A 57,045-nucleotide genomic window follows, 5' to 3' on the forward strand; every position below is an offset into this window, starting at 1 on the left:
GGCTGCAGGATGCCAGCGCCGAATACGGCCTGGCGATCAAGGCCTGACCCTTGTAGGAGGCTTTAGCCGCGACTGCAGCAGTCGCGGCTGAAGCCCCTCCCACGACTGTCCACCGTGACGCCGCATCGGCAGCCGGGCGCTCCGATCCACCCTGCGCTCTGCCGCGTAGATGACCGAGGTTTTCCATGAGCCGCACCCCCGATACCTGGATTCTCACCGCGCACTGCCCGAGCGTGCTCGGCACGGTGGATGCGGTGACGCGTTTTCTCTTCGAGCAGCGCTGCTACGTCACCGAGCACCATTCGTTCGATGACCGGCTGTCCTCGCGCTTCTTCATCCGCGTCGAGTTTCGTCAGCCAGACGGCTTCGATGAGGCGGCCTTCCGCGCCGGGCTTGACGAACGCCTGGCACCCTTCGACATGCAGCTGGAACTGACGCCGCCGGGCTACCGCGCCAAGGTGGTGCTGATGGTGTCCAAGGCCGACCACTGCCTAAATGATTTGCTCTACCGCCAGCGCATCGGCCAACTGGCCATGGACGTGGTGGCGGTGGTGTCCAACCACCCGGACCTGGAGCCGCTGGCGCGCTGGCACGGCATTCCCTATCACCACTTCGCCCTCGACCCGGCGGACAAGCCGTCCCAGGAGCGCAAGGTGTTGCAGGTGATCGAACAGACCGGCGCCGAGCTGGTGGTGCTTGCCCGCTACATGCAGGTGCTGTCGCCCGAGCTGTGCAAGCGCCTGGATGGCTGGGCGATCAACATCCACCACTCGCTGCTGCCTGGCTTCAAGGGCGCCAAGCCCTACCACCAGGCCTACCAGAAAGGGGTCAAGCTGGTCGGGGCCACGGCCCACTACATCAACAACGACCTCGACGAAGGCCCGATCATCGCCCAAGGCGTCGAGACGGTGGATCACGCCCACTACCCCGAAGACCTGATCGCCAAGGGCCGCGACATCGAATGCCTGACCCTGGCCCGGGCCGTGGGTTACCACATCGAACGCCGTGTGTTCCTCAATGCCAACCGCACCGTGGTGCTCAATGCCTGAGGGGAGCGACGCAGGGTGGGCTGGTCGGCGATCTCTTTCAACCCGCAGGATTTTTCGGTGGGCTGAAGCCCACCCTACAATCTGTAACCACGTAGGGTGGGCTTCAGCCCACCAATGACCCCAAGCGCAGGCCTGACCTGCCGGGGCAACGAATCACGGCGCGGACAGCCATCCGCGCCCGATAAACCGGAGAGGCAGTACCGCACTGCCATCAGCGGTCTCTCCTCGCAACAGACGCAAGCTCCAGTGCAAGGCCGCGTGACCGCCGGTCGCGCCTTTGTTTTCACAACAAGAAAGGAGAACACGTATGTCTGGAAATCGTGGTGTGGTGTACCTCGGGACCGGCAAGGTCGAGGTGCAGAAAATCGACTACCCGAAAATGCAGGACCCGCGCGGTCGCAAGATCGAACACGGTGTCATCCTCAAGGTGGTGTCCACCAACATCTGCGGCTCCGACCAGCACATGGTGCGCGGCCGCACCACCGCCCAGGTCGGCCTGGTGCTCGGTCACGAAATCACCGGTGAAGTGGTGGAGAAGGGCAGTGACGTCGAGAGCCTGAAGATCGGCGACCTGGTGTCCGTGCCCTTCAACGTCGCCTGTGGCCGCTGCCGCTCCTGCAAGGAACAGCACACCGGCGTCTGCCTGACCGTCAACCCGGCCCGTGCCGGTGGTGCCTACGGCTATGTCGACATGGGCGACTGGACCGGTGGCCAGGCCGAGTACGTGCTGGTGCCGTATGCCGACTTCAACCTGCTCAAGCTGCCGGACCGCGACAAGGCCATGGAGAAAATCCGCGACCTGACCTGCCTGTCCGACATCCTGCCCACCGGCTACCACGGTGCGGTGACTGCGGGCGTCGGCCCGGGGAGTACAGTGTATGTGGCCGGTGCCGGCCCGGTGGGGCTGGCGGCGGCCGCTTCGGCCCGTCTGCTTGGCGCCGCCGTGGTGATCGTCGGTGACGTGAATCCGGTGCGCCTGGCCCATGCCAAGGCCGTCGGCTTCGAGATCGCCGACCTGTCCAAGGACACCCCACTGCACGAGCAGATCGCCGACCTGCTGGGTGAGCCGGAAGTGGACTGCGCGGTGGATGCGGTGGGCTTCGAGGCTCGCGGTCACGGCCATGCCGGCGCCCAGCACGAGGCTCCGGCCACTGTGCTCAACTCGCTGATGCAGGTCACCCGTGTGGCCGGCAAGATCGGTATTCCCGGTCTCTACGTCACCGAAGACCCGGGTGCGGTGGACGCGGCGGCGAAGATCGGTGCGCTGAGCATTCGCTTCGGCCTTGGCTGGGCCAAGTCGCACAGCTTCCACACCGGCCAGACCCCGGTGATGAAGTACAACCGGGCGCTGATGCAGGCGATCATGTGGGACCGCATCAACATCGCCGAAGTGGTGGGGGTGCAGGTCATCAGCCTGGACGACGCGCCGCGCGGTTACGGCGAGTTCGACGCCGGCGTGCCGAAGAAATTCGTCATCGACCCGCACAAGCTGTTCAGCGCGGCCTGATCGGCCGTCGCCCCTGTCGCGGCTAAAGCCCCTCCCACAGGATGTGGTGCCCCAGAAGGCGCATCACGCCTCGTAGGAGGGGCTTTAGCCGCGAGCTCTTTCAGCTCGTAGGTTGGGTTAGCGGCGCGATCCAGAAAAGCTGCATGCGACAACAAAGGTTGGGCGCTGCGTAACCCAACAGTGCGGTGTTCCTGCCTACCTGGTTGGTGGGTTACGGCCCGCCCGGCCAGCGCAATCACCCAACCTGCGTAGTCCCGCGTACCTAACCCACCCTACGCCTCGACCTCTGCACGAATTTGCGCAATGCGGGCGTCCTTCTCCACCCACAGCTCCGTCACCCAGGTCTGCACCCGTGCGCGGAAGTCCGGGTCATTCTCGTAGTCGCCCTGGCACAGCGCCGGGTCGAGGGGGCGGGTGTGGATGTCGATGATGACCTTGTCCACCTGGCCACTGATCAGCGCCCAGAAGCCGGGAATGCGTCCGCCGGGGTAGACCAGGGTGACGTCGAGCACCGCATCCAGCTGTTCACCCAGCGCCGCCAGCACGAATGCCACGCCACCGGCCTTGGGCTTGAGCAGGTATTGGTAGGGCGACCCCTGTGCGGCTTGCTTGGCCGGCGTGAAGCGGGTGCCTTCCAGGTAATTGACCACGGTGACCGGCAGGTCCTTGAACTTCTCGCAGGCGCGCTTGGTGATTTCCAGGTCCTGGCCCTTGAGGTGCGGGTTCTTGCTCAGGAAGGCCTTCGAGTAGCGCTTCATGAAGGGGTAATCCAGGGCCCAGAACGCCAGGCCGAGGAAGGGCACCCAGATCAGCTCCTGCTTGAGGAAGAACTTGAAGTAGGGCGTCTTGCGGTTGAAGGCCTGGACCAGGGCGGGAATGTCGACCCAGGACTGGTGGTTGCTGATCACCAGGTAGGACGTGTCCTGGCGCAACGTGGCGTTGCCGCGAATGTCCCATTTCACCGGGAGAAACAGCGCAAAGATCAGTTTGTTGATCTCGGCCCAGGTTTCCGCGACCCACATGACACCGCGTGAGCTGGCCGCCTTGAGGGCCTTGCCGGGCAGGACCAGGCGGGCGATGGCGATCAGCAGCATCGGGCCGATCAGGATCAGGGTGTTGAGCAACAACAGCAGGGTGACGGTCAGGCCGGTCAGTAGACGGCGCATGGCAGCTCCTTGTAGTGCGCGGGCCGGGTCATCATAAGCAGGTGTTTCACAGGCTCCAAGTCGTGTGCGACTTGTGTCATATTGCCATCACTGAGTCGGTGCGGTGAACGCCTCCCCGGCCGTGCGATCCTATGCTGGAAGCATGGCACTTCCACTTCCGAGTCATCCTGATGCTCAAGCGCATTGCCGTGGCCGATCTGCGTGTCGGCATGTACATCCAGTCGTTCTGCGGTGCCTGGACGGACCACCCGTTCTGGACCTCGAAATTTTTACTGGATTCCGACAAGGACCTGCAGCGCATTCGCGCCAGCGGTGTGACGGAGCTGTGGATCGACGCCAGCAAGGGCCTGGATATCGAACAGGGCCAGGGCAGCGTCAGCCAGGAGGAGGCCGCCGCCGAGGCTGAGGCCCGCCTGTTGGCCATCGCCCAGCCCGGCGCGCCCCAGGCCTGTTCGCTGGAAGAGGAGCTGAACCGCGCCGCCAAGCTCTGCGCCCGTTCCAAACAGGCGGTGATGGCCATGTTCGGTGATGTGCGCATGGGCCAGGCCCTGCACTTCGAGGCCGCGGAAAGCCTGGTCGAGGACATCACCCAGTCGGTAATGCGCCACCCCAACGCGCTGATCAGCCTGGCGCGCCTCAAGCACGCCGACGAATACACCTACATGCATTCGGTGGCGGTCTGCGCCCTGATGATCGCCCTGGCGCGGCAGATGGGTCTGGCCGATGCCCAGGTCAAGGATGCCGGGCTGGCTGGCTTGCTGCACGACGTGGGCAAGATGGCGATCCCCGGCGCGGTGCTGAACAAGCCCGGCAAGCTCACCGATGCCGAATTCAGCCGGGTGCGCCAGCACCCCGAGGCCGGCGGCAAGATCCTCCTGGCGAGCAAGCAGGTCAATGCGCTGGTGCTGGACGTGTGCCTGCACCACCACGAGAAGGTCGACGGCACTGGCTACCCCCATCGCCTGGCCGGCGAGCAGATCAGCCTGTTCGCCCGCATGGGTGCGGTCTGTGATGTGTACGATGCGGTGACCTCCAACCGCCCCTACAAGAAGGGCTGGGACCCGGCGGAGTCGATCCGGCGCATGGCCGAATGGAAAGGCCATTTCGACGCGGTGATCTTCCAGGCCTTCGTCAAGACCGTGGGCATCTACCCCACCGGTTCGCTGGTGCGCCTGGAAAGCGGCCGCCTGGGCATGGTGCTGGACCAGAACGGCGCGTCCCTGCTGACGCCCAGGGTCAAGGTGTTCTTCTCGAGTCGCTCGAAAACGCCCATCCCCCAGGAGGTCATCGACCTGGCCCGCAGCGCTGGCCGGGACAAGATCGTGGGCCGCGAATCGGCGGCCGACTGGGGCTTTCGCAACCTGGACGAACTGTGGGTCAACGGCTGACCGGTAACATTTTCACGCACCTCGTATCGAACCTTCGCGGCGTCGGTCAGTCGGACATCCTGATGTTTTTCAAGAGGATTTCTGGCGTGAAAGTGATTGTGATGGCGTTGTTGACCCTGTTTGCCGTGCCCGTGCTGGCGAATCAGCCGACGCTCTACGGCCGCTACGAATACATTGGCCTGCCGCAGATCGGGCAGACCCTCAAGGCCAAGATGGACACCGGCGCGATGACCGCCTCGCTGTCGGCCAAGGACATCGAACACTTCCAGCGTGATGGCGAAGACTGGGTGCGTTTCCGCCTGGCCACCGACGATGCGGACGACACCCTGTTCGAGAAGCCGCTGGCGCGTATCAGCGAGATCAAGAGCCGTGCCGAGGAAAGCGGATCCAGCAAGATGGCCGTGGCCAAGCGCCCGGTGGTCGACATGGACATCTGCCTGGGCAATGAACTGCGCACCGTGGAGGTCAACCTGACCGACCGCACGCACTTCAATTACCCGCTGCTGATCGGCGCCAGTGCCCTGCGCGATTTCGATGCAGCCATCGACCCCGCCGATCGCTACACCGCCGATCGTCCCACCTGCTGATCCCCGCGATGTTCTAAGCTGCAGGTAGCCCCATGGCTGCCTGCAGCGTCCTGCTGTCGGGCTTGCTTCTTGCTTGATGATGTCGTTTGGTGCGCCTGGCCAGGCGTGCCTTGAGCTCGTTGAGGTGTCGCTATGACTGGAGTACTCAAGCCGGGTGTACGCGTGTTGGAGCGTTTCAGCTTCGCGCGTAAATTTCAGCTGCTGTTCGCGTTGTTCATTCTGCCCCTGGGGTATGCGCTGTGGGTGATCTGCAGCGATCACCTGGCGCGCCTGAATCTGGTCGATCGCGAGCTGGAGGGGATGCACGGGATCGAGGCCCTGGGCCAGGTCCAGCATGCGCTGCTCGAACAACGCACCTTATTGGCGCGCTGGAAGGGCACCGATGCCCAGGCCGAGGCACTGCTGGCGTCCCGTGAACCGGCGCTCGACCAGGCACTGCAGGCGGCCGTCGAACGGCTGCAGCGTGCCGACTTCGGCCCCCAGGTGGCCGAGCAACTGACCGCCCTGCAGGCCATGCGCCCCGAGGTGAGTGTGGCGGCCGTGGGCAAGCTGGCGCTACCGGACGCCCTGGAGCGTTACCAAAAGAACCTGTTGCAACTGATGGTGCTACGCGAACAGGTCGCGACCGACAGCGGGCTGATCCTCGACCCGTACCTCGACACCTACCTGATGATGGAGCAACTGACCTTTACCCTGCCGCGCCTGCTGGAAAACCTCGGCAGCTTCGCCAGCCATGGTTACGGTGCGGTGGTCTCGCAGCATTTCACCCTGCAGAGCCGGGTGCTGATCCGTGACCTGCGCCGGGCCCTGGACGAATCCCGCGGCCAACTGAGCAAGGCGCGCGCCACCCTCGGCCGGGAAACCCCAGCGGCCATGGACAACCTGCAAGGCCCGTTCGACGAGGCGGAACAGGGCTTCGACCAGTTCCTCGCCGACATCGACCGTGACCTCTTCGAATCCAACCCCATCGCCATGACCCCGGCGCAGTTCAGCCAGCGCATCGAGGTGCTCCATGGTCAGCTGGCGGGTCTGCAGCAGGCGCTGTACGGCCAGTTCGCCCTCAACCTGGGTGACTACCGCTCGGATGCCCAGGTGAACATGATCGAAGTGATCGTGGTGTTCAGCCTGCTGACGCTGCTCGCGCTGTATGTGCTGCTGTGCCTCAACGCCTCGATCCGCCGCAGCACGGCGGGGATCATCGAGGCGGCCCAGGGCCTGCGTGATGGCGACCTGCGGGTGCGCATGCAGGTGCACGGCGAGGACGACCTGGCGAGCATCGCCGCGGCGCTCAACACCGCGGTGGGGCAGATGCGCGACTCGCTGCAGGGCGTCAACCAGGAAAGCCAGAACCTCGGCGGCACCGTGCAGGTGCTCAGCACCCAGGCGCAGAACGCCCTGGTGGCCGTGGAGCAGCAGCAGGGACAGATGAGCCAGATCGCCACCGCCGCCACGCAGATGGCGGCCACCGCCCAGAGCGTGGCGCAGAGTTGCGAGCAGGCAGCGATGGAAGCCGGCCAGACCCGCGAAATCGCCAACCAGAGCAACCAGCGCAGCGCCCGTACCAGTGCCAGCATGCGCCAGCTCAGCAGCCGCCTCGGCGACAGCGCCTCGACCCTGCAACAGCTGCAGGTGCAGACCGAGCAGATCACCCGGGTGGTCGACGTGATCAAGGGCATCGCCGAGCAGACCAACCTGCTGGCGCTCAATGCCGCCATCGAAGCGGCCCGGGCCGGTGAGCAGGGCCGGGGCTTTGCCGTGGTGGCCGACGAAGTGCGCTCGCTGTCCCAGCGTACCCAGAACTCCACGGCGGAAATCGCCCAGACCGTCGCCGACCTGCACAAGGTGGTCGGCCAGTCGGTCAGCCAGATGGAAGAGGCGGTGCGCCAGGCCGAAGGGGATGTGGGCAGCGTGCTGGCCATGGGTGAAGACCTGGACGGCATCGTCGAGTCGGTGCAGCGGGTCAGCGATCGCCTGGCGCAGATCGCCACCGCGGCCGAACAGCAGGCGGCCACCGCCGATGAGGTGAGCGGCAACATCCAGCAGGTCGACCAGGCGGCCAGTGCCTTGCTCGATGGCGCCCAGGCGGTGAGCAGTGCTGCCGAGCAGCTGCGCCGCGGCAGCCAGGGCCTGGCGCAGAACACCGGACGCTTCCAGTTGGGCTGATTGCGCCCCTACGGGGTTGGCGATCAACGATCTGCCGCCTGATGCCCGGGCCCGCTCTTTGTAGGAGCGGGCTTGCCCGCGAGCGCTTCCGTTCCCCTGCCAGGTCAATGCAGGGCCACTACCGCCGAGCTCGCGGCCAAGGCCGCTCCTACGGGTGGCGATCAACGATCTACCGCCGGGTGCCCCGGGCCCGCTCTTTGTAGGAGCGGGCTTGCCCGCGAGCTCTTCCGTACCTCAGCCAGGTCAATGCAGGACCACTACCGCCGAGCTCGCGGCCAAGGCCGCTCCTACGGGGTTGGCGATCAACGACCTAGCGCCTGATGTTCCGGGCCCGCTCTTTGTAGGAGCGGGCTTGCCCGCGAGCTCTTCCGTACCTCAGCCAGGTCAATGCAGGACCACTACCGCCGAGCTCGCGGCCAAGGCCGCTCCTACAGGGTTGGCAACCCACGCTCCACCGCCTATAGCCTCGCACCGGCAGGCCGCACCTTGACGGCGCTTTCACCCTGCCGCAGGCTCGCTGCCATTCCTTCCAGGCAGGACGCCCATGCCGCACATTCTGATTGTCGAAGACGAAGCCGCCATTGCCGACACCCTGGTGTTCGCCCTGCAATCCGAGGGGTTCACCACCTGCTGGCTGAGCCTGGCCGGCGAAGCCCTGGAGCGGCTGGCCCAGGAGCCGTTCGACCTGGTGATCCTCGACGTCGGTCTGCCGGACATGAGCGGCTTCGAGGCCTGCAAGCGGCTGCGGCGGGTGTCCGAGGTGCCGGTGATTTTCCTCACCGCCCGCAGCGAGGAGATCGACCGCGTGGTGGGCCTGGAGATCGGCGCCGACGATTACGTGGTCAAACCCTTCAGCCCCCGTGAGCTGGCGGCCCGGGTCAAGGCGATCCTCAAGCGCATCGCGCCGCGCCAACCCGAGGCGCCGGCCGCGGTGGCGGACGGCCCGTTCCGCGTGGACCGGCTGCGCTACCAGATCCACTACCACGAGCAGCCCCTCAGCCTGACACGCCATGAATTCCACCTGCTGACCGCCTTGCTGGCCCAGCCGGAGCGGGTGTTCGCCCGCGAGCAACTGCTCGATGCCCTGGGCGTGGCCGCCGATGCGGGGTATGCGCGCAACATCGACAGCCACATCAAGAGCCTGCGTGCCAAGCTGCGGGCGGTGCATGCGGCGGCCGAGCCGATCCAGACGCACCGCGGCCTGGGCTACAGCTACACCCCGGAGCGCTGACATGCCGCTCGGCGTCCGCATCTTCCTGGTGTACTTCCTGTTTGTCGGACTGTCCGGCTGGTTCGTCCTGAGCACGGTGATGGACGAGATCCGCCCCGGGGTACGGCAGTCCACCGAGGAAACCCTGGTCGACACCGCCAACCTGCTCGCGGAAATCCTGCGCGAGGACCTCAAGAGCGGACGCCTGACCCAGAGTCGCTTGTCCGAGCAGCTCAATTCCTACGGCCAGCGTCGCCCGCAGGCGAACATCTGGGGCCTGGACAAGAGCCGGGTCGATCACCGCATCTATGTCACCGACGCCAAGGGCATCGTGCTGCTCGATTCCGCGGGCGAAGCGGTGGGCCAGGACTACTCGCGCTGGAACGACGTCTACCTGACCCTCAAGGGCCAGTACGGCGCGCGCTCCAGCCGCGAGGACCCGCAAGACCCGGATTCCTCGGTGATGTACGTGGCGGCGCCGATCATGGACGGCGAGCGGATCATCGGCGTGGTCTCGGTGGCCAAGCCCAACCGGGCGTTGCAACCCTATATCGAACGCTCCCAGACGCGCCTGGGCTGGCTGGGCGCCGGGCTGATCGTGCTGGGCCTGTTGATCGGTGGCCTGCTCAGTTGGTGGCTGAGTGGCGCGCTGCGCCGCCTGACCCGTTACGCCCAGGCGGTCAGCGAGGGGCAGCGCGCCGAGTTGCCGTCGGTACGGGGCGGGGAGCTGGGCCAGTTGGCCGTGGCGGTGGAGCGGATGCGCACCGAGCTGGAGGGCAAGGCCTACGTCGAGCGCTACGTGCACACCCTGACCCACGAGCTGAAAAGCCCGCTGGCGGCCATTCGTGGCGCCGCCGAGCTGCTGGGCAGCGACATGCCCAGCGAGCAGCGCCAGCGCTTCGTCAGCAACATCGAACAGGAAAGCGCGCGCATGCAGCAGTTGATCGAGCGCCTGCTGCACCTGGCCCAGGTCGAGCAGCGCCAGGGGTTGGAAGAGCAGGAGGTGCTGGTGCTGCGCGAACTGCTGGAGGATCAGTTGCAGGCCCAGGTCGCGCGCATCGAAGGCCTTGGCCTGCAGGTGGACAACCGCATCGACGGTGCGCTGCGCGTATGTGGCGAGGCCTTCCTGCTGCGCCAGGCGGTGACCAACCTGCTGGATAACGCCCTGGATTTCAGCGTGCCGGGCGGGCTGCTCCGGCTCGCTGCCGACGCGGTCCAGGGACGTATCGTGTTACGCGTGTTCAACCAGGGCGAGGCCATTCCCGACTATGCCCTGGGGCGCCTGACCGAACGCTTCTACTCTTTGCCGCGGCCGGCCAGTGGCCGCAAGAGCACCGGCCTGGGGCTGAATTTCGTGCAGGAAGTGGCCACCCTGCACGGCGGCAGTATCCGGGTGACCAACCTCGCCGAGGGCGTCGAAGCGGCGCTCGATCTGCCAGCCGCCTGAGAACCCGCTCACTGCCTCGGCCCGGCATCTGGCGGTACGGGTTGCGTCGAGGTCGCCACGGTGTTCTGATTCGGGCGCCAGTGCGGCTATTCTCATGGAGTGCCTCTGGCCGTTTCTTTTGCGAATAACAACGAGACCGGGAGTCCCCTGATGAAAACAGTCGCCGAGATTCTCCGCGCGAAGCCGTCCGCTGCCGTCTACAGCGTCAGCCCTACCGCTACGGTACTGGATGCGATCAAGATGATGGCCGAAAAGAGCATCGGTGCGCTGGTGGTGCTGGATAACGGGCGCCTGGCCGGGATCGTCAGTGAGCGTGACTACGCACGCAAGGTGGACTTGTTGAAACGCTCAGCCTTCAGCGCCCAGGTGAGCGAAATCATGACGGCAGACGTGATCACCGTCAGCCCCCGGGACAGCGCCCAGCACTGCATGCAACTGATGACCGACCGCCACCTGCGCCACCTGCCGGTGATTGCCGAGGGCGAGCTGATCGGCCTGCTGTCGATCGGTGACCTGGTCAAGGACACCATCGCCGAACAGGCCAACCTGATCCAACAACTGGAACAGTACATCCGCGGCGAGTAGGCCGCAGCACGCGGCGGCTATCGGCGCATCAGCGCCCGCAGCCGTCGGAACAGCCAGCCCAGCGTCCACGTGACGAGGACCAGCAGCAGGGTCAGCAGCGCCAGGTACAGGGACAGCATGCTGACGGTCTGCGGCCAGAACAGCGCCTCCGTGCCGGGCAGGTAGCAGTCGCCAAAGGCGCGTGGACAGCCAATCAGGCGTTTGTACACGCCGATTCCGATCTGCGTCGTCAGAGCGAGCGCGATCACGATCAGTGAGCCAGTGATCGGCCACATCCTGGGTCGGCCGTTGCGGCGCCTGCCTTGTTCCCCGGGTATCGCGGTGCTCAACCCAGGCTACTCATTGGCGGGTGATCAAACATTCCGATCGCCCCCATGCTCTGCGTGGGCGCGCAGCCCCGGACGCTCTGCGTCCGCAACGTTCGTGAGGGCGGCCTCATGGGGCGCGCGTGTGGGGGCTCCATGATGCGCATTCACCACCAGCCGTTGTCATCGAGCAGCATCTTCTTGTAGTAGTCGATATTGGCGCGCGCGGCGAAGACGGCCGCTATGCCGTAGCGCAGGCCGTCGGCGACGGTGCCGTAGCCGAGGTAGTCCAGGCCCATGCCCGCGATGAGCACGGCTGCGGCGCAGACGACGAACAGCGCCAGGCCCTTTTTCCACATGCCCTTGATGGCGTAGTAGATCGGCCCGAAGAAGAACGCCAGGAAGTTGAACCCGAAGGCCTTGCGCCGTTCTGCCGGTGTCAGCTCCTTGAGCCTTGGCATCTTGTAGCCACCGGCCCGGTGCATCGCGCTGAAGCGCTGTTTCCATGTATCGGAAACCGGCAGCGCCGCGATCTGCTCTTCGGTGACCAGCGATTCCGGGTCAACGTTCGATTGCGGGGGCGTGTAGGGGCTGTTCGGGGTCATGGCCGTTCCTCCTTGGTGGCAATGGGCGGCACGCTACCCAGTTCGGTAGAGGCTGTCCATCGGCCCGGGCGGCTTTCCCACAGAGTCTCCACACACTTCCCATATTCGCTCCATAAAACCCCCACGTCGGCTGCCCAGACTGCTCCGCATCGAAACCGTCACGGAGAGTCGCACCATGAGCCGAACCCTGGGCTTCAAACTGGGCATCATCGCCCTGCTGATCCTGTTGTTGATGATTCCCCTGCTGATGATCGGCGGGCTGGTTGGCGAGCGGCAGCAGCAGCGCGCCATCGTCATGCAGGACATCGCCCGCAGCTCCAGCTACCGGCAGCAGATCACCGGGCCGATCCTGGTGCTGCCCTACATCAAGACCACCCATGAATGGAAAACCAACGCCAGCGGCGAACGCTACACGGAAGAGCGCCAGATTCGCGGGCGGTTGTACTTCCTGCCGGAGCGTTTCGTCCTCGATGGCAAGGTGAGCACCGAACTGCGTGCGCGCGGCATCTACGAGGCGCGCCTGTACCGCAGCGACAGCCAGGTCAGCGGTGAGTTTCGCCTGCCGGCCCGGCTCGGCCTGGGCGACGACCTGGGGTTCTACCGCTTCGAGACGCCCTTCGTGTCGGTCGGTATCAGCGACATCCGCGGCATCAGCAATGACCTCAAGTTGAAGCTGAACGGCAAGGTGGTGAATTTCGAACCGGGCACCGGCGACAGCAACTTCGGCGCGGGTGTGCATGCGCCGTTGCCGGTGGTGGATGCCCAGGGCGGGCAAACCCTGGCGTTCGCCTTCGACCTCAAGCTGCAGGGCACCGAGCAGCTCAACGTGGTGCCGGTGGGACGCGACAGCCAGGTCACGCTGGCCTCCGACTGGCCGCACCCGAGCTTCATCGGCGAGTACCTGCCGAGCCGCCGTGAGGTGACGGCCAAGGGTTTCACGGCCGAATGGCAGACCAGTTTCTTCGCCACCAACCTGGAGGAAGCGCTGCGTGACTGTGTGGGCGCCAACCAGTGCCACGGCCTGCTGGGGCGCAACTTCGGGGTGAGTTTCGTCGACCCGGTGGACCAGTATCTGAAGACCGACCGCGCCATCAAATACGCGCTGCTGTTCATCACCCTGACCTTCGCCACGTTCTTCCTGTTCGAGGTGCTCAAGCGCCTGGCGGTGCACCCGGTGCAGTACGCCCTGGTGGGGATGTCGCTGGCGCTGTTCTACCTGTTGCTGCTGTCGCTTGCCGAGCACCTGCCGTTTGCCACGGCCTACGGGCTCTCTGCTGGCGCCTGCGTCGGGCTGATCGGCTTCTACGTCAGTTTCGTGCTGCACAGCGCGGTGCGCGGGGTGGGCTTCGCGGTGCTGCTCACGGCGCTCTACGGAATGCTCTACGCCCTGCTCAACGCCGAGGATTACGCCCTGCTGATGGGCTCGCTGCTGGTGTTCGGCGTGCTGTCCGGAATCATGGTGCTGACCCGCAAGCTGGACTGGTACGGCGTTGGCCGGACCCTGCCCGGCACCCCCACCCAAGCCTGATTCAACCGGCGCGGCGAGTGCCGCGCCCCCTCCTTGGAGAAATACCTATGCGTCTGTTACTGCAGTTCTCCGCGTGCCTGGCCCTGGGCCTGGTGGTGGCGGTGATCATCCTGGTCGGTCTGATGTTCTGTGGCTGGTTCGGCCTGATCGATGGCCTGATGTTGACCGGAAAACCCCTGGCCCACCTCAGCCTGGTGCTGCTGCCCGAAGGGTTCTGGACCGCCCTGACCGGCTTGCCGGACGCGGTGCACCACAGCTCGTTGCGTTCCTTCCTGTCGCTGTGTGCGGCGCTCGGCCAGGTCGGCCTGGTGCTGGCGCTGGGCTTCATGCGCCTGTGGTACCAGCCATGAGCGGCCATGTGGGGTTGCGTGAAGAGAACCGTGCCGGGCACCTGCTGGCCTGGCGCATCGCCAACCTGTTTCGTGACGCCCGCCATGGGCAGCTTGCGAACGGCCACGTAGACTGGCGCCCGGACCCATTGGAGCGATTCACGGATGAACAGAACGACCCTTCTCGCCGCACTCTACGGCCTGCTGCTGGCGCCGCTGGCGCTGGCCGACTGCCGTGAGCAACTGCCCGGCTGGCTGGAGCAGGCACACCCTGGCCATGGGACGGGACAGCTCCTGCAGGACGAACGTGGCGGCTATCGAGTGGATGCCGGGCAGAGCATCTGCAAGGTGTGGCCGGCCCGCCCGCACCTGACGCTGGTGGCCGTGCCACTGATCCGGGATTCGCACACCGACCAGGGCGAAAGCGACCTCGAGGTGCTGGTGCTGAGCAACGACGAGCCTGCCATCGTGGCGCGCCAAGTCCAGCCACACCTGCTCGACTGGGATGCGATCTTCGTCTCGGGGTTCGAGTTCGATACCGCGCCGTATCGTTTGCGCCAGGACGAGCTGGCGTTCGGCATTCGAATCCACCGGCGCAATGGGTCACGCCTCAACCCGTTTTACGAAACCGCACTGAGTCTCTATGAACTCGAGGGCAAGCACCTGCGATCAGTGTTGAACGAGCTGATCGTCGTCACGTCTGGCGGGGAACGGGATGACGAGTGCGCAGGCAGTTTCAGCCACGCTGAAGGCGTGGTGGTCATCACCGAAAAGGTAGGCCGCGAAGGCTACCGCGATCTCTTGCTCAAGCAGAAGCGGGTCAGCCATCGCACGGCCGATGTCGCGGGCGAATGCAAGACGGTCGAGGAAGACACCGAGCGGCAGCAGCACCGAATCGAGTACGACGAACAGCGGTATTTGTTACCGATTGAGTTTTCTCCTGCCTGAGCACGTCTGCTGGAAACGCGGCCTCGTTTCCCGCCTCAATCGTTGGAACGCCCGTCCCGCATGGTGCCAGCCCGCTGAGGAGGGGGGAGCGCGCGGCCTATTGGCGAGCGCCGCGACCAGCGGCTGCTACCAATGTCTAACTGTCGGCTAGGCGTAACCTGCTGCTAGGTTGAATCTGCACGAGAATAACAATAACTGGAGGCATCTATGACTTCTGAAAAAGCGAATGCGGCAGCGTATTGGAAGGCGAATGTTCGCCTTATTACATGGAGCCTGGTGGCCTGGGCTTTCGTTTCGTACGGTTGCGCCATCCTCTTGCGTCCCTTGCTGTCTGGCATCCCGGTTGGTGGAACGGACCTCGGTTTCTGGTTCGCCCAACAGGGCTCGATCATCGCCTTTATCCTGATCATCTTTCACTACGCGTGGCGGCTGAACAAGATGGACAAGGAATTCGGGGTCGAGGAGTAAGCCACCATGAGTCAATACTGGATCAACATGCTCTTCGTGGGCGGCTCCTTCCTGCTCTACATCATCATCGCGGTGTGGGCGCGTGCCGGGTCGACCAAGGAATTCTACGTAGCCGGGGGTGGTGTCCACCCTGTGACCAACGGCATGGCGACGGCCGCTGACTGGATGTCTGCGGCATCTTTCATTTCCATGGCCGGTATCATCGCCTCCGGTGGTTACGCCACCTCCGTGTACCTGATGGGCTGGACCGGCGGCTATGTGCTGCTGGCCATGCTGCTGGCCCCGTACCTGCGCAAGTTCGGCAAGTTCACCGTACCGGACTTCATCGGTGATCGTTTCTACAGCCGTGGCGCTCGCCTGACCGCGGTCGTCTGCCTGATCCTCATCTCCGTGACCTACGTGATCGGCCAGATGTCCGGTGCCGGTGTCGCGTTCTCCCGCTTCCTGGAAGTGAGCAACTCGGCCGGTATCTGGATCGCGGCGGCGATCGTCTTCGTCTACGCCGTGTTCGGCGGCATGAAGGGCATCACCTACACCCAGGTGGCGCAGTACGTGGTGCTGATCATTGCCTACACCATCCCTGCCGTGTTCATTGCCTTCCAGCTGACCGGCAACCCGATCCCGATGTTCGGCATGTTCGGTACTCACGTCGAGTCGGGTGTACCGCTGCTGGAGAAGCTGGATACCGTCGTTCAGGACCTGGGCTTCGCGGCCTATACCGCCGACACCGACAACAAGCTGAACATGTTCCTGTTCACCCTGTCGCTGATGATCGGTACCGCGGGTCTGCCGCACGTGATCATCCGCTTCTTCACCGTGCCGAAGGTGGCCGATGCTCGCTGGTCGGCAGGCTGGACGCTGATTTTCATCGCCGTGCTGTATCTCACCGCGCCGGCCGTTGCCTCCATGGCGCGTCTGAACCTGATCGACACCATCTATCCGGAAGGCCCGCAAGCCCAGGCGTTGCTCTATGAGGAGCGTCCGAGCTGGATCCAGACCTGGGAAGAAACGGGTCTGATCACCTGGGAAGACAAGAACGGCGACGGTCGCGTGCAGATGTACAACGATGCCAGCACCGCCTTCGCGCCGACCGCTCAGGAGCGTGGCTGGAATGGCAACGAGCTGGTGGTCAACAACGACATCATCGTTCTGGCCAACCCGGAAATCGCCAACCTGCCCGGCTGGGTCGTCGGCCTGATCGCGGCAGGCGCCATCGCTGCGGCATTGTCGACGGCGGCGGGCCTGCTGCTGGCTATTTCCTCGGCGGTCAGTCATGACCTGGTCAAGACCATCATCAATCCGAAGATCAGCGAGAAGAACGAGATGTTGGCGGCCCGACTATCCATGACGGGGGCGATCATCCTGGCAACCTGGTTGGGGCTCAATCCACCTGGATTCGCCGCCCAGGTGGTGGCGCTGGCATTCGGACTTGCCGCCTCGAGCCTGTTCCCGGCGCTGATGATGGGGATTTTCTCCAAGCGCGTGAACAGCAAGGGCGCGGTCGCAGGCATGCTGGTCGGTCTGGTGAGCACCAGTGTGTACATCTTCCTGTACCTGGGCTGGTTCTTCATCCCTGGTACGGCGGTGTTCGCCAATACGCCTGACAACTGGATCTTCGGTATTTCGCCGCAGGCCTTCGGCGCCATCGGTGCGGTGCTGAACTTCGCGGTGGCCTATGCCGTTTCCCTGTCGTCCGAGGCTCCGCCTCAGGCTATCCAGGACCTGGTGGAAAGCGTGCGGACTCCGAAAGGTGCTGGCGCCGCGCTGAACCACTAAGTGATAATCCCAGCCGACGTCAGGTAGCTGCTATTTGACTCACGGTTGCATAACGAATCGGGCTTCCTCTGGAAGCCCGATTTTTTTAAGGAACTGCCTATGATCTGGCACCTCGTTGCCGCCATCTGTGCCGCCCTGGCGGGCGCAGGCGTTGCGCTGCTGCTGCGCAAGCTGACCCGCGATCGTCTGCCGAAGTGGATCATTCCGGTCCTGGCCGGCGTGGGTATGCTCGGCTACACCATTCACTACGAATACACCTGGTTCGAAACCAAGCAGGCGCGCCTGCCGGAAGGCTCCCTGATCGTTTCCAGCGAGGAGGGTGAGATGTTGTGGCGCCCCTGGACCATGCGCTATCCGATGCCGCTGGTCTACACGGTGCTCGACCGTGCCCAGGCACAGGTCATCGACGACTCCCGTCGCGGTCGTACCGCCCGTTTCTCGCTGTATCGCTTTGAAAAGCAGCACCTGACATCTACCGTGGAAAGCCACAGCTACCAGCTGCTGTGCGCGGAGCGAGCGATGTTCAGCCTTAACGAGGCGGGGCAGGCGAAGTTCGAGACCATGACCACGCTCGAGGTGGAGTCACCGCTCTATCAGGCCATTTGCGCAGGCACCTCGTCCTAGTTCGCCACCATTGATGAAGCGTTTCCCTGCTGCTCCGGTCTGCCGAGCAGGCTGTGGGACGCGGAGCGAGAGCGCCTGATTCATCCGTTGGCGGGATCTTCGATCAACGAAAACGCTTGGCCACTGCCTTTTTTCAGCCATGAAAAAGCCCCCTCGCCATCAGGCGAGGGGGCTTTTTCTTTTCCCGTGTCCTGGGGTTACCAGGCGTAGTTGAGGCTGGCGGTTACCTGGCGTGGATCACCGGCGTAGCAATAGAAGCCGTCGCAGGTGGACAGGTATTTCTTGTCGGCCAGGTTCTTCACGTTGAGGGCCACGGTGGCACCGCGCAGGCTGGTGTCGACCTGACCGAGGTCATAGCGAACCGCGGCGTCGTACACGGTGTATGCGCCGGCATGGCCGTCCGATGTGTCCCTGACGAACCCGATGCTGCCGACCGCGATGTTGTCGGTCGAGCCGACGAAGCGTGCGCCCACGCCCACGCCGAAGCCGGCCAGCGGGCCCGCGCTCCAATCGTAGTCAGCCCAGAACGAGGCCTGGTGCTCCGGGGTCAGCGGCAGCGTGCGGTTCTTGTCGCGCGGGTCGCCGACCTTGGTCATCTTGCTGTTGGCGTAGGTGTAGGATGCCGTCAGTTTGAATTCTTCGGTCACGTTACCGATCGCTTCCAACTCGAAACCACGGACTTCCACTTCTTCCAGGGGCTCGGTGGCGCCCAGTGTGTTGGTGGTGACGATGTTCTGCCGCTTCAGGTCATAGACCGCGGCGGTAAACAGCATGTCGCTGCCCGGCGGCTGGTACTTGATGCCCAGTTCGTACTGTTTGCCCGTGCTCGGTTCGAAGGCTTCGCCTGTGCCGGCTGCGCCGTCAACGATACCGCCGGCTTCCGCCTGGAAGGATTCGGCGTAGGAAATGTAAGGCGTGAAGCCCGACTCGAAGACGTAGGCGAGGGCCGCGTTGCCGCTGAACTGGCTGTCGCGGCGGCTGTCCCTGGCGCCGCCGGCGTTGTAGAACACCGAGTCGGTGTCCAGGCGGTCCCAGCGACCGCCCAGGGTCAGGCGCCAGGCATCCAGGGCGATCTGGTCCTGCAGGTAGAGACCCGTGTTGCGACGCTTCTGGTTGTAGTCCTGGAAGGCGTTGTAGGTGACACCGCTGAAGTCCTGGCCATAGACCGGAGTGATGATGTTGCTGGTCGGCGCGCTGCCGAACAGCCAGCGGTAATCGGTGTTCACGCGGGTGTAGTCCAGGCCGATCAGCAGCGTGTGGCTCAGCGCGCCGGTGTCGAAGTCTGCCTGGAAGTTGTTGTCCAGGGCGAAGTGGCTGAGGTTTTCGTCGTAGACGTTGGCGCCACGGGTCACCGTGCCATCGTCGGACACCGCACCCGACCAGCCGCCCGCCGTGATGATCTGGTTATCCAGTTCGAGTTTGCTGTAGCGCAGGTTCTGGCGGAACTGCCAGACATCGTTGAGGCGGTGCTCGAAGGCGTAGCCCAGTGCATAGAACGTCTTGTCGTAGAACTCCCAGTCCGGATCGCCCAGGTTCTTGCGCAGGTCGATCTTGCCGGCCGGCGTGCCCAGGCGGGTGCCCTGCAGCGGCAGGAACTGGCTGGTGCCGCCGGTATCGTCGCGGTTGAACTGGCCGAGGAAGGTCAGCTTGGTGTCGTCGGCGATGTTCCAGGTCAGGCTCGGCGCCAGGTTGAAACGCTGGTCGTCCATGTGTTCGACCGGGGTGCCACTGTCGCGCCCCACGCCGCTGAAGCGGTAGAGGAAGCGGCCTTCATCGTCGATCTTGCCGGTGCTGTCGAAGCTGATCTGCTTGTGGTTGTAGTTGCCGACCTGCACCTGAACCTGGTGGCTGCTTTCGGCCTGCGGACGCAGGCTGACGGCATCCACCAGGCCGCCTGGTGGGGTCTGGCCATAGACCGAGGAGGCCGGGCCGCGCAGCACGGCGACGCGCTCCAGGTTCCAGGTTTCCAGCTTGGCCATGGTGTAGCTGCCCTTGGGCAGGGGCAGGCCGTCGAGCATCTGGATCGGCTCGAAGCCGCGGATCTTCATCCAGTCGGCGCGGGCGTCGCTGCCGTAGCTGCTGGCCACGACGCCGGGCATGTAGCGCACTGCGTCGTCGAGGTTCTGCACCTTGCGGTCCTGCATCTGCTCGCGGGTGGCCACGGAGATCGAACGCGGGGTTTCCGCCAGCGGCGTGTCGGTCTTGGTGCCGGCGGCAGTGCGGTTGGCCAGGTAGCCGGTGGTCGGGCCCCAGGCGCTTTCCTGCTGGCCGGTGGCCTGCACGGTGATGTCCGGCAGGGCCAGCGAGCCGGTGGGCACCGGCACCAGGCTGTAGGCGCCGCCCGAGCCGGCCTGCAGCTGCAGGCCGGTGCCGCGCAGGGCCTGGCCGAGGGCGCTGATGGCGTCGAAGTCACCCTGGACCGGGGCGGATTGCTTGCCGGCGGTCAGCGACGGATCGATGCTCAGGGTCACGCCGGCCTGGCTGGCGATCTGGTTGAGCGTGGCGGCCAGCGGCCCGGCGGGCAGCTGGTAGGGATCGGCACTGGCGATGCCCACCTGGCTGGCGAGGGCAACGGTCAGGGCCAGCAGGTGGCGGCGGAACGGCGTTCGGTTACGGGACATTGCGAAGCTCTCCTAAGTGGGAATCTCTCTCAATGTCCTGTTACCGGAGCAGAATGGAAAAGTGACAGGGGCCGGTGAAAATATTTATGGGGTGGCCGGCACCACCCGCGTCCACCAGGGGCCCACGTGCTCGATACGCACCGGCAGGCTGAGGCTCAGGGCCTCCAGCGCCAGGTCGCTGTCGTGCAGCGGGAAGCTGCCGCTGATGCGCAGGTCAGCCAGCGAGTCGTCCAGCCCCAGGTAGCCGCTGCGGTACTCGCCCAGGCTGTCGAGCAGATCGGCCAGGCGCAGGTTGTCCGCCACCAGCATGCCGCGGGCCCAGGCATCGACACCTACTGGGGCCGGCTGGTTGTCGCCCAGGTGCTCGGTGTCCATGCGCACCCGCTGCCCGGCCTGGATCACCCGCTCCTGCGGGGCGTGGGCCGGGCGCGCGGCCACGGCCGATTGCAGCACCACCAGTTCGGTGGCATCGCCGTCGCGGCGCACCAGGAAGCGCGTGCCCAGGGCGCGCAGGCGACCCTGGGCGGTTTCCACCAGGAACGGCCGGCCGTCGCCCGGCGCGGTCTGCACCAGGATCTCGCCACTGCGCAGGAACAGCCGCCGCTCGTGATCGTTGAAGTCGATGTCCAGCGCGCTGCGGCTGTTGAGCCGCACGGCGCTGCGGTCCGGCAACAGCAGCTCGCGCTGCTCGCCGGCGGCGGTGTGCTGGTCGCTCAGGTAGTCGCCGAGGGTGCGGTGCTGGGCCAGCAGACCCAGCAGGATGCCGCCCGCCAACAACAGGCCCAGCGTCGTGCCGCCGAGCCGGCGCAAGGCGCGGCGCCGGACGCCGCCACTCTGCAGCAATGCCCGGCGGGCGAGGGGTGAGGCCGCCGCGCCCAGTTGTTGGTCGATGCCACCCAGTTGTTGCCAGACCCGGGCGTGATCCGGGTGAGCGGCCAGCCAGCGCTGGAATTCATGGCGCTGCTGATCGCTGGCTTCACCGGAGTCCAGGCACAGCTGCCAGCCGATGGCTTCGTTCAGGGCGCGGGCGGAGACCTGGCTCACAGCGGTTCTCCGTACAGGGCGATGTAGCACTGGCGCAGCCCCTGGGCCAGGTACTGGCGCACCCGCGACGGCGACACGCCCAGGCGCTCGGCGATCTCGGCGTGGCCCAGACCATCCAGGCGGTTATAGAGGAAGGCGGCGCGCGCCTTCTTCGAGAGCTGGCCGAGCAGGCGGTCGATCTCGCTCAGCGCTTCCAGCGCCAGGGCCTGTTCCTCCGGGCTGGGGTGCAGGTTCTCCGGGGCCTGGGCCAGTTCATCGAGGTAGGCGCGTTCCAGGGCGCTGCGACGGAACTGGTCGATCAGCAGGCCTTTGGCGATGGTGGTCAGCAGAGCCCGGGGCTCTCGCGGTTCCTGCAGGTCGCTGCGGCCCAGCAGGCGGACGAAGGTGTCCTGGCTGAGGTCCTCGGCGCGCTGGGTGCAGTTCAGGTTCTTGCGCAGCCAGCCGAACAGCCAGGCGCGATGGTCGCGATAGAGCAGACCCACCAACTGTTGGTGGCTGGAACCCTGGGCCGACACGCGCACCTCGCGAGGATGGGAAGTAGGTTGATAATTATTCTCATATGATTGCAGAAGGACATCGCGCCCGCAATCGCCGCGACGTGTTCAAGATGGACGGCCGAACCGGCTTATAGATGCAGGTCAATGAGCGTCACCCGGGGCGTCCCTAGAATCGCCGGCTTTGCCTTGCAAGCAGGTGTTCCATGCTCTCCCGTCCCGAACTGCTGTCGCCCGCCGGCAGCCTGAAAAACATGCGCTATGCCTTCGCCTACGGCGCCGACGCGGTGTACGCCGGCCAGCCGCGTTACAGCCTGCGCGTGCGCAACAACGAATTCGATCACGCCCACCTGGCCCTGGGCATTGTCGAGGCCCATGCCCAGGGCAAGCAGTTCTACGTGGTGGTTAACATCGCGCCGCACAACGCCAAGCTGAAGACTTTCCTCAAGGACCTGGAGCCGGTGGTGGCGATGGCGCCGGATGCGCTGATCATGTCCGACCCCGGCCTGATCATGCTGGTGCGCGAGCACTTTGCGCACATGCCCATCCACCTGTCGGTACAGGCCAACGCGGTGAATTGGGCCAGCGTCGAGTTCTGGCGGCGCCAGGGGCTGACCCGGGTAATCCTGTCGCGGGAGCTGGCCCTGGAAGAAATCGAGGAAATCCGCCAGAGCGTGCCGGACATGGAGCTGGAGGTCTTCGTCCATGGTGCGTTGTGCATGGCCTATTCCGGGCGCTGCCTGCTGTCCGGCTACATCAACCGCCGCGACCCCAACCAGGGCACCTGCACCAATGCCTGTCGCTGGCAGTACCAGGCCACGCCGGCGGGGGAGAACGAGACGGGGGATATCGTGCGCCTGGTCGAGCCGACCCTGGGGCAGGGCGCGCCGACCACCCAGGCGTTCCTGCTGGAAGAGGCTACCCGCCCCGGCGAGCAGATGGCTGCCTATGAGGATGAGCACGGCACCTACATCATGAACTCCAAGGACCTGCGGGCCTTGCAGCACGTGCCGCGCCTGGTGGCCATGGGCGTGCATTCGCTGAAGATCGAGGGACGGACCAAGAGCCACTTCTATTGCGCCCGCACCGCCCAGGCCTATCGTCGCGCCATCGACGACGCGGTGGCCGGGCGACCGTTCGACATGAGCCTGATGCGCAGCCTCGACTCCCTGGCCAACCGCGGCTACACCGAGGGCTTCCTGCGCCGGCACGTGCACGACGAATACCAGAACTACCAGCACGGCAGCTCGCAGTCGGAGCACCAGCAGTTCGTCGGCGAATTCACCGGCCTGCGTCGGGGCGAGCTGGCCGAGGTGCGGGTGAAGAATCGTTTCGCCGTGGGCGATGGCGTGGAGCTGATGACGCCCCAAGGCAACCAGCGCTTCACCCTCGAGCACCTGGAGAACGCCCAGGGCCAGTCGGTCTCGGTGGCACCGGGGGACGGGCACGTGCTGTACCTGCCCGTGCCGGCCGAGCTGGACCTGGATTACGCGCTGCTGATGCGCGACCTGTAGCCCTTCTGATCGGTGCGACACCTGTAGGAGCGGACTTGCCCGCGAGCTCTTTGTTTGAACCGGAAAAACATCGTCGGGCACAGCCCGCCGAGCTCGCGGCTGAAGCCGCTCCTACAGGTGGGGCACGCATCCGGCTGGTGCTGCGGCCTGTAGGAGCGGGCTTGCCCGCGAGCTGTTCGTCAGGCCAGGTGAATGGTTGCGGGGCACAGGCCGCCGGGCTCGCGGACAAGTCCGCTCCTACAGGGATGCTGTCATTCGGAAGCAGCCTGCTCGTTAGAACGACAGGCTGCGTTGCCGCCTGCGCCAGCCGGTCAGTCGCTGCTCCAGAATATGCAGGCTGTCCATCTGTTGCTTACGGGCGCGGCTGAACAGGATCAGTGCAAGCTCGGCGGTCACCAGGGCGTCGGCGCTGGCGTGGTGGCGCTGGTGCACCTGCAGGCCGAAGTACTGGGTCCAGGCATCCAGGCCGCCCTGGTTGAGGTTGGCCTGGGGACAGAGCATGGGCGCCAGTTCGGCGACATCGAAGAAGCTGTGCCGCAGGCGCAGGCCCAGGGTCTGCTTCAGGGCGCGGCGGAGCATGTGCTGGTCGAAGCCGGCGTGGAAGGCCAGGACCGGGCTGTCGCCGAGAAACTCCATGAAATCCAGCAGGGCCTGTGCCGGTGCCTTGCCCGCCGCCACGGCGCTGGGGGCGATGCCGTGGATCAGCACGCTGGCGCTGACCTTGTGGTCCTGGCGCTGCAGGGTGCATTCGAACTGTTGCCCAAGGTCGATGGCTCCCTGGTCGATGACCACCGCGCCGATGGACAGCACCTCGTCGCGGCGCATGTCCAGGCCGCTGGTTTCCAGGTCGAGGACCACCAGGCGCTGCTGCTTCAGCGGACCGTCGTTGAGCGGTGCCGGGGCCGGCAAGGCCTCGCAGCGCTGGCGCTGGGCGTCGGTGAGAACCGGCGGGCGGCCGGTGAGCCAGGTCAGTGCATTCATAGTTGGTAACGCAGCGCCAGGCTGCTCTGCAGGCGCTGGGCCTGACGGAAGGATTCGCGCAGGATGCGCCGGTCGAGGTGGTTGAGGCTTTCCGGCGCCAGGCGGTTGGAGTAAGGCTGACCCTGGCGGGCCTGCATCTGGTGTTGCTGCATACGGGTCTGCTGGATGAAGTGGTAGGCCTCTTCGTAGGCGGCACCGTCGAGCGGATCGATCACTTCCCGAGCCACCAGCTCGCGCAAGCGCTCCAGGGTGTTACAGGCGCTGATGCCATGGGCCAGTGCCAGCAGTCGCGCGCCATCGACGAAGGGCGTCAGGCCCTGCACCTTGAGGTCCAGGGTGTCTTTCTCGGCGCCCTTGCGGGCCACCACGAAATCACGGAAACGCCCCACCGGCGGGCGCTGGCGCAGGGCGTTCTCGGCCATCATGCGCTGGAAGATGCGGTTGTCGGCGATATGCCCCAGCAGTTCCTCGCGCAACTGCTCGCAGCCCTTGGGATCGCCCCAGACGGCACGCAGGTCGAAGTAGATGCTGGAGCTGAGCAGGTTTTCCGGGCTCGCTTCGCGCACGAAGCTGGTGAAGCGCCGGGTCCACTCCTGGCGCGACAGGCACAGCGCCGGGTTGGACGCCATGATCTCGCCCTTGCACAACGTGAAGCCGCACTGCGCCAGGCGCTGGTTGATGGTCTCGGCCAGGGGCAGCAGCTTGCCACGGATGGCGGCGGCTTCCACCGCGTCCTCGGCCTCGAACAGGATGCCGTTGTCCTGGTCGGTGTGCAGCGTCTGCTCGCGGCGCCCTTCGCTGCCGAAACACAGCCAGGTGAAGGGCACGCCCGGGTCGCCCAGGTCCTCGAGAGTCAGCTCGATGACCCGGCACACAGTGTGGTCGTTGAGCAGGGTGACGATGTGGGTGATCTGCGTCGAGCTGGCGCCATGGGCCAGCATGCGGTCGACCAGTTGGCGTACGTCGTCGCGCAGGGCCACCAGGGTTTCCAGGCGGCCGGCGTGGCGGATGGTGCGCGCCAGGTGCACCAGGTCGACCCGTTGCAGGGAGAACAGGTCGCGCTCGGACACCACGCCGCACAGGCGACCATGCTCGACCAGGCAGACGTGGGCGATGTGCCGTTCTGTCATGGCGATGGCGGCGTCGAAGGCGCTGGCGTCGGGCGGCAGGTAGAACGGCGACTGGGTCATCAGGTGGCTGATCGGCTGGTCCAGCGAACTGCCGTCGGCCACCACCCGGCGCAGGTCGCGCAGGGTGAAGATGCCCAACGGCGCCTGGGCCGGGTCGACCACCACGATGCTGCCCACGTGCTGTTCGTGCATCTGCTTCACCGCCTCGCGCAGCGGCGTGTCCGGGGCGCAGCCGATGGGTTGGCGCATCGCCAGTTCGCCCAGCGAGGTGTCCAGCGAGTACTGCGCGCCGAGGGTTTCCACTGCGCGCAGCTGCACCTGCTGGTTGACCTGGTCGAGCAGGCTGCTGACCCCTCGCAGGGCGAAGTCGCGCAAGGGGTTAGAAATGGCGAACAGCTTGATGAAGGCTGGCTTGTTCAGCAGCAGGCAGAAGGTGTCTTCGGCGGCCAGGTGTTCGGTGCGAGTGGCGCGCTCGCCGATCAGTGCCGCCAGTGGGAAGCATTCGCCGGTGGTGATCTCGAAGGTGGTTTCGGTGCCGCGCCGTGCCGAGTGAGGGCGTTCGCCGTGCACGCGGCCCTGCTTGACGATATAGAAGTGCTCCACCGGACCGTCGGCCGGTTTGATGATGGTTTCGCCTTCTTCGTAGAACCGCAGCTGGCAGTGTTCGACCAGGTAGGCGAGGTGGCCCACGTCCATCTGGTTGAACGGCGGGAATTTCTGCAGGAATTCCATGGTGCCGTGGATGTTCTGCAGTACCGCCGTCTTGCCCGCCTGGGCGAAGGCGTCCGCTCTGTTCATGCACACACTCGTGGGGAGGTTATCTGACGACAATGGTCGACCGCATCGCTGCGCTTGCCCATTGGACGTAAGTCTGACAGTGCGCCTGACGGGAAGGTTTCAGGGTTTTATTCGGTGTTGGAAAGGTCACGCTGTACCCTGTAGGAGCGGCCTGGGCCGCGAGCTCGACGGCCGTTGTCACAACGCGTTCCGGCGATATGAACCGAAAGGCTCGCGAGCAAGCCCGCTCCTATAGAAATCAGCCGATAAAAACGCTGACTGCCGTGAGAGGGCAATCGCGGCGCGCTGGACCCTGCAGGAGCCCCGGCCCGGGGCGAAGCAGGTCAGGCATTCGGCGCTCCCAGCCGTCATTCGCCGCGGGGCGCGGCTCCGACAGGCAGGCCAAACAGCAACACAGCTGCCCCCGGGTATCGCTGCGCTCAACCCAGGCTACGACCTGATGGGAAGGTTTCATTTTTTTTGGGGGAGCAGAAGGTCGTCAAAGCACCACATCAATCCCTGTGGGAGGGGCTTCAGCCGCGAGCTCGACGGCCGTTGTCACAACGCGTTCCAACGACATGAACGGAAGAGCTCGCGGGCAAGCCCGCTCCTCTAGAAATCAGCCGATAAAAACGCTGACTGCCGTGAGAGGGAAATCGCGGCGCGCTGGACCCTGTAGGAGCCCCGCCCCGGGGCGAAGCCGGTCAGGCATTCGGCGCTCCCAGCCGTCATTCGCCGCGGGGCGCGGCTCCCACAGGCAGGCCAAACAGCAACACAGCTGCCCCCGGGTATCGCTGCGCTCAACCCAGGCTACGACCTGATGGGAAGGGTTCAATTTTTTGGGGGGGAGCAAAAGTCGTCAGAGCACCACATCAATCCCTGTGGGAGGGGCTTTAGCCGCGAACTCGACGGCCTGTGTCATGACGTGTTCTTACCCTCAGAACGAAAAGCTTGCGGGCAAGCCCGCTCCTACACGGGCGGGCAAACGCCGGGCAATAAAAAACCGCCCCGAAGGGCGGTTTTCTGTGCGGCGGGTTACAGGCCGTTCTTGGCCTTGAACTCGCGACGGCGGCGGTGCAGCACCGGCTCGGTGTAGCCGTTGGGCTGCTTGGCGCCTTCGATCACCAGCTCCAGGGCAGCCTGGAAGGCGATGTTGTCGTCGAAGTTCGGTGCCAGCGGGCGGTACAGCGGGTCGTTGGCGTTCTGGCGGTCGACCACCGGGGCCATGCGCTTGAGGCTGGCAACGATCTGCTCTTCGCTGGCGATGCCATGGCGCAGCCAGTTGGCCAGCAGCTGGCTGGAAATACGCAGGGTGGCGCGGTCTTCCATCAGGCCGATGTCGTTGATGTCCGGCACCTTGGAGCAGCCGACGCCCTGGTCGATCCAGCGCACCACGTAACCGAGGATGCCCTGGGCGTTGTTGTCCAGTTCGTTCTGGATTTCCTCGGCAGACCAGTTGGTGTCCTTGGCCAGAGGGATGGTCAGGATGTCGTCCACCGACGCGGGGGCGCGCTTGGCCAGTTCGGCCTGGCGGGCGAACACGTCGACCTTGTGGTAATGCAGGGCGTGCAGGGTGGCGGCGGTCGGCGACGGAACCCAGGCGGTGTTGGCGCCGGACAGCGGGTGCGCGATCTTCTGCTCGAGCATGCCGGCCATCAGGTCGGGCATGGCCCACATGCCCTTGCCGATCTGGGCGCGGCCCTGCAGGCCGGTGGCCAGGCCGATGTCGACGTTGCTGTTTTCGTAGGCGCCGATCCACTTCTCGCTCTTCATGGCGGCCTTGCGCACCACGGCGCCGGCTTCCATGGAGGTGTGGATTTCGTCACCGGTACGGTCGAGGAAGCCGGTGTTGATGAACACCACCCGCTCGCTGGCGGCCTTGATGCACGCCTTGAGGTTGACGGTGGTGCGACGCTCTTCGTCCATGATGCCGACTTTCAGGGTGTTGCGCGGCAGGCCGAGGACGTCTTCGACGCGGCCGAAGATTTCGGTGGTGAAGGCCACTTCTTCCGGGCCGTGCATCTTCGGCTTGACGATGTACACCGAGCCGCTGCGGGTGTTCTTGCGGCTGGTGTTGCCGTTGAGGTTGTGGATCGCGATCAGGCTGGTGAACAGCGCATCGAGGATGCCTTCCGGGGCTTCGTTGCCCTGGGCATCGAGGATCGCTGGGTTGGTCATCAGGTGGCCGACGTTGCGCACGAACAGCAGGCTGCGCCCGTGCAGGGTCAGCTCGCCGCCGGCAGCGGTGGTGTACACGCGGTCCGGGTTCATGGTGCGGGTGAAGGTAGTGCCGCCCTTGGCGACTTCTTCCGCCAGGTCGCCCTTCATCAGGCCGAGCCAGTTGCGGTAGATCACGGTCTTGTCGTCGGCGTCGACGGCCGCTACCGAATCTTCGCAGTCCATGATGGTGGTCAGTGCCGCTTCCATCAGCACGTCTTTCACGCCGGCGGCGTCGGTGCTGCCGATCGGGCTGCTGGCGTCGATCTGGATTTCGAAATGCAGGCCGTTGTGCTTGAGCAGTACGGCGATGGGCGCGGCGGCGTCGCCCTGGAAGCCGATCAGTTGCGCGTCGTCACGCAGGCCGCTGTTGCTGCCGCCCTTGAGGCTGACGACCAGCTTGCCGTCGGCGATGCGGTAGCCGGTGGCGTCGACGTGGGAGCCGGCAGCCAGGGGCGCGGCCTCGTCGAGGAAGGCGCGGGCGAAGGCAATGACCTTGTCGCCACGGACCTTGTTGTAGCCGCGGCCTTTCTCGGCGCCGCCTTCTTCGCTGATCACGTCGGTGCCGTACAGGGCGTCGTACAGCGAGCCCCAGCGGGCGTTGGAAGCGTTCAGGGCGAAGCGCGCGTTCATCACCGGCACCACCAGCTGCGGGCCGGCCAGGCGGGCGATCTCGTCGTCGACGTTCTGGGTGGTGGCCTGGAAGTCGGCCGGTTCCGGCAGCAGGTAGCCGATTTCCTGGAGGAATGCCTTGTAGGCGACGGCGTCATGGGCCTGGCCGGCGCGGGCCTGGTGCCAGGCGTCGATCTGCGCCTGGAGCGCGTCGCGCTTGGCGAGCAGGGCGCGGTTTTTCGGCGCCAGTTCATTGATCACGGCTTCGGCGCCGACCCAGAACTTGTCGGCAGCGATGCCGGTACCGGGGATGGCTTCGTTGTTCACGAAGTCGAACAGCACTTTGGCGACCTGCAGGCCACCGACTTGAACGCGTTCAGTCATCACTTGCCTCACTCTGCTCAGCTCTTCAGCTCTACTTGATAGCCGCTTCAAACCCGGGGGTTCGATTCTTGTAGTCCAAGGCGCGGCATACTACATGAAGATATCGGGAAAATCAGTGGGTGCGCGTCGTTCTGCGACCAAGAAAGGCTTTCCAGTCACGTGCGGAGCTTTGTGTTCTCAAAAATCGATAATATTGTTTCATAAAAATATAAAAACGGTATACGACTTATTGCCTGTTCCGTTGTCCTTCCGACGAAACCGGCGGTCAGCCGCCTATACTGCGACGACCCCCTTCCGCGGAGTTTCCAGCATGCGTATCCATGCGGCCACCCAGGCCGATCTTGAGCTTCTCGCGCCGCTGTTCAGTGCTTACCTGCAGTTCTACGAGGTGGAAAAGCCCGCCAGCGAGGTGCGCGAGTTTCTCCAGCAACGCCTGGCCCGCGGCGATTCAACGGTGTTCATCGCCCTTGATGACGACGGCAGCGGCCTCGGTTTCGTCCAGCTTTACCCGCTGTTCGCATCATTGATGCTGCAGCCGTCGTGGCTGCTCAGCGACCTGTTCGTGGCACCCCAGGCCCGCTGCCGGGGTGTGGGGGAGGCGTTGATGAACCGCGCCCGCGACCATGCACAGGCCAACGGTGCCTGCGGGCTGCAACTGGAAACGGCGAAAACCAACCTGGCTGGACAGCGCCTGTACGAGCGCCTGGGCTATGTGCGGGACGAGGCGTTCTATACCTATTGGCTCAACCTGGCGTGAGCCGCCACTGCCGAGGAGGCACAAGATGGATCATCTGGTACTGACCGTGATTGCCCAGGACCAGCCGGGGCTGGTCGAGCGCCTGGCCAAGTGCGTCGCCGAACAGGGCGGCAATTGGTTGGAAAGCCGCATGGCCCGTATGGCTGGGCAGTTCGCCGGCATCCTGCGGGTGGCGGTGCCCAAGGAGTCCCGCGACACCCTGGTGCAAGCCCTGCAGGGCCTCGACGTGGCCGGCATCCGCGTGCTGTTCGCCGACAGCGGCAACGAGCCGCCGGCCGGCAGCTGGAAACCGATTCTGCTGGAGCTGGTGGGCAACGACCGTCCGGGTATCGTGCGCGACATCACCCAGGTGCTGGCCGAACAGGGGGTGAACCTGGAAAACCTGCTTACCGATGTGTCCCCGGCGCCCATGAGCGGGGACCCGCTGTTCCATGCCGAAGCGCTGCTGGCGGTGCCGCTGTCCCTGCCGCTGGATACCCTCAAGGCACGTCTGGAAACCCTGGCCGACGACCTGATGGTGGAGCTGAACCTGCGCGCGGAGGAGTGAGGCGACATATCCCCGGTAACCGTGTGTATCACTGTGGATAACCTGGGGGCTGCCGCGAGCCAGGCTAGTGCCCCGCGGCTTTCCGGGTGTCGGTTAAAAAACCAGCTATTTCAATAAGTTGTGCACGTAAGCTGGGGAGTCTTCTGTGGATAAGCCCGGGAGCAATGGCTGCGCGCCAGGGCCGGCGGGGCCTGGCGGGAATCGGCTGTTTTTTGTCCAGCGAGGCGGGGCCTTGCGCCCCGCCAGCAGGGTCAGGCACGGCGGCGCAGGGTCAGCCAGGCGTCGACGCTGTAGACCGCCAGACCGGCCCAGATGAACAGGAAGGCCAGCAGCTTGCTGGCGTCGAAATGCTCGTCGAAGACGAACACAGCGAGCAGCAGGACCAGGGTCGGCGCCACGTACTGCAGAAAGCCCAGGGTGGTGTAGGGCAGGTGCCGGGCGGCGGCGTTGAAACACACCAGCGGCACCAGGGTGATCGGGCCGGCAGCCATCAGCCACAGCGCTTCCGGGGTGCTCCAGAACGCCGGCTGGGCACTCATGGCGGCGGGGTGCAACAGCAGCCAGCCGATGGCCAGCGGCAACAGCAGCCAGGTTTCCACCACCAGCCCCGGCAGGGCGGCGACTGGTGCCTGTTTGCGGATCAGGCCGTAGAAGGCGAAGGTCAGCGCCAGCACCAGCGACACCCAGGGCAGGCTGCCGACCTGCCACACCTGTTGCGCCACGCCCACGGCCGCCAGGCCCACCGCCAGCCACTGCAGGCGCCGCAGGCGCTCGCCGAGAATCAGCATGCCCAGCAGCACGTTCACCAGCGGGTTGATGTAGTAGCCCAGGCTGGCCTCCAGCATGCGCCCGTTGTTCACCGCCCACACATAGACCAGCCAGTTGCTGGCGATCAGCACGCCGCACAGCGCCAGCACCGCCAGGCGCCGAGGATTGTCGAGCAGCTCGCGCAACCAGCCGGGGTGCTTCCACACCAGTAGCAGAGCGGCGCCGAACAGCGCCGACCACAGGGCGCGGTGGACGATGATTTCCAGCGACGGGACTTCCTGGATGGCTTTGAAGTACAGGGGGAACAGCCCCCAGATGATGTAGGCGCTGAGGCCGAGTATGTACCCGCGCTGCGGGTTGGCGGTGGCCATGGGATTCCTTGGGGTGTGGGGTGCCGAAAGAAGTGATTCTAAACATGTCGCACGCGCTTGTCCGGTTGGTCAGCATCGGTCAAGGGACCTGGCTGCGACAAAAGGCCCCGCCCGCTCGCAAGCGACGCATTCATTGCTCTGGAACAACAAACGCAGACGGTGGTTGGCCTGCAATGGAGGCAGTCAAGAAAAAGGAGCGTCGTGATGAACGTCTTACACCCTCTGGCACTGGCCGTGGCGTTGGTCTTCGCAGGACAGGCACTGGCCGACACGGCCGACGGATTGCAACGGATCAAGGTCGACCTGGTCGCGCCGCCGCAGGTCCACGCCCACGAGCAGGCGGTGACCAGCGCACCCCGCGTGGTGCAGTTCCGCATGGTCATCGAGGAAAAGAAAATGGTGATCGACAACCAGGGCACCACCCTGCAGGCGATGACCTTCGACGGTTCCATGCCCGGTCCGACCATGGTCGTGCACGAGGGCGACTATGTGGAGCTGACCCTGGTCAACCCGGCCACCAACAGCATGCCGCACAACATCGATTTCCACGCCGCCACCGGCGCCCTGGGCGGGGCCAAGTTGAGCTTCGTGGCGCCGGGCCAGGAAGTGGTGCTGCGCTTCAAGGCCGACCGCAGCGGCACCTTCGTCTACCACTGCGCGCCGGAGGGCATGGTCGCCTGGCACGTGCTCGCCGGCATGAGCGGCACCCTGATGGTACTGCCCCGTGACGGGCTGAAAGACCCGGTCGGCAACCCGCTGCGCTACGACCGTGCCTACACCATCGGCGAATTCGATCTCTACATTCCCAGGGACAAGGACGGCAAGTACAAGGACTACCCGAGCCTGATGGCCAGCTACCCGGACAGCCGCGAGGCGATGCGCACCCTGGTGCCGACCCACGTGGTGTTCAACGGACGGGTCGGCGCACTGACCGGCGAAAACGCCATGAGCGCCAAGGTCGGCGAGACGGTGTTGTTCATCCATTCCCAGGCCAACCGCGACACCCGTCCGCACCTGATCGGCGGCCACGGCGACTGGGTCTGGGAAACCGGCAAGTTCGACAACCCGCCGGAGAAGAACCTGGAGACCTGGTTCGTTCGCGGCGGCTCGGCGGGCGCGGCGCTGTACACCTTCAAGCAGCCGGGCATCTACGCCTACGTCAACCACAACCTGATCGAGGCGATGGAGCTGGGCGCCGCCGGGCACGTCAAGGTCGAGGGCGAGTGGAACGACGACCTGATGAAGCAGGTCCGCGCGCCCGGGCCGATTACCAGCGGCCAGTGAGGTGGCGGCAGTGAGCCCGCGACTCGTGCTGCTCGCTGCGCTGCTGCCGGGCTGTGTGCCCACCGCGCCACCGCCCGAGGTGGTGCTGGTGGACATCCCGGCAGGTGTGGCGCGTTACCAGTTGCCCGGCGCGGCGGCCGCGACGGAAGAGCGGCTGGCGGGCTTTTCCATCATGCGCCGGCAGGTCAGCCAGGCCGATTACGCTGCCTGTGTCGCGGCCCAGGCTTGCTCGGCCCTGGACACGGTCGGTGCGGCGCCCGACTTGCCCGCTGTCGGCCTGAGCTGGCTGGATGCCAGTGCCTACGCCCGTTGGCTGTCGCAGCGCCGCGGCGAACGCTATCGCCTGCCGCGCTACGGCGAGTGGGTGTTGGCGGCGGGTTCGGCCTACGTGGAGGAAGCGCCGATCGTCGATGACCCCGGTGATCCCGCTCGGCGCTGGTTGGCGGAATACGACCGGGAAGCCCGGCGCGGCGTGGCCTCGCCGGAGCTGAAGCGTTTCGGCGAGCAGGGCCGGAGCTCCACCGGCCTGCTCGATGCGGCGGGCAATGTCTGGGAATGGACCGACAGCTGTTTCGGCCAGCCGGGGCTGGCCGTGGGCGAGGGGTTCTGCGGCATCCGTGTAGCGGCCGGGCGGCATGCCAGCGGGCTGTCGGACTTCGTCCGCGACCCGGTCGGCGGGGCCTGCTCGGTGGGCAGGCCGCCGACCCACCTGGGGCTGCGCCTGGTTCGCGAGGGCTGAGTCAGCCGAACAGGCGCAGCGGTTCTTCGTCGAGGGCCGCCAGTTGTTCGCGCAGTGCCAGCACCTGGTCGCCCCAGTAGCGCTCGCCGGCGAACCAGGGGAAGGCCAGGGGGAAGGCCGGGTCGTCCCAGCGCCGGGCGATCCAGGCGCTGTGGTGCATCAGGCGCAGCGCGCGAAGGCCTTCGATCAGCGGCAGCTCGCGGGCGTCGAAGTCATGGAACTCCTGGTAGCCCTCCATCAGTTCGGCCAACTGACCCAGGCGCTCCTGGCGGTCGCCGGCGAGCATCATCCACAGGTCCTGCACCGCCGGCCCCATGCGGCAGTCGTCGAGGTCGACCACATGGAAGGCGTCGTCGCGGTGCAGCAGGTTGCCGGGGTGGCAGTCGCCGTGCATCCGAATCGGGTTGTAGCGCACGCGGCCGAACAGTTCGTCCAGGCGCTTGAGCAGGTCGCGGGCCACCGACTCATAGGCCGGGCGCAAACCACTCGGCACATAACCGCCGTCGAGCACGGTGGCGAGGGATGCATGGCCGAAGTTCTCCACCACCAGTGACTCGCGGTGAGCGAACGGGCGGCTGGCGCCCACCGCGTGCAGGCGGCCCAGTAGCTGGCCGAGGCTATACAGCTGGTCCAGGTTGCCCGGCTCCGGTGCCCGGCCACCGCGACGAGGGAACAGCGCGAAGCGGAAGCCGGCATGTTCGAACAGGCTTTCGCCGTCCAGCAGCAGCGGCGCCACCACCGGCACGTCGCACTCGGCCAGCTCGTGGCTGAAGGCGTGCTCCTCGCGGATCGCCGCATCGCTCCAGCGGTCCGGGCGGTAGAACTTGGCGATCAGCGGCTGGCTGTCCTCGATGCCGACCTGGTAGACCCGGTTTTCGTAACTGTTGAGTGCCAGCACGCGGGCGTCGCTGAGGTGGCCGAGGCTTTCCACGGCATCCAGCACCAGGTCGGGCGTGAGGTTGGCGAAGGGATGGGACATGGGCGGCTCCGGTGGCTGGGCCGCAGAGTGTAGCGCTTTAGCCGAAGCCCCGTGTCGCGATCAGAGCTGGGTGCCGAGCAGCACCTGGGCGGCGCTGAACTGGGCGCGCACCGGGTCGCCGGCCTTGAGGTGCTGCTGTGCCAGGTGCTCCGGGGCCGCCAGGGCGCAGAGGGTCTGGCCGCTGGCCAGGCCGATGCGCACTTCGCTGGGGCCGTCGCTGGCTGGCAGGATCTGCTCGATCCAGCCTTCCAGTGCGTTGCGTTGCGGGTCGGCGGGGCTGGACAGCGGGCTGAGTTCCAGCCAGCCGGCCTTGATCAGCGCGACCACGCCGCAACCCTCGGTCAGCTCGAGTTTTTCCGTGCTGTCGCGGGTGATCTGTGCCTGGATGCAGGCGCCGCCCGGCAGTTCGAGGGTCAACAGGTCGTTGCGGCCCTGGGTTTCGATCAGGCGAATACGCCCGGCCAGCTGATTGCGTGCGCTGGTGCGCAGCAGCAAGCGGCCGAGCAACTGCAGGTCAACATCGTTCTCCGCCGACTCCAGCAGCTGGGCCTGCACCGATTCCAGGCGGCGGTACAGTGCCAGCAGGCGCTCGCCGGCCTCGGACAGGTGCGCACCGCCACCGCCCTTGCCGCCCACGGTACGGATCACCAGGGGTTCTTCGGCCAGGTTGTTGAGTTCGTCGATGGCGTCCCAGGCGGCCTTGTAGCTCAGCCCGGCGGCTTTCGCCGCGCGGGTGATCGAGCCTTGTTGGGCGATCTGTTCGAGCAGCGCCATGCGTTGAGGGCGGCGGACCAGTTGTTGGGCGAGGGCAGAAAGGAGCGTCATGCGGCTGTGCTGTGTGGCTGTGACGGATGCCTGGCAATGTGCGGGATGCTGACCCGGGCGTCAAATGCGCGGGCTTCAGCCATCGCCGGGCTTGGGCGTACGGGCCAGGCAATAGACATCGACACGCCGTGCGCCGGCCTTCTTAAGCAGCCGCGCGATTCTGTCCGCGGTGGCGCCGGTGGTCAGCACGTCGTCCACCAGGGCCAGGTGGGTGCCGCGCAGCTCGGCGCTGTCCAGCAGGGCGAAGGCGTGGCGCAGGTTCTTCTGCCGCGCCGCCGCGTCCAACCGCTGTTGCGCCGGTGTGTCGCTGATGCGACGTACCCAGTGCGTCTGCAGCGGTAGCGACAGGTCGTGGCTCAGCCATTGGCCGAGCAGTTCGGCCTGGTTGAAGCCCCGGCGACGGTGCCGCGCATCGGCCAGGGGCACCGGCAGCAGGTGGTCGGGGCGCGGCAGACCCTCGTCGAAGGCGTGTTGCAGGTGCCGTGACAGCAGCGCCCCGAGCAGGCGCCCCAGCGGCCACTTGGCCTGATGCTTGAAACGGGTGATCAGGGTGTCGACAGGGAAGGCATAGCGCCAGGGCACTTCCACCCGTTCGAAGGCCGGCGGCTTCTTCTGGCAGGCGCCGCACACCAGGCCGCTGGCCGGCAGCGGCAGCGCACACACCCGGCAATGCCCCTGGAGCCAGGGCAGGTCGGCTTCGCAGTGGGTGCACAAGCGGATCGGGGTGTCGGTCTGCTCGTCACACAATAAGCAGTTTTGTTTGTTTTTTAACCAGTTGTAAACCTTGTATTCGTTATCGGGTTGACAGCGCATAAGCCTTCCTTAACTATGCCGGACATCCGTGTCGCGTTTGCTGAATGTAGCAGCGTGCAGCCTATAAGAAGGATCACCGATGAGCGCCTCCACCACCGCCACCCTGCGTCACGACTGGTCCCTCGCCGAGGTCCGGGCGCTGTTCGAACAGCCGTTCAACGACCTGTTGTTCCAGGCGCAGACGGTGCACCGCGCGCATTTCAATCAGAACCGCGTGCAGGTCTCGACCCTGCTGTCGATCAAGACCGGCGCCTGCCCGGAAGACTGCAAGTACTGCCCGCAATCCGGCCACTACAACACCGGGCTGGATAAGGAAAAGCTGCTGGAGGTGCAGAAGGTCCTGCAGGCGGCTGCCGAGGCCAAGGCCATCGGTTCGACCCGCTTCTGCATGGGCGCGGCGTGGAAGCACCCGTCCGCCAAGGACATGCCCTACGTGCTGGAGATGGTCAAAGGGGTCAAGGCCATGGGCCTGGAAACCTGCATGACCCTCGGCCGGCTCGACCAGGAGCAGACCGCGGCGCTGGCCGACGCGGGGCTGGACTACTACAACCACAACCTCGACACCTCGCCGGAGTTCTACGGCAACATCATCACCACCCGCACCTACAGCGAGCGCCTGCAGACCCTGGCCTACGTGCGCGAAGCGGGGATGAAGATCTGCTCCGGCGGCATCCTCGGCATGGGTGAGTCGCTGGACGACCGCGCCGGCCTGCTGATCCAGCTGGCCAACCTGCCCGAGCACCCGGAAAGCGTGCCGATCAACATGCTGGTCAAGGTCAAGGGCACGCCCCTGGCCGAAGAGAAGGACGTCGACCCGTTCGACTTCATCCGCATGCTCGCCGTGGCGCGGATCATGATGCCCCAATCCCACGTGCGCCTGTCCGCCGGCCGCGAAGCGATGAACGAGCAGATGCAGGCGCTGGCGTTCTTCGCCGGGGCCAACTCGATCTTCTACGGCGAAAAACTCCTGACCACCGCCAACCCGCAGGCGGACAAGGACATGCAGCTGTTCGCCCGACTCGGCATCAAGCCGGAAGAGCGCGAAGAGCACGCCGATGAAGTGCACCAGGCGGCCATCGAGCAGGCCCTGGCCGAGCAGCGCGACGCCAGGCTGTTCTACAACGCTGCGGTCTGACCCCGCGCGTTTCACCGCTGATTTCTGCCGCATCGCCCGTCGGTGTGGCGGGGTCGTCTCGTCGATTTTCCAGGGGTGGCCATGCCATTCGATCTTGCTTCCCGTCTCGCTGAACGCCGCGCCGCGCACCTGTACCGGCAGCGCCCGCTGCTGGCCTCGCCCCAGGGGCCGCGGGTGGTGGTGGACGGGCGCGAGCTGCTGGCGTTCTGTTCCAACGACTACCTGGGGCTGGCCAACCACCCGCAGGTGATCGAGGCCTGGCAGGCCGGCGCCCGGCGCTGGGGCGTTGGCGGCGGTGCCTCGCACCTGGTGGTGGGCCACAGCACGCCCCACCACGAGCTGGAAGAAGCGCTCGCCGAATTCACCGGCCGACCCCGGGCGCTGCTGTTTTCCACCGGTTACATGGCTAATCTGGGCGCGGTCACGGCGCTGGTGGGGCAGGGCGATACCGTGCTGGAAGACCGCCTCAACCATGCCTCGCTGCTGGACGCCGGGTTGCTTAGCGGGGCGCGGTTCTCCCGCTACCTGCACAACGACAGCGTCAGCCTGGCCAACCGCCTGCGCAAGGCAATGGGCAATACACTGGTGGTCACCGACGGGGTGTTCAGCATGGACGGCAACCTGGCCAACCTGCCGGCGCTGTGTGCCGAGGCGCGACTCAAGGGGGCCTGGGTGATGGTCGACGACGCCCACGGCTTCGGCCCGCTGGGCGCCACCGGCGGCGGGATCGCCGAGCATTTCGGCCTCGGCCTGGACGATGTCCAGGTACTGGTCGGCACCCTCGGCAAGGCCTTCGGCACCGCCGGGGCCTTTGTCGCTGGCAGTGACGAGCTGATCGAGAGCCTGGTGCAGTTCGCCCGGCCCTACATCTACACCACCAGCCAGCCGCCGGCCCTGGCCTGCGCCACGCTGAAGAGCCTGGAACTGCTGCGCAGCGAACACTGGCGCCGCGAACACCTGAATGCGCTGATCGCGCAATTCCGCCAGGGCGCCGCGGCCATGGGTCTGCACCTGATGGACAGCGCCACGCCGATCCAGCCGATCCTGATCGGCGACAGCGACCGTGCGCTGCGCCTGTCGCAGATGTTGCGCGAGCGCGGCTTGCTGGTGACCGCGATTCGCCCGCCCACCGTGCCGGCCCGCAGCGCGCGCCTGCGCGTCACCCTGTCGGCCGCCCATGACCGCGAGCAGGTCGATACCCTGCTCAGTGCCTTGGCGGAGTGCTGGCCGCTGGTGAGCGATGGAGCAGCCGAACGTGCGTGATCGTCTGATTTTGCTGCCTGGCTGGGGACTGGGCACGGCGTCCCTGGAACCCCTGGCCGATGCGTTGCGCGGCCTCGATGAACGGTTGCAGGTGGAGATCCTGCCGCTACCTGCATTGTCGCTCAGCGACCCCGAGGCCTGGCTCGACGCCTTGGACGCGCACGTGCCCCAGGACACCTGGCTGGGCGGCTGGTCGCTGGGCGGCATGCTGGCCACGGCCCTGGCGGCGCGCCGGGGCGAACGCTGCTGCGGTGTGGTGACCCTGGCCAGTAACCTGCGCTTCGTCGTCTCGGAAGATTGGCCGAGCGCCATGCCGACGCCGACCTTTGCCCAGTTCCAGCAGGGCTGCGCCAGCGATGCACGTGCGACCCTCAAGCGATTCACCTTGCTGTGCAGCCAGGGCGCGGAAGACGCCCGCGGCTTGTCGCGCCGGTTGGCGGCCTGCGTCACGGATGAGCCCCCGGAGGTGCTGCTGGCCGGTCTGGCGGTGCTGTCGGCGCTGGACAACCGCGGCGCGTTGCCCTCGATCATCGGCCCGCAGTTGCACCTGTTCGCAGGCGGCGATGCCCTGGTGCCCTCCGAGGCCTCGGCGGCGTTGCTGGCGCTGCTGCCGGATGTGGAAGTCGGCCTGATCGATGGGCTGAGCCATGCCTTCGCCCTGGAGCGCCCCCATGAAATCGCCGCAACGATCCAGGCGTTCCTGCACGAGGCCGGTGATGAGTGAGATGAGCGTGCTGCCGGACAAGCAGCGGGTCGCGGCGTCCTTTTCCCGGGCGGCGGGCAGCTACGACAGCGTCGCCGCGCTCCAGCGCAGCGTCGGTTACCACCTGCTCGAGCTGTTGCCGCTCACCAGTGCCCCGTTACGCTGGCTCGACCTGGGGTGCGGGACCGGTCACTTCAGCCGAGCCCTGGCGACGCGTTTCGCTGAATCAGAAGGCGTGGCCCTGGACATCGCCGAAGGCATGCTGCGCCATGCGCGGCCCCTGGGTGGTGCGCAGCGTTTCGTGGCGGGAGACGCCGAATGCCTGCCGCTGCGTGGGCAATCCTGCGATCTGGTGTTTTCCAGCCTGGCTTTGCAGTGGTGTGCGGACTTCGCGGCCGTGCTGGGCGAGGCCCGGCGCGTCCTGCGCCCCGGTGGCGTCCTGGCCTTCAGCAGCCTGTGCGTCGGCACCCTGCAGGAGCTGCGTGACAGCTGGCAGGCGGTGGATGGCTTCGTGCACGTCAATCGCTTCCGCCGTTTCGAGGATTACCAAGGGTTGTGTGCGAGCAGCGGCCTGCAGGTCGAGCGCCTGGAAACGCAGCCCGAGGTGTTGCACTACCCTGATCTGCGTAGCCTGACCCACGAACTCAAGGCGCTGGGCGCGCACAACCTCAACCCAGGGCGGCCGGGCGGGCTGACCGGGCGGGCGCGGATGCTCGCGCTGATCGAGGCTTATGAGCGTTTCCGGCAAACCGATGGGTTGCTGGCGACCTACCAGGTGGCCTACGGCGTGTTGCGCAAGGAGGATTGAGATGACGGCCGCTTACTTCGTGACCGGAACGGATACCGAGATCGGCAAGACCACCATCGCCGCGGGGCTGCTGCATGCCGCCCGGCTGCAGGGACTGTCCACCGCCGCTGCCAAGCCGGTCGCCTCCGGCTGCACCAGAACTGCCGACGGCCTGCGCAACGACGACGCCTTGGCGCTGCTCGGCGAATGCAGCCTGGCGCTGCGCTACGACGAAGTGAACCCCGTGGCCTTCGAGCCGGCCATCGCCCCGCACCTGGCGGCGCGGGAAGCCGGCGTGGTGCTGGACGTGGCCTCGCTACGCGGGCCGGTGCGGCGGGTACTGGAAAAAGGCGCCGACTTCACCCTGGTCGAGGGCGCGGGCGGCTGGCGGGTGCCGCTGGACGGGCAGGCCTCGTTGTCCGACCTGGTGATCAGCCTGCAGCTGCCGGTGATCCTGGTGGTGGGGGTGCGCCTGGGCTGCATCAACCAGGCGGTGCTGACCGCCGAGGCGATCAGCCGCGACGGCCTGATCCTGGCCAGCTGGGTGGCCAATGTGGTCGATCCGCAGACCTCGCGCCTGGAGGAGAACCTGGCGACCCTGGCCGAGCGTATCCCGGCACCGTGCCTGGGGTGTGTGCCGCGCCTGGCGTTGCCGTCAGCGGCGGCGGTGGCCAGTTGCCTGGACCTGAGCCTGTTGGAGCGGTTCTAAGCAGGCGTTATGCCATAGCCTTTTGTGTGTACGTTTTTTGAGCATTTTCTGTTTCAATAGGCCGCAACAGTGTCTCCTGTGGGAGTTCGTGCATGGAAATTTCCGGTAACGCCTTCAATTCCGGCCTCAGTACCATCCAATCGGGGCAGCGTCGCGTCGATCGGGCGGCAGCCGACATTGCCAGCAATGCCGTGACCACGCCCCAGCCGCCGGTACAGGGCACGCCGCAGAACCAGAACCCGAATCAGGTGAACGCCTCCGCCCAGTCACCGACCGAGAACCGCCCGGACCTCGCCGAAAGCCTGGTGGCCCTGCGGGTAGGGCAGTACGAGGCGCAGTCCGGTGCGCGGGTGGTGGAAACCGCCGACGAAGTACTGGGTACCCTGATCGACACCACCGCCTGACCGCGGCTGAGCAAGGTGCCCCTGGCCCCGGAGTAGGCCGATCACGCAGGGGCGAGGAGGCAGTGCATGCAGATCGGCGGTGCGTCGACTCACATAACGCATACGCCGTCGTTCCAGGCGGCTCGCCGGTTGTCGCCCGATGTTTCCCCCGATATCCGCCGCGCCGATCAGCCGCCGACACCCGGCCAGGCGCTAGGCGATGAGCAATCCACCTCCCCCCGTGAAGAAGCCGACCAGCCGGCCGGTTCTGCCGAAGACGCGGCCCGCAGTGGCTACCGTGAAAGCCGCGAAAGACGCCTCGAGCAGCTTGAGCAGCTGGAAGTCGCCAAACTGGTCAGCCGCGACCAGGAAGTGCGCAGCCACGAGCAGGCCCACGCCGCCGTCGGTGGCGCCTACGCGGGTTCGCCCACCTACACCTTTACCCGTGGCCCCGACGGCAAGCGCTACGCGGTCGGCGGCGAAGTCAGCATTGATGTATCCCCGGTTCCCAACGATCCCCAGGCCACCCTGCGCAAGATGGAGGTCGTGCTGCGTGCGGCCCTGGCGCCGGCCGAGCCGTCCGCCCAGGACCGCCGCGTAGCCGCCGAGGCCCAGGCGCAGATGGCCCAGGCCCGTGCCGAGCTTATGGCTGCGCAACGCAGCGAAGCCAGCGCCGAAGCCGAAAAGGCGGCGGAAAAGAAAAAGGAAGAGGAGGCTTCCAAGGAGGCCGAGCCGACGGAGCGGCAGGGGCTCGCGCCAGCGCCTAATCTTGAGTTGTACCGGCTGATTGGCGAACGCCAGGACGCGACAGGGCAGGTCAATCTGGTCGCCTGAGCGGCTGGCCTGTCCCTCCCGACGACACCTTCCATCCGTCCGTACACATCCTGTTGATCATGCGGGCGGCGCTCGCCCGGTGGTGCTTGACAAGGCAGGGGCGTAAACGTATGTTTCAAACGCCTGTTTGATTGCGTGCTCGGCAGCCAGCCGACCAGCAGTCGGGAGATATCCCGTAAACGACCGCCGATCCGGTCACCCAAACACTAAGAGTCCACCGCAGAGGTTAACCGCTATGCCTGATTACAAGGCCCCCTTGCGTGATATTCGTTTCGTACGTGACGAACTGCTCGGCTACGAAGCGCACTATCAGAGCCTGCCTGGCTGCCAAGACGCTACTCCAGACATGGTCGACGCCATCCTTGAAGAAGGCGCCAAGTTCTGTGAGCAGGTCCTGTCTCCGCTGAACCGTGTGGGTGACACCGAAGGCTGCACCTGGTCCCCGGAAGGCGTGAAAACCCCGACCGGCTTCAAAGAGGCCTACCAGCAGTTCGTCGAAGGCGGCTGGCCGAGCCTGGCCCATGACGTGGACCACGGCGGCCAGGGCCTGCCGGAGTCCCTCGGCCTGGCTGTCAGCGAAATGGTCGGCACCTCCAACTGGTCCTGGGGCATGTACCCCGGCCTGTCGCACGGTGCGATGAACACCATCTCCGAGCACGGCACCGACGACCAGAAGCACACCTACCTGACCAAGCTGGTATCCGGCGAGTGGACCGGCACCATGTGCCTGACCGAGCCGCACTGCGGTACTGACCTGGGCATGCTGCGCACCAAGGCCGAGCCTCAGGCCGACGGCAGCTACAAGGTGTCCGGCACCAAGATCTTCATCTCCGCCGGTGAGCACGACATGGTCGATAACATCGTCCACATCGTCCTGGCGCGCCTGCCCGATGCACCGGCCGGCACCAAAGGCATTTCCCTGTTCATCGTTCCGAAGTTCCTGCCCGACGCCAATGGCGGCGCAGGCCAGCGCAACGCGGTGAGCTGTGGTTCCATCGAACACAAGATGGGCATCCACGGCAACGCCACCTGCGTGATGAACTTCGATGGCGCCACCGGCTTCCTGATCGGCCCGGCCAACAAAGGCCTGAACTGCATGTTCACCTTCATGAACACTGCACGCCTGGGTACTGCTCTGCAGGGCCTGGCTCACGCCGAAATGGGCTTCCAGGGTGGTCTGAAGTACGCCCGCGAGCGTCTGCAGATGCGTTCCCTGACTGGCCCGAAAGCGCCGGACAAGGCCGCTGACCCGATCATCGTGCATCCGGACGTGCGCCGCATGCTGCTGACCATGAAGGCCTTTGCCGAAGGCAACCGCGCGATGGTGTACTTCACCGCCAAGCAGGTCGACATCGTCAAGTACAGCCAGGACGAAGCCGAGAAGAAGCAAGCCGACGCGCTGCTGGCTTTCCTGACCCCGATCGCCAAGGCCTTCATGACCGAAGTGGGATTCGAGTCCGCTTCCCACGGCATGCAGATCTACGGTGGCCACGGCTTCATCAGCGAGTGGGGCATGGAGCAGAACCTGCGTGACTGCCGCATCTCCATGATGTACGAAGGCACCACCGGCATTCAGGCGCTGGACCTGCTGGGCCGCAAGGTCCTCATGACCCAGGGCGAAGCGCTGAAAGGCTTCACCAAGATCGTGCACAAGTTCTGCCAGAGCAACGAAGGCAACGACGCGGTCAAGGAATTCGTCGAGCCGCTGGCCAAGCTGAACAAGGAGTGGGGCGAGCTCACCATGAAGGTCGGCATGGCTGCGATGAAAGATCGCGAAGAAGTCGGCGCCGCTTCCGTGGACTACCTGATGTACTCCGGCTACGCCTGCCTGGCCTACTTCTGGGCCGACATGGCACGCCTGGCTGCCGAGAAACTGGCTGCCGGTACCGGTGAAGAGGCCTTCTACAAGGCCAAGCTGCAGACTGCGCGTTTCTACTTCGCCCGTATCCTGCCGCGTACCCGTACCCACGTCGAAACCATGCTGTCGGGTGCCAACAACCTGATGGACATGAAAGAAGAAGACTTCGACCTGGGCTACTAAGGCCAAGGTTCGGATCGTCTGAAAAGCCGCTGCCCGCAAGGGCAGCGGCTTTTTTTATGGCCCTGAATAAACTGCGCTGACCGGCTTTGTGTACCTCGCCTGGCGGGCGGAGCTGCAATTCCCGTAGGAGGGGCCTTGGCCGCGAGCTTCTCGGCTGTTCGTGACGCCGCAGGTGTCCCGTGGAAAGAGCTCGCGGGCAAGCCCGCTCCTACGAAAGCGCCATCCGCGTACCTCGCCTGGCGTGCATCTTCTACGGTGTGGCCGGGCCACCGGCCGACACCGGTGATCGACACGTTGATTACTGCGCATTTTGCGCGATGAAGCGGTGCGTAATCGGCACGATACAGGCAGAATGCCAGCCTGGTTCGGACCCGTTTGCCTGGAGCTTGTCTTGTCGCGCTTTGCTGCCGTGCGCCTCAGCCATTTCCTGCCGTCGCTGGCATTGCTCGGCGGCGCGGTGGCGACTGCCAGCCTGCCGGGTCTCAACGAATTCTTCACCTCGCTGTTCAACGTCCTGCCGACCCTGTTGCTGCTGCTCGGCGGTCTGTTCTGCCTGGTCTACGGGCGGCAGCGCGAGCTGTTCCTGTTGGTGGTCCTGTACCTGGGCTACTTCATCCTCGATACCCATGCCGACCACTACCGCGAGAGCGGTCGGGTGCGTGACGACACGGCGCTGGTCTTTCACCTGTGCAGCCTACTGCTGCCGCTGCTGTATGGGCTGTACGCCGCCTGGCAGGAGCGTACCCACCTGGTTCAGGACCTGATCGCCCGGGGCGCCGTGCTGCTGGCGATCGGTGCGGTGGCCGTCGGTCTGGCGCAGCGTTATCCCGATGCGCTGTTGCACTGGGTGTCGGTGGTGCGCTGGCCGGCGCTGCACGGTGCGTGGATGAGTCTGGTGCAGTTGGCGTATCCGCTGTTCTCCCTGGCGTTCCTGTTGTTGCTGGTGCAGTACCTGCGTGCGCCGCGGCCGCTGCATGCGGCGCAGTTGCTGGGGCTGCTCGGCGTGCTCTGGGTGTTGCCCCAGGTCTTCACCCAGGCCCATGCGCTGCATGTGATGTGCAGCATGGTGATGCTGATGCTGGTCGCCGCGGTGGCCCACGAGGCCTACCAGATGGCCTTCCGCGACGAGCTCACCGGTCTGCCGGGGCGCCGTGCGCTGAACGAGCGCCTGCAGCGCCTGGGGCGCAACTACGTGATCGCCATGGCCGACGTCGATCACTTCAAGAAATTCAACGACACCCATGGCCACGATGTTGGCGACCAGGTGCTGCGCCTGGTCGCCAGCCGCCTGCGCAAGATCGGTGGCGGCGGCAAGGCTTACCGCTACGGCGGTGAGGAATTCACGATGGTCTTTCCCGGCAAGACCATCGAAGAGTGCCTGCCGCACCTGGAAGTGGTGCGCCAGGCGGTGGAGAGCTACCAGCTGCAGTTGCGTGACAAGCAGCAGCGCCCGCAGAACGACAAGCAGGGCCGCCAGCGTCGCGGGCAATCGGGCGCCGCCCAGGTGTCGGTGACCATCAGCATCGGCGTGGCCGAGCGCGACCACGAGCGCAGCACCACCGAGCAGGTGATCAAGGCCGCCGACCAGGCGCTCTACAGCGCCAAGAGTGCCGGGCGCAACTGCGTGCGCAGCCACGGTCAGAAGCGCGGGGCGGTGAAGCTGGCGGGCCAGCGCTGACGCGCTGGCTTATGGCAGCGCATTCAGCAGGGACAGGGTCGTTGTGGCACCTCCGGCAGCAGCAGTAGCGTGGCCCTTTGAGCCGCGCCCTGCGCACCCGCCGACGGAGAGTGACCATGCCCGAGTACAAGGCCCCGATGCGCGACACGCGCTTCCTCATCGATGACGTCTTCGACTTCCACGCCAGCTACGCCGCGCTGGGTGCCACGGATGCGACCCCCGACATGGTCAGCGCGATCCTGGAGGAGGGCGCCAAGTTCTGCGAGCAGGTACTGGCGCCGCTCAACCGCTCCGGCGACGAAGAGGAATGCCGTTTCGACAATGGCGTGGTGACCACGCCCAAGGGCTTCAAGGAAGCCTTCGCCCAGTACGTCGAGGGCGGCTGGAACGGCCTGGCCGCCGATCCCGCCTATGGCGGTCAGGGCCTGCCCCATTCCCTGGGCCTGCTGATCGCCGAAATGGTCGGTGCCAGCAACACCTCCTGGGGCATGTACCCGGGCCTGACCCACGGCGCGATGTCGGCGATCCATGCCCACGGCACCGAAGAGCAGAAACAGACCTACCTGACCCAACTCACCGAAGGCCGCTGGACCGGCACCATGTGCCTGACCGAGCCGCAATGCGGCACCGACCTGGGCATCATCAAGACCCGCGCGGTGCCCCAGGCCGACGGCAGCTACGCGATCAGCGGTACCAAGATATTCATCTCCGCCGGCGAGCACGACATGAGCGAGAACATCGTGCACCTGGTGCTGGCCAAGCTGCCGGACGCACCGGCGGGCACCAAGGGCATCTCGCTGTTCATCGTGCCCAAGTTCCTGCCCGGCAGCGACGGCCAGGCCGGTGCCCGCAATGGTGTGAGCTGCGGCTCCATCGAACACAAGATGGGCATCAAGGCCTCGGCCACCTGCGTGATCAACTTCGACGGCGCCACGGGCTTCCTGATCGGCGAGGCCAACAAGGGCCTGAACTGCATGTTCACCATGATGAACCACGCGCGCCTGGGCACCGGGATGCAGGGCCTGTGCCTGGGGGAAACCAGCTTCCAGGGTGCGCTGCGCTACGCCAACGACCGCCTGCAGATGCGCTCGCTGACCGGGCCGAAGGCGCCGGACAAGGCCGCCGACCCGATCATCGTGCACCCCGATGTGCGCCGCATGCTGCTGACCATGAAAGCCTTCAACGAGGGCAACCGCGCCCTGGCGTACTTCACCGCGCAGCTGATCGACCAGGCCCACCGCGCTGACAGCGCCGAGCAGCGTGAAGAGGCGGACAACCTGCTGGCCCTGCTGACGCCGATCTGCAAGGCGTTCATGACCGAGACCGGCCAGGAGGTGACCAACCTCGGCATGCAGGTGTTCGGCGGCCACGGTTATATCCGCGAGTGGGGCATGGAGCAGCTGGTGCGCGACTGCCGCATCGCCCAGATCTACGAAGGCACCAACGGCATCCAGGCGCTGGACCTGCTGGGGCGCAAGGTGCTCGGCAGCCAGGGCAAGCTGCTGCGCGGCTTCACCAAGATCGTGCATAAATTCTGCGAAGCCCAGGGTGAGCACCCGCAGCTCAAGGAGCAGGTGGCGCAACTGGCGACGCTGAACCGCCAGTGGGGCGACCTGACCCAGGCAATCGGCATGGCCGCCATGAAGAACCCGGACGAAGTCGGCGCTGCCTCGGTGGATTACCTGATGTTCTCCGGCTACGTCACCCTGGCCTACTTCTGGTTGCGCATGGCGGTGGTGGCCCAGCAGAAACTGGACGACGGGGCGGGCGATGCCGCGTTCTACCAGGCCAAGCTGGCGACCTGTGCGTTCTACTTCAAGCGCCTGCTGCCGCGCACCGCCGCTCACCTGGCGGCGGCGGAAGCGGGGAGTGATTGCCTGATGGGATTGCCGGCCGAGCACTTCGGTCTCTGACGAGCGGTCATCGTGTCGAAGGCCCGCCATTTGGCGGGCCTTTTTGTTTCAACGATCTGTAAACTTTCCGTGGCTATATGGTCACAACGCGACCCTATGTGTCTTAAAAGTTGTTCGGTTAAACTCCAGGCCTTGCCGTAAACCCGTTTCGTTCGAGGATCGTTCCAATGGCCGACTACAAAGCCCCCCTGCGCGACATGCGCTTCGTGCTCAACGAAGTGTTCGAAGTTTCCAAGCTGTGGGCCGAGCTGCCAGCTCTGGCTGAAGTGGTGGACGAAGACACCGCCAATGCCATCCTCGAAGAAGCCGGCAAGATCACCGCGGGGGTCGTCGCACCGCTTAACCGCAGCGGCGACGAAGAAGGCTGCTCCTGGGCCGATGGCACGGTGAAGACACCGGCCGGTTTCCCCGAGGCCTACCAGGCCTATGCCGACGGCGGCTGGGTCGGCGTGGGCGGTGACCCGCGCTTCGGCGGCATGGGCATGCCCAAGGTGATCTCGGCCCAGGTCGAGGAAATGGTCAACTCGGCCAACCTGTCCTTCGGCCTGTACCCGATGCTGACTGCCGGCGCCTGCCTGTCGATCAACGCCCACGCCAGCGAAGAGCTGAAAGAGAAGTACCTGCCGAACATGTACGCCGGCGTGTGGGCCGGTTCCATGTGCCTGACCGAACCCCATGCCGGTACCGACCTGGGCATCATCCGCACCAAGGCCGAGCCCCAGGCCGACGGTAGCTACAAAATCAGCGGCACCAAGATCTTCATCACCGGCGGCGAGCACGACCTGACCGAGAACATCATCCACCTAGTGTTGGCCAAGCTGCCGGACGCTCCAGCGGGTCCGAAGGGCATCTCGCTGTTCCTGGTGCCGAAGTTCATGGTCAATGCCGACGGATCCCTGGGCGAGCACAATGCGCTGTCCTGCGGCTCGATCGAACACAAGATGGGCATCAAGGCGTCGGCCACCTGCGTGATGAACTTCGACGGCGCCACCGGCTGGATCGTCGATGCGCCGAACAAGGGCCTGGCCGCCATGTTCACCATGATGAACTACGAGCGCCTGGGTGTTGGCATCCAGGGCCTGTCCACCGGCGAGCGCTCCTACCAGAGCGCCATCGAATACGCCCGCGAGCGTATCCAGAGCCGTGCACCGACCGGTCCGGTGGCCAAGGACAAGGCCGCCGACCCGATCATCGTGCACCCGGACGTGCGCCGCATGCTGCTGACCATGAAGTCGCTGAACGAGGGCGGTCGCGCCTTCTCCAGCTACGTGGCCATGCAACTGGACACCGCCAAGTTCAGCGAAGACCCGACCACCCGCAAGCGCGCCGAAGAACTGGTGGCGCTGCTGACCCCGGTGGCCAAGGCGTTCCTGACTGACCTCGGCCTGGAAACCACGGTGCACGGCCAGCAGATTTTCGGCGGCCACGGTTTCATTCGCGAGTGGGGGCAGGAGCAGCTGGTGCGCGACTGCCGCATCACCCAGATCTACGAAGGCACCAACGGCATCCAGGCCCTGGACCTGGTGGGCCGCAAGGTCGTCGGCAGCGGCGGCGCGTACTACAAGCACTTCGCTGACGAGATCAAGGCCTTCACCGACAGTGCCGATGCCTCCCTGGCCGAGTTCGTCGAGCCGCTGAAAGCCGCCATCGCCAACCTGGAGCAGATGACCGCTGACCTGCTGGAGCGCGCCAAGTCCAACCCGAACGAAATCGGCGCGGCCTCGGTCGAGTACCTGCATGTGTTCGGCTACACCGCCTACGCCTACATGTGGGCCCTGATGGCGCGCACCGCCCTGGGCAAGGAAGGTCAGGACGACTTCTACGCCAGCAAGCTGGGCACCGCGCGCTTCTACTTCGCCCGCATCCTGCCGCGCATCCACTCGCTGAGCGCGTCGGTCAAGGCCGGTAGCGAAAGCCTGTACCTGCTGGACGCCTCGCAGTTCTGACGGCCTCTCGCTCGGTCAAAAAGCCCCGCCTCGTGCGGGGCTTTTTTATGCCTGAGCGTCAGGCGATGGACCCGAACAACACAAGCTCGCGGCCAAGGCCGCTCCTACAGGATCACGCCGTCCCGTAGGGTGGATCACGCTTCACCGATCCACCATGGCGCACCGCGCTAGGTGATCCGGTACAGGTGCACCAGGTAGACCTGCGCCTCGGGCGCTGGGTGCAGCTCGACGGGGCGATGTTCATCCTGCAGCAGCAGGCTTTGTCCCGCTCCCAGGCGGATCGGGGTGCCGCTGCCGATCACGGCGTTCAGCACGCCGTCCTGGCAGAAGATGAACACCGCGTCGGCACTCTGCGCCAGGTGCTGAGCGCTCATCAGGTGAACGTGTTGCAACGCGTGGCGCCAAGTGTCGCGGCGGGTCATGACATTGAAGTCGGTGACCGCGCCGTTCAGCGGTTCGGCGTGCACCGGTTCTTCGCCGGCGAACCGCCAGGGCTGGCTGTCGGCCGCCAGAATGAAGGCCGGGCCGTCTCCGGCCACCAGGCCCAGGCCGGCGCCGTCCAGCAGCACCAGGCTGCGATCGATCCCCGGAAAGCTGGAAAACCCGCCGGGCGCCGTCACCCGTGCGCTGCTGATGCGCCATTCGAACGCATCCAGCGCGGCGCCCGCCGGCTCGATGGCCAGTTCCCGGGTTTCACCGCCGCCGTTTTTCCAGGGCATGCAGGGTGTCGTGGCAAGGTCGATCAGGCGCTGGCTCATGGGTGTCTCGTCGTGGATTCGATTTATTGTATATACATAATGCCGTCAGGCGAGGCTACCGATTCGTCGGCCCAGTATTCCCGTGCCAGAGGATTTTTGCTGGGTTTTACGACTCGCTCACAAACCTTGGCGTGTGGAGGGCAAGACACTTTCTGCGCATCAGCGGGTTGACGGTGATCGATGTCATTCTTATTGTATATACATATTCGATCAGGAGCCTTGCTCATGTCTCACCTCCAGCAACCCAGCCTGCTATGGCGTGACGTGACCGTGTTCGACGGTCTGGCGGTGCTGCCCGAGCCCATGGCCGTGCTGGTCGAAGGCGGGCGGGTGACGGGCCTGTGGCCCGACAACACGTTCGATCCGCGCCATGCGCCACGGGCAACCGAGGCGGGCAGGGGCGGGGTGATGACACCGGGTCTGGTGGATTGCCACACCCACCTGGTGTTCGCGGGCCAGCGTGCCGATGAATTCGAGCGGCGCCTGGAAGGGGCGAGCTATGCGGAAATCGCCCAGGCCGGTGGCGGCATCATCAGCACCGTGCGGGCAACCCGGGCGGCCAGCGAAGCGCAGTTGCTTGACCAGGCCCTGCCGCGCCTCGACGCCCTGATGGCCGATGGCGTGACCACGGTGGAAATCAAGTCCGGCTACGGCCTGACCGTGGCCGATGAACTGAAGATGCTGCGCGTGGCCCGGCGCCTTGGTAAGGAGGCGCCGGTACGGGTCGTGACCACCCTGCTGGGCGCCCATGCGCTGCCTCCGGAGTTCACCGGAAACAGCGACGGCTACATCGACCTGGTGTGCGAGGCGATGATTCCTGCGGCCGCCAACGAAGGCCTGGCGGATGCGGTAGACGTGTTCTGCGAGAACATTGCCTTCACCCCGGCCCAGTGCGAGCGGGTGTTCCAGGCGGCGCAGCGCCACGGCCTGGGCATCAAGGTGCATGCCGAGCAGTTGTCCAACCAGGGCGCCAGCGCCTTGGGCGCGCGCTATGGGGCGCTGTCGGCGGACCATATCGAGTGGCTCGACGAAGACGGTGTGCGCGCCATGGCCGAGGCCGGCACTGTCGCCACCTTGCTGCCCGGCGCGTTCCATACTCTGCGCGAAACCCGCCTGCCACCCATCGAGCTGCTGCGGCAGTACCAGGTGCCCATGGCCCTGGCCAGCGACGCCAACCCCGGCACGTCGCCGATCTGTTTCCCCACGCTGATGCTCAACTTGGCCTGCACCCTGTTCCGCCTCACGCCACGTGAGGCGCTGGCGGGCATGACCCGTCACGCTGCCCAGGCCCTCGGGTTGCCGGATGCCGGCCGTATCGCGGTCGGCAGCCCCGCCGACCTGTGCCTGTGGGCGGTGCAGCAGCCGGCCGAGCTGGCCTACGCCGTGCAGCCGGGTCGCCTGCGTCAGCGCGTCTTCAATGGAGTGCTCAGCCATGGGCGTTGATCGTCACGACATGTCCTGCTGGCAGGGTCGCACCGACCCCGAACCGGACAGCGCCCGCTGGCACCAGCGCATCCAGCCCCTGCACAGTGACAGCCCGCCGGGGGTGGCGCTGATCGGTTTCGCCAGCGATGAAGGCGTGCGCCGCAACCACGGGCGTGTGGGTGCTGCCGCAGCGCCGCTGGCTATTCGCAAGGCCCTGGCCAACCTGGCCTGGCACCGCCAGGGGCCGGCCTATGACAGCGGCGACGTGGTCTGTGCCGACAGTGACCTGGAGGGCGCCCAGGCGCGCCTCTGCCGCCAGGTGTGCGCCGTGCTCGACGCCGGCCATCTGCCGGTGGTACTGGGCGGTGGTCACGAGGTGGCCTATGGCAGTTGGCTGGGTATCGCCGAGCACAGGGCGGCGAGCGCCGAGGCGGCCGTCCCTCGAATTGGCATCATCAACTTCGACGCGCATTTCGACCTGCGTGATCCGGCCCATGCGCACTCCTCCGGCACGCCGTTCGCGCAGATCGCCGAGCAGTGCGCCGCCCGGGGCTGGCCGTTCCTCTATGCCTGCCTCGGGGTCAGCCGCGCCAGCAACACCCGCGCCCTGTTCCAGCGGGCCGCGGAGCTGGATGTGCTGGTGCGCGAGGACCATGAAATCCGCGAGTCCAGCCTGCTCGACATCAGCCATGAGCTGGGGGCCTTCCTTGCTGGCTGCGACGCGATCTACCTGACCATCGACATCGACGTGCTGCCGGCCTGCGAGGCGCCGGGCGTCAGCGCGCCGGCCGCGCGGGGCGTGCCGCTGGCGCTGCTCGAACCGCTGCTGGAACGGGTGCGCGACAGCGGCAAGCTGCGCCTGGTGGACCTGGCCGAGCTCAACCCCGAACACGACATCGACAACCGTACCGCGCGGGTGGCCGCGCGACTGGTGCACCTGCTGACCCTGAGCGGCTGACCGAGCCCCTCGCCCCGTTTCCCTGACAACAATAAATCCAGAGGAACCCGTCCCATGCTGTCTCGTCTCGTCGTCCCTGGCGTCCGTCCGCTGTCCGGCTTCACCCTGGAGGCCCGCCATGTCTGAATCGCTGCCTCTCACCGTTCGCGTATCCCCGAGGCGTGCCCTGCTGCGCCTGCTGGGCTATAGCCTGATCGGGCTGGTGCTGTTCTTCGTGCCGTTCGAAATCGCCGGGCAATCGACGATTCTCCTCGACCACGCGGCCAGCGCCCTCCAGGTCCATGCACGGCCGCTGGTCATCGGCATTGCCTTGCTGTTCATGCTTTACGGCGCGCTGCAGCCCTGGCTGAGCGGTAGCTGGCGGGGCGACACCACGCGCCTGGTTTTCAGCGGCCTCAAGGTCCTCGGCCTGGTGATCGGGGTGGCCTACCTGTTCGGCGTGGGGCCGGCGGCGCTCTACCAGCCGGATATGCTGCCGTTCCTGTTCGACAAGCTGGTCCTGAGCCTGGCCCTGATCGTGCCGCTGGGGGCGCTGGCGCTGGTGTTCCTGATCGGCTTCGGCCTGCTCGAACTGGTCGGCGTGCTGATGCAGCCGGTGATGCGCCCGATCTGGCGCACGCCGGGCAAGTCGGCGATCGACGCGGTGGCCTCGTTCGTCGGCAGTTATTCGGTCGGCCTGCTGATCACCGACCGCATGTACCAGCAGGGCCATTACAGCGTGCGCGAGGCGGCGATCATCGCCACCGGCTTCTCCACCGTGTCGGCACCGTTCATGGTGATCATCGCCAAATCCCTCGGGTTGATGGAGGTGTGGAACCTGTACTTCTGGGGCGCGATGCTGGTGACGTTCAGCGTGACGGCCGTCAGTGCGCGGATCTATCCGCTGTCGCGCCTGCCGTCCGAGAGCCGCGCCGAGCCGCCGTTGCGTGCCGGTGAAAGCCGGATCGCCACGGCCTGGCAGGCCGGGTTGGACCAGGCCGCCCAGGCGCCTTCGTTGCTCAGTGCGCTGCGCGAGACGTTCGTCGATGGCCTGCGAATGACCGCGGCCATCCTGCCGAGCATCCTGGCGGTGGGGCTGCTGGGCCTGCTCGCCGCCAAATACACGCCGCTGTTCGACGCCATTGGCGTTCTGTTCTACCCGGTGACCTGGCTGTTCGGCCTGGAGCAGCCGATGCAGGTGGCGGGCGCCGTGGCATCCGGTCTGGCGGAAATGTTCCTGCCAGCCATGCTGCTCAAGGACGCCGACACGCTCGTCAAATTCGTGGTCGCCATCGTGTCGGTGAGCAGCGTGCTGTTCCTCTCCGCCTCGATTCCCTGCGTGCTCGCCACGCGCATTCCACTCAGCCTCCGCGACCTGTTGCTGGTCTGGTTGCAGCGCACCTTCTTCAGCCTGGTGTTCAGCATCCCGCTGGGCTACCTGGCGCAATACCTGGGCTGGCTCTGATGCAGCGCCCGATACCCACCCCCTTTTCCGATCATTCGCAGGAGCCTGCCATGAGCCTTTTCCGTGATACCGAAATCCGCGCCCCCCGTGGCACCACGCTGACCGCCAAGAGCTGGCTGACCGAAGCGCCGCTGCGCATGCTGATGAACAACCTCGACCCCGAGGTGGCCGAGAACCCCAACGAGCTGGTGGTCTACGGTGGCATCGGCCGCGCCGCACGCAACTGGGCGTGCTACGACAAGATCGTCGAGGTGCTGACCCGCCTGGAAGACAACCAGACCCTGCTGATCCAGTCCGGCAAGCCGGTCGGTGTGTTCGAAACCCACAGGGATGCGCCGCGGGTGCTGCTGGCCAACTCCAACCTGGTGCCGCACTGGGCCACCTGGGAGCACTTCAACGAGTTGGATGCCAAGGGCCTGGCCATGTACGGGCAGATGACCGCCGGCAGCTGGATCTACATCGGCAGCCAGGGCATCGTCCAGGGCACCTACGAAACCTTCGTCGAAGCCGGTCGCCAGCACTACGGCGGCAGCCTCAAGGGCCGCTGGGTGCTGACCGCCGGCCTCGGCGGCATGGGCGGCGCCCAGCCCCTGGCCGCGAGCCTGGCCGGCGCCTGCTCGCTGAACATCGAATGCCAGCAGTCGCGCATCGATTTCCGCCTCAAGACCCGCTACGTCGACGAGCAGGCCACGGACCTCGACGACGCCCTGGCGCGCATCGCCCGCTACACCGCCGAGGGCAAGGCCGTGTCCATCGCCCTGTGCGGCAACGCCGCCGAGGTGCTGCCGGAACTGGTGCGCCGTGGCGTGCGCCCGGACATGGTCACCGACCAGACCAGCGCCCACGACCCGCTCAACGGCTACCTGCCCAAGGGCTGGACCTGGGAGCAGTACCGCGACCGCGCGCAGACCGCGCCGGAGGCGGTGGTCAAGGCGGCCAAGCAGTCCATGGCCGAGCACGTGCAGGCCATGCTGGCGTTCCAGCAGATGGGCGTGCCGACCTTCGACTACGGCAACAACATCCGCCAGATGGCCCTGGAGGAGGGGGTGGACAACGCCTTCGACTTCCCCGGTTTCGTCCCGGCCTACATCCGCCCGCTGTTCTGCCAGGGCATCGGTCCGTTCCGCTGGGTTGCCCTGTCCGGTGACCCGGAGGACATCTACAAGACCGACGCCAAGGTCAAGGAACTGATCCCGGACGATGCGCACCTGCACAACTGGCTGGACATGGCCCGTGAGCGCATCAGCTTCCAGGGCCTGCCGGCGCGTATCTGCTGGGTCGGCCTGAAGGACCGCGCGCGGCTGGCCCAGGCCTTCAACCAGATGGTGGCCGATGGCGAGCTGAAGGCGCCGATCGTGATCGGCCGCGACCACCTGGATTCCGGCTCGGTGGCCAGCCCCAACCGCGAAACCGAAAGCATGCGCGACGGCTCCGACGCGGTGTCCGACTGGCCGCTGCTCAACGCCCTGCTGAACACCGCCGGTGGCGCCACCTGGGTCTCGCTGCACCATGGCGGCGGCGTGGGCATGGGCTATTCGCAGCACTCCGGCGTGGTGATCGTTGCCGACGGCACGCCCGAGGCTCATGCTCGCCTGGGCCGGGTCCTGCGCAACGACCCGGGCACCGGTGTGATGCGCCACGCTGACGCCGGCTACGAAATCGCCGTCGACTGCGCCCATGAACAGGGCCTCGACCTGCCGATGATCAACCCAGGCAAAGGAGCCTGACCATGACCTCACTGATTCTGCAGCCCGGCCAGCTGAGCCTGAGCCAGCTGCGCAGTGCCTACCAGCAGCCGCTGCGGGTGGAGCTGGATGCCACGGCCGGGGCCGCCATCGAGCGCAGCGTGGCCTGCGTGCAGCGCATCCTCGACGAGGACCGTACCGCCTACGGCATCAACACCGGTTTCGGCCTGCTGGCCTCGACGCGGATCGCCAGCCACGACCTGGAAAAACTGCAGCGCTCGCTGGTGCTGTCCCACGCCGCCGGCTTCGGCGAGCCGCTGGACGACGCCATGGTGCGGCTGATCATGCTGCTCAAGGTCAACAGCCTGGCCCGTGGCTTCTCCGGCATCCGCCGGGTGGTGATCGACGCGCTGCTGGCGCTGATCAATGCCGAGGTCTACCCGCACATTCCGCTCAAGGGCTCGGTGGGGGCGTCCGGTGACCTGGCGCCGCTGGCGCACATGTCGCTGGTGCTGCTCGGCGAAGGCCAGGCCCGTCACCGCGGGCAATGGCTGCCGGCCAGCGAAGCCCTGGCGGTCGCCGGTCTGGAGCCGCTGACCCTGGCGGCCAAGGAAGGGCTGGCGCTGCTCAACGGCACCCAGGTGTCCACCGCCTATGCCCTGCGCGGGCTGTTCGAGGCCGAAGACCTGTTCGCCGCGGCTACCGTCTGCGGCGGACTCACGGTGGAAGCGGCCCTGGGCTCGCGGGCGCCGTTCGATGCACGCATCCATGCCGCCCGCGGCCAGCGCGGTCAGATCGACGCGGCGGCCGCTTACCGTCACCTGCTCGAGGCCAGTAGCGA

General features: G+C 65.9%; 50 protein-coding genes (2 of these 50 cut by a window edge). 36 read left to right on the forward strand and 14 right to left on the reverse strand.

The annotated features are described in order from the left end of the window. From soxG to fdhA, 3 genes are all read left to right on the forward strand, one after another. A protein-coding gene (gene soxG, locus N5C28_RS09010) for a sarcosine oxidase subunit gamma family protein (protein ID WP_279821730.1) crosses the window boundary here: on the forward strand, positions 1–47 show its 3' portion. The gene continues 586 nt to the left of window position 1, outside the view; only the last 47 of its 633 coding nucleotides appear in the window; its start codon lies off the left edge, out of view; its stop codon occupies positions 45–47. Positions 48–185: 138 nt separating this feature from the next. Further along, a complete protein-coding gene (gene purU, locus N5C28_RS09015; protein ID WP_279821731.1) occupies positions 186–1,049 on the forward strand; it encodes a formyltetrahydrofolate deformylase in 864 nt (287 codons plus the stop codon). Between the two features lie 307 nt (positions 1,050–1,356). Continuing rightward, positions 1,357–2,556 carry a formaldehyde dehydrogenase, glutathione-independent gene (gene fdhA / locus N5C28_RS09020; protein ID WP_279821733.1) on the forward strand — a complete coding sequence of 400 codons (1,200 nt, stop codon included), beginning with the start codon at positions 1,357–1,359 and terminating at the stop codon, positions 2,554–2,556. Between the two features lie 272 nt (positions 2,557–2,828). Here fdhA and N5C28_RS09025 read toward each other — a convergent pair whose 3' ends face one another. Beyond that, complete coding sequence (locus N5C28_RS09025; RefSeq protein ID WP_279821734.1) at positions 2,829–3,722, reverse strand: acyltransferase; 894 nt, start codon at positions 3,720–3,722, stop codon at positions 2,829–2,831. A 170-nt stretch (positions 3,723–3,892) separates the two neighbouring features. Between N5C28_RS09025 and N5C28_RS09030 the strand changes: the two genes are divergently transcribed. The 6 genes from N5C28_RS09030 to N5C28_RS09055 all read left to right on the forward strand — a co-directional run bounded on the left by N5C28_RS09030 (position 3,893) and on the right by N5C28_RS09055 (position 11,102). Next, on the forward strand, positions 3,893–5,110 hold the full coding sequence (locus N5C28_RS09030) for an HD-GYP domain-containing protein (protein WP_279821893.1): 1,218 nt from the start codon (positions 3,893–3,895) through the stop codon (positions 5,108–5,110). A 101-nt stretch (positions 5,111–5,211) separates the two neighbouring features. Continuing rightward, a complete protein-coding gene (locus tag N5C28_RS09035; protein WP_279821894.1) occupies positions 5,212–5,697 on the forward strand; it encodes an ATP-dependent zinc protease in 486 nt (161 codons plus the stop codon). Positions 5,698–5,829: 132 nt separating this feature from the next. After that, complete coding sequence (locus tag N5C28_RS09040) at positions 5,830–7,860, forward strand: methyl-accepting chemotaxis protein (RefSeq protein WP_279821735.1); 2,031 nt, start codon at positions 5,830–5,832, stop codon at positions 7,858–7,860. A 544-nt stretch (positions 7,861–8,404) separates the two neighbouring features. Then, positions 8,405–9,091, forward strand: a complete 687-nt coding sequence (gene creB / locus N5C28_RS09045; RefSeq protein ID WP_279821737.1) for a two-component system response regulator CreB — start codon at positions 8,405–8,407, stop codon at positions 9,089–9,091. 1 nt (position 9,092) lies between these two features. Then, a complete protein-coding gene (gene creC, locus N5C28_RS09050) occupies positions 9,093–10,517 on the forward strand; it encodes a two-component system sensor histidine kinase CreC (RefSeq protein WP_279821738.1) in 1,425 nt (474 codons plus the stop codon). A 150-nt stretch (positions 10,518–10,667) separates the two neighbouring features. Next, a complete protein-coding gene (locus N5C28_RS09055; protein ID WP_279821739.1) occupies positions 10,668–11,102 on the forward strand; it encodes a CBS domain-containing protein in 435 nt (144 codons plus the stop codon). Between the two features lie 17 nt (positions 11,103–11,119). Here N5C28_RS09055 and N5C28_RS09060 read toward each other — a convergent pair whose 3' ends face one another. Further along, on the reverse strand, positions 11,120–11,377 hold the full coding sequence (locus N5C28_RS09060; protein WP_279821740.1) for a hypothetical protein: 258 nt from the start codon (positions 11,375–11,377) through the stop codon (positions 11,120–11,122). Between the two features lie 197 nt (positions 11,378–11,574). Further along, positions 11,575–12,012, reverse strand: coding sequence for a DUF2628 domain-containing protein (locus N5C28_RS09065; protein WP_279821741.1), 438 nt, complete (start codon positions 12,010–12,012; stop codon positions 11,575–11,577). Positions 12,013–12,187: 175 nt separating this feature from the next. Between N5C28_RS09065 and creD the strand changes: the two genes are divergently transcribed. From creD to N5C28_RS09095, 6 genes are all read left to right on the forward strand, one after another. After that, positions 12,188–13,540 (forward strand): cell envelope integrity protein CreD, encoded by a 1,353-nt coding sequence (gene creD, locus N5C28_RS09070; RefSeq protein ID WP_279821742.1) that lies wholly within the window; start codon positions 12,188–12,190, stop codon positions 13,538–13,540. 47 nt (positions 13,541–13,587) lie between these two features. Next, entirely contained in the window at positions 13,588–13,890 is a 303-nt protein-coding gene (locus N5C28_RS09075; RefSeq protein ID WP_279821743.1) for a hypothetical protein, read from the forward strand. Positions 13,891–14,034: 144 nt separating this feature from the next. After that, entirely contained in the window at positions 14,035–14,817 is a 783-nt protein-coding gene (locus N5C28_RS09080) for a hypothetical protein (RefSeq protein ID WP_279821744.1), read from the forward strand. 207 nt (positions 14,818–15,024) lie between these two features. Further along, positions 15,025–15,285 carry a DUF4212 domain-containing protein gene (locus N5C28_RS09085; RefSeq protein ID WP_279821745.1) on the forward strand — a complete coding sequence of 87 codons (261 nt, stop codon included), beginning with the start codon at positions 15,025–15,027 and terminating at the stop codon, positions 15,283–15,285. Positions 15,286–15,291: 6 nt separating this feature from the next. Further along, positions 15,292–17,061 carry a cation acetate symporter gene (locus N5C28_RS09090; RefSeq protein WP_279821746.1) on the forward strand — a complete coding sequence of 590 codons (1,770 nt, stop codon included), beginning with the start codon at positions 15,292–15,294 and terminating at the stop codon, positions 17,059–17,061. A gap of 99 nt (positions 17,062–17,160) precedes the next feature. Then, positions 17,161–17,685, forward strand: coding sequence for a hypothetical protein (locus N5C28_RS09095; protein WP_279821747.1), 525 nt, complete (start codon positions 17,161–17,163; stop codon positions 17,683–17,685). 197 nt (positions 17,686–17,882) lie between these two features. On the opposite strand, the gene N5C28_RS09100 is transcribed toward N5C28_RS09095, so the two are convergent. The 3 genes from N5C28_RS09100 to N5C28_RS09110 form a co-directional block, all read right to left on the reverse strand. Continuing rightward, positions 17,883–20,306 carry a TonB-dependent siderophore receptor gene (locus N5C28_RS09100; protein WP_279821748.1) on the reverse strand — a complete coding sequence of 808 codons (2,424 nt, stop codon included), beginning with the start codon at positions 20,304–20,306 and terminating at the stop codon, positions 17,883–17,885. An 84-nt stretch (positions 20,307–20,390) separates the two neighbouring features. Then, positions 20,391–21,350, reverse strand: coding sequence for a FecR family protein (locus N5C28_RS09105; protein WP_279821749.1), 960 nt, complete (start codon positions 21,348–21,350; stop codon positions 20,391–20,393). After that, positions 21,347–21,865 (reverse strand): RNA polymerase sigma factor, encoded by a 519-nt coding sequence (locus N5C28_RS09110; protein WP_279821750.1) that lies wholly within the window; start codon positions 21,863–21,865, stop codon positions 21,347–21,349. Before N5C28_RS09110 ends, N5C28_RS09105 begins: the two co-directional genes overlap by 4 nt. 185 nt (positions 21,866–22,050) lie before the next feature. Here N5C28_RS09110 and yegQ point away from each other — a divergent pair, with 185 nt between their 5' ends. Next, on the forward strand, positions 22,051–23,358 hold the full coding sequence (gene yegQ / locus N5C28_RS09115; RefSeq protein WP_279821751.1) for a tRNA 5-hydroxyuridine modification protein YegQ: 1,308 nt from the start codon (positions 22,051–22,053) through the stop codon (positions 23,356–23,358). A gap of 273 nt (positions 23,359–23,631) precedes the next feature. Here yegQ and N5C28_RS09120 read toward each other — a convergent pair whose 3' ends face one another. The 3 genes from N5C28_RS09120 to N5C28_RS09130 all read right to left on the reverse strand — a co-directional run bounded on the left by N5C28_RS09120 (position 23,632) and on the right by N5C28_RS09130 (position 29,459). Then, positions 23,632–24,339 carry a 3'-5' exonuclease gene (locus tag N5C28_RS09120; protein WP_279821752.1) on the reverse strand — a complete coding sequence of 236 codons (708 nt, stop codon included), beginning with the start codon at positions 24,337–24,339 and terminating at the stop codon, positions 23,632–23,634. Then, positions 24,336–26,267 (reverse strand): putative nucleotidyltransferase substrate binding domain-containing protein, encoded by a 1,932-nt coding sequence (locus N5C28_RS09125; RefSeq protein ID WP_279821753.1) that lies wholly within the window; start codon positions 26,265–26,267, stop codon positions 24,336–24,338. The genes N5C28_RS09120 and N5C28_RS09125 overlap by 4 nt, the downstream gene beginning before the upstream one ends. 1,014 nt (positions 26,268–27,281) lie before the next feature. Further along, the gene (locus N5C28_RS09130) at positions 27,282–29,459 is read right to left on the reverse strand and encodes a malate synthase G (RefSeq protein WP_279821754.1); all 2,178 of its coding nucleotides are present in this window, start codon (positions 29,457–29,459) and stop codon (positions 27,282–27,284) included. A 310-nt stretch (positions 29,460–29,769) separates the two neighbouring features. On the opposite strand from N5C28_RS09130, the gene N5C28_RS09135 reads away from it, so the two are divergent. Together N5C28_RS09135 and N5C28_RS09140 are read left to right on the forward strand one after the other, a co-directional pair. Then, a complete protein-coding gene (locus tag N5C28_RS09135) occupies positions 29,770–30,216 on the forward strand; it encodes a GNAT family N-acetyltransferase (RefSeq protein ID WP_279821755.1) in 447 nt (148 codons plus the stop codon). A 25-nt stretch (positions 30,217–30,241) separates the two neighbouring features. Further along, on the forward strand, positions 30,242–30,763 hold the full coding sequence (locus tag N5C28_RS09140) for a glycine cleavage system protein R (RefSeq protein WP_279821756.1): 522 nt from the start codon (positions 30,242–30,244) through the stop codon (positions 30,761–30,763). A gap of 251 nt (positions 30,764–31,014) precedes the next feature. Here the strand turns inward: N5C28_RS09140 and rarD are convergent, their stop codons facing one another. Continuing rightward, positions 31,015–31,902, reverse strand: a complete 888-nt coding sequence (rarD, locus tag N5C28_RS09145; RefSeq protein WP_279821757.1) for an EamA family transporter RarD — start codon at positions 31,900–31,902, stop codon at positions 31,015–31,017. A gap of 204 nt (positions 31,903–32,106) precedes the next feature. Here rarD and nirK point away from each other — a divergent pair, with 204 nt between their 5' ends. Both nirK and N5C28_RS09155 read left to right on the forward strand, forming a co-directional pair. After that, positions 32,107–33,186: a copper-containing nitrite reductase gene (gene nirK / locus N5C28_RS09150; protein ID WP_279821758.1), complete on the forward strand. Its 1,080-nt coding sequence runs from the start codon at positions 32,107–32,109 to the stop codon at positions 33,184–33,186. 10 nt (positions 33,187–33,196) lie between these two features. After that, entirely contained in the window at positions 33,197–33,925 is a 729-nt protein-coding gene (locus tag N5C28_RS09155) for an SUMF1/EgtB/PvdO family nonheme iron enzyme (protein WP_279821759.1), read from the forward strand. 1 nt (position 33,926) lies between these two features. Here N5C28_RS09155 and N5C28_RS09160 read toward each other — a convergent pair whose 3' ends face one another. From N5C28_RS09160 to N5C28_RS09170, 3 genes are all read right to left on the reverse strand, one after another. Beyond that, positions 33,927–34,904, reverse strand: a complete 978-nt coding sequence (locus N5C28_RS09160) for a serine/threonine protein kinase (RefSeq protein WP_279821760.1) — start codon at positions 34,902–34,904, stop codon at positions 33,927–33,929. Between the two features lie 60 nt (positions 34,905–34,964). After that, positions 34,965–35,729 carry a TOBE domain-containing protein gene (locus tag N5C28_RS09165; RefSeq protein ID WP_279821761.1) on the reverse strand — a complete coding sequence of 255 codons (765 nt, stop codon included), beginning with the start codon at positions 35,727–35,729 and terminating at the stop codon, positions 34,965–34,967. Positions 35,730–35,804: 75 nt separating this feature from the next. Further along, positions 35,805–36,542, reverse strand: a complete 738-nt coding sequence (locus N5C28_RS09170) for a ComF family protein (RefSeq protein WP_279821762.1) — start codon at positions 36,540–36,542, stop codon at positions 35,805–35,807. 79 nt (positions 36,543–36,621) lie between these two features. Between N5C28_RS09170 and bioB the strand changes: the two genes are divergently transcribed. The 11 genes from bioB (at position 36,622) to N5C28_RS09225 (ending at position 49,934) form a co-directional block, all read left to right on the forward strand. Beyond that, positions 36,622–37,677, forward strand: coding sequence for a biotin synthase BioB (gene bioB, locus N5C28_RS09175; RefSeq protein WP_279821763.1), 1,056 nt, complete (start codon positions 36,622–36,624; stop codon positions 37,675–37,677). 81 nt (positions 37,678–37,758) lie between these two features. Continuing rightward, positions 37,759–38,940, forward strand: a complete 1,182-nt coding sequence (gene bioF, locus N5C28_RS09180) for an 8-amino-7-oxononanoate synthase (protein WP_279821764.1) — start codon at positions 37,759–37,761, stop codon at positions 38,938–38,940. Further along, on the forward strand, positions 38,933–39,664 hold the full coding sequence (locus tag N5C28_RS09185; protein WP_279821766.1) for an alpha/beta fold hydrolase: 732 nt from the start codon (positions 38,933–38,935) through the stop codon (positions 39,662–39,664). The genes bioF and N5C28_RS09185 overlap by 8 nt, the downstream gene beginning before the upstream one ends. Continuing rightward, positions 39,657–40,451 carry a malonyl-ACP O-methyltransferase BioC gene (gene bioC, locus N5C28_RS09190; protein ID WP_279821768.1) on the forward strand — a complete coding sequence of 265 codons (795 nt, stop codon included), beginning with the start codon at positions 39,657–39,659 and terminating at the stop codon, positions 40,449–40,451. The genes N5C28_RS09185 and bioC overlap by 8 nt, the downstream gene beginning before the upstream one ends. A gap of 1 nt (position 40,452) precedes the next feature. After that, positions 40,453–41,139 carry a dethiobiotin synthase gene (bioD, locus tag N5C28_RS09195; protein ID WP_279821770.1) on the forward strand — a complete coding sequence of 229 codons (687 nt, stop codon included), beginning with the start codon at positions 40,453–40,455 and terminating at the stop codon, positions 41,137–41,139. 92 nt (positions 41,140–41,231) lie between these two features. Next, positions 41,232–41,543, forward strand: coding sequence for a hypothetical protein (locus N5C28_RS09200; protein WP_279821772.1), 312 nt, complete (start codon positions 41,232–41,234; stop codon positions 41,541–41,543). 66 nt (positions 41,544–41,609) lie between these two features. After that, positions 41,610–42,356, forward strand: a complete 747-nt coding sequence (locus N5C28_RS09205; RefSeq protein WP_279821774.1) for a putative metalloprotease CJM1_0395 family protein — start codon at positions 41,610–41,612, stop codon at positions 42,354–42,356. Between the two features lie 235 nt (positions 42,357–42,591). Next, a complete protein-coding gene (locus tag N5C28_RS09210) occupies positions 42,592–44,397 on the forward strand; it encodes a phenylacyl-CoA dehydrogenase (protein WP_279821776.1) in 1,806 nt (601 codons plus the stop codon). Between the two features lie 391 nt (positions 44,398–44,788). Next, positions 44,789–46,075, forward strand: a complete 1,287-nt coding sequence (locus N5C28_RS09215) for a GGDEF domain-containing protein (RefSeq protein WP_279821778.1) — start codon at positions 44,789–44,791, stop codon at positions 46,073–46,075. Between the two features lie 116 nt (positions 46,076–46,191). Beyond that, positions 46,192–47,988, forward strand: coding sequence for an acyl-CoA dehydrogenase C-terminal domain-containing protein (locus N5C28_RS09220; RefSeq protein WP_279821780.1), 1,797 nt, complete (start codon positions 46,192–46,194; stop codon positions 47,986–47,988). A 167-nt stretch (positions 47,989–48,155) separates the two neighbouring features. After that, positions 48,156–49,934, forward strand: a complete 1,779-nt coding sequence (locus N5C28_RS09225; protein ID WP_279821782.1) for an acyl-CoA dehydrogenase C-terminal domain-containing protein — start codon at positions 48,156–48,158, stop codon at positions 49,932–49,934. A gap of 167 nt (positions 49,935–50,101) precedes the next feature. Here the strand turns inward: N5C28_RS09225 and N5C28_RS09230 are convergent, their stop codons facing one another. After that, on the reverse strand, positions 50,102–50,692 hold the full coding sequence (locus N5C28_RS09230; protein WP_279821784.1) for a HutD family protein: 591 nt from the start codon (positions 50,690–50,692) through the stop codon (positions 50,102–50,104). Between the two features lie 225 nt (positions 50,693–50,917). Here N5C28_RS09230 and hutI point away from each other — a divergent pair, with 225 nt between their 5' ends. The 5 genes from hutI to hutH form a co-directional block, all read left to right on the forward strand. Next, positions 50,918–52,135 (forward strand): imidazolonepropionase, encoded by a 1,218-nt coding sequence (gene hutI, locus N5C28_RS09235; RefSeq protein ID WP_279821785.1) that lies wholly within the window; start codon positions 50,918–50,920, stop codon positions 52,133–52,135. Then, positions 52,125–53,075 (forward strand): formimidoylglutamase, encoded by a 951-nt coding sequence (hutG, locus tag N5C28_RS09240; RefSeq protein WP_279821787.1) that lies wholly within the window; start codon positions 52,125–52,127, stop codon positions 53,073–53,075. The genes hutI and hutG overlap by 11 nt, the downstream gene beginning before the upstream one ends. Positions 53,076–53,193: 118 nt before the next feature. Further along, complete coding sequence (locus N5C28_RS09245; RefSeq protein WP_279821788.1) at positions 53,194–54,519, forward strand: YjiH family protein; 1,326 nt, start codon at positions 53,194–53,196, stop codon at positions 54,517–54,519. A gap of 50 nt (positions 54,520–54,569) precedes the next feature. After that, positions 54,570–56,246: a urocanate hydratase gene (hutU, locus tag N5C28_RS09250; RefSeq protein WP_279821789.1), complete on the forward strand. Its 1,677-nt coding sequence runs from the start codon at positions 54,570–54,572 to the stop codon at positions 56,244–56,246. 2 nt (positions 56,247–56,248) lie between these two features. Then, positions 56,249–57,045, forward strand: the 5' portion of a protein-coding gene (gene hutH / locus N5C28_RS09255) for a histidine ammonia-lyase (protein WP_279821790.1). Its footprint extends 739 nt past the window's final position; only the first 797 of its 1,536 coding nucleotides appear in the window; the start codon lies at positions 56,249–56,251; its stop codon lies beyond the right edge, outside the window.

Source organism: Pseudomonas sp. GD03944 (assembly GCF_029839275.1).
In the GTDB taxonomy this organism is placed as follows: Bacteria; Pseudomonadota; Gammaproteobacteria; order Pseudomonadales; family Pseudomonadaceae; genus Aquipseudomonas.

Bases quoted from the DNA above. Each gene is read 5' to 3' on its own strand.
- rarD (WP_279821757.1), bottom strand. From the start codon at position 31,902: ATGGCCACCGCCAACCCGCAGCGCGGGTACATACTCGGCCTCAGCGCC.
- N5C28_RS09120 (WP_279821752.1), bottom strand. From the start codon at position 24,339: ATGAATGCACTGACCTGGCTCACCGGCCGCCCGCCGGTTCTCACCGAC.
- hutG (WP_279821787.1), top strand. From the start codon at position 52,125: ATGGGCGTTGATCGTCACGACATGTCCTGCTGGCAGGGTCGCACCGAC.
- bioB (WP_279821763.1), top strand. From the start codon at position 36,622: ATGAGCGCCTCCACCACCGCCACCCTGCGTCACGACTGGTCCCTCGCC.
- bioF (WP_279821764.1), top strand. From the start codon at position 37,759: ATGCCATTCGATCTTGCTTCCCGTCTCGCTGAACGCCGCGCCGCGCAC.
- N5C28_RS09095 (WP_279821747.1), top strand. From the start codon at position 17,161: ATGATCTGGCACCTCGTTGCCGCCATCTGTGCCGCCCTGGCGGGCGCA.
- N5C28_RS09085 (WP_279821745.1), top strand. From the start codon at position 15,025: ATGACTTCTGAAAAAGCGAATGCGGCAGCGTATTGGAAGGCGAATGTT.
- hutU (WP_279821789.1), top strand. From the start codon at position 54,570: ATGAGCCTTTTCCGTGATACCGAAATCCGCGCCCCCCGTGGCACCACG.
- N5C28_RS09055 (WP_279821739.1), top strand. From the start codon at position 10,668: ATGAAAACAGTCGCCGAGATTCTCCGCGCGAAGCCGTCCGCTGCCGTC.
- N5C28_RS09025 (WP_279821734.1), bottom strand. From the start codon at position 3,722: ATGCGCCGTCTACTGACCGGCCTGACCGTCACCCTGCTGTTGTTGCTC.
- N5C28_RS09205 (WP_279821774.1), top strand. From the start codon at position 41,610: ATGCAGATCGGCGGTGCGTCGACTCACATAACGCATACGCCGTCGTTC.
- N5C28_RS09225 (WP_279821782.1), top strand. From the start codon at position 48,156: ATGGCCGACTACAAAGCCCCCCTGCGCGACATGCGCTTCGTGCTCAAC.
- N5C28_RS09130 (WP_279821754.1), bottom strand. From the start codon at position 29,459: ATGACTGAACGCGTTCAAGTCGGTGGCCTGCAGGTCGCCAAAGTGCTG.
- N5C28_RS09040 (WP_279821735.1), top strand. From the start codon at position 5,830: ATGACTGGAGTACTCAAGCCGGGTGTACGCGTGTTGGAGCGTTTCAGC.
- N5C28_RS09100 (WP_279821748.1), bottom strand. From the start codon at position 20,306: ATGTCCCGTAACCGAACGCCGTTCCGCCGCCACCTGCTGGCCCTGACC.
- N5C28_RS09170 (WP_279821762.1), bottom strand. From the start codon at position 36,542: ATGCGCTGTCAACCCGATAACGAATACAAGGTTTACAACTGGTTAAAA.
- N5C28_RS09030 (WP_279821893.1), top strand. From the start codon at position 3,893: ATGCTCAAGCGCATTGCCGTGGCCGATCTGCGTGTCGGCATGTACATC.
- fdhA (WP_279821733.1), top strand. From the start codon at position 1,357: ATGTCTGGAAATCGTGGTGTGGTGTACCTCGGGACCGGCAAGGTCGAG.
- N5C28_RS09210 (WP_279821776.1), top strand. From the start codon at position 42,592: ATGCCTGATTACAAGGCCCCCTTGCGTGATATTCGTTTCGTACGTGAC.
- N5C28_RS09160 (WP_279821760.1), bottom strand. From the start codon at position 34,904: ATGTCCCATCCCTTCGCCAACCTCACGCCCGACCTGGTGCTGGATGCC.
- N5C28_RS09245 (WP_279821788.1), top strand. From the start codon at position 53,194: ATGTCTGAATCGCTGCCTCTCACCGTTCGCGTATCCCCGAGGCGTGCC.
- N5C28_RS09220 (WP_279821780.1), top strand. From the start codon at position 46,192: ATGCCCGAGTACAAGGCCCCGATGCGCGACACGCGCTTCCTCATCGAT.
- hutI (WP_279821785.1), top strand. From the start codon at position 50,918: ATGTCTCACCTCCAGCAACCCAGCCTGCTATGGCGTGACGTGACCGTG.
- N5C28_RS09125 (WP_279821753.1), bottom strand. From the start codon at position 26,267: ATGAACAGAGCGGACGCCTTCGCCCAGGCGGGCAAGACGGCGGTACTG.
- bioD (WP_279821770.1), top strand. From the start codon at position 40,453: ATGACGGCCGCTTACTTCGTGACCGGAACGGATACCGAGATCGGCAAG.
- yegQ (WP_279821751.1), top strand. From the start codon at position 22,051: ATGCTCTCCCGTCCCGAACTGCTGTCGCCCGCCGGCAGCCTGAAAAAC.
- N5C28_RS09065 (WP_279821741.1), bottom strand. From the start codon at position 12,012: ATGACCCCGAACAGCCCCTACACGCCCCCGCAATCGAACGTTGACCCG.
- N5C28_RS09090 (WP_279821746.1), top strand. From the start codon at position 15,292: ATGAGTCAATACTGGATCAACATGCTCTTCGTGGGCGGCTCCTTCCTG.
- N5C28_RS09165 (WP_279821761.1), bottom strand. From the start codon at position 35,729: ATGACGCTCCTTTCTGCCCTCGCCCAACAACTGGTCCGCCGCCCTCAA.
- N5C28_RS09135 (WP_279821755.1), top strand. From the start codon at position 29,770: ATGCGTATCCATGCGGCCACCCAGGCCGATCTTGAGCTTCTCGCGCCG.
- creB (WP_279821737.1), top strand. From the start codon at position 8,405: ATGCCGCACATTCTGATTGTCGAAGACGAAGCCGCCATTGCCGACACC.
- N5C28_RS09035 (WP_279821894.1), top strand. From the start codon at position 5,212: ATGGCGTTGTTGACCCTGTTTGCCGTGCCCGTGCTGGCGAATCAGCCG.
- nirK (WP_279821758.1), top strand. From the start codon at position 32,107: ATGAACGTCTTACACCCTCTGGCACTGGCCGTGGCGTTGGTCTTCGCA.
- N5C28_RS09230 (WP_279821784.1), bottom strand. From the start codon at position 50,692: ATGAGCCAGCGCCTGATCGACCTTGCCACGACACCCTGCATGCCCTGG.
- N5C28_RS09140 (WP_279821756.1), top strand. From the start codon at position 30,242: ATGGATCATCTGGTACTGACCGTGATTGCCCAGGACCAGCCGGGGCTG.
- purU (WP_279821731.1), top strand. From the start codon at position 186: ATGAGCCGCACCCCCGATACCTGGATTCTCACCGCGCACTGCCCGAGC.
- creC (WP_279821738.1), top strand. From the start codon at position 9,093: ATGCCGCTCGGCGTCCGCATCTTCCTGGTGTACTTCCTGTTTGTCGGA.
- N5C28_RS09200 (WP_279821772.1), top strand. From the start codon at position 41,232: ATGGAAATTTCCGGTAACGCCTTCAATTCCGGCCTCAGTACCATCCAA.
- N5C28_RS09080 (WP_279821744.1), top strand. From the start codon at position 14,035: ATGAACAGAACGACCCTTCTCGCCGCACTCTACGGCCTGCTGCTGGCG.
- N5C28_RS09060 (WP_279821740.1), bottom strand. From the start codon at position 11,377: ATGTGGCCGATCACTGGCTCACTGATCGTGATCGCGCTCGCTCTGACG.
- creD (WP_279821742.1), top strand. From the start codon at position 12,188: ATGAGCCGAACCCTGGGCTTCAAACTGGGCATCATCGCCCTGCTGATC.
- bioC (WP_279821768.1), top strand. From the start codon at position 39,657: ATGAGTGAGATGAGCGTGCTGCCGGACAAGCAGCGGGTCGCGGCGTCC.
- N5C28_RS09075 (WP_279821743.1), top strand. From the start codon at position 13,588: ATGCGTCTGTTACTGCAGTTCTCCGCGTGCCTGGCCCTGGGCCTGGTG.